Raw genomic sequence first — 56,831 nt, 5'->3', positions numbered from 1 at the left:
CGCAGGCCCTTGTAGCGGTCCTCGATGCGCAGGGCCATGGCCACGCTGTCCTGCACGCCATAGCGGCACCAGGTGCTGCCCACGCACGACTTCACCGTGCGGGTCGACTTGCCGTAGGCATGCCCGGTCTCGAAGCCGGCCTCGATCAGCTCGCCCCAGATCAGCGGCAGCTCGTGCAACTGCGCGCCGAACAGGTCGATGCGCTGGCCGCCGGTGATCTTGGTGTAGAGGTCGTATTTCTGCGCCACCTGGCCGATCACGATGAGTTTTTCCGGGGTGATCTCGCCACCGGGAATACGCGGCACCACCGAGTAGGTACCGTTCTTCTGCATGTTGGCCATGAAGGTGTCGTTGGTGTCCTGCAGCGGCACCAGGGACGGGTCCATGATCGGCTGGTTCCAGCACGATGCGAGGATATTGCCCACTGCTGGCTTGCAGATGTCACAGCCAAGGTGGCCTTTGCCGTGGCGTTCGAGCAGTTCGGCGAAGGTGCGGATGCCCCCTACCCGCACCATGGCGTACAGCTCCTGGCGGGTGTAGGCGAAGTGCTCGCACAGGCTCTTGTCGACGGTCACGCCGCGGGCGGTGAGTTCATGTTCGAACACCTGCTTGAGCAAGGCTGCGCAGCCGCCGCAGCCAGTGGCCGCCTTGGTGCAACCCTTGACTGCAGCGAGGTCGCCACAGCCGCTGTCGATGGCCGCGCAGACCGCGCCCTTGCTGACGTTGTGGCATGAGCAGATGGTCGCACTGTCGGGCAACGCATCGGCGCCCAGGGCCGGGGCACCGCCGCTTTGCGGCAGGATCAACGCCGCCGGGTCGGCGGGCAGTGCGATGCCGTTCTGCGCGTATTGCAGCAGGGTGTCGTAGTAGCTGTTGTCGCCCACCAGCACCGCACCCAGTACGTGCTTGCCGCTGGCGTCCACCACCAGGCGCCGGTAGCTGGCGTTGGCCTCATCGATGAAGCGGTAGCTGCGCGCCCCCGGCGTGGCGCCGTGGGCATCGCCGATGGAGCCGACGTCAACGCCCAGCAGCTTGAGCTTGGTGGACATGTCGGCCCCGGTGAAGGCCTCGCTCGGCGCATCGAGCAGCAGCGCGGCGAGGTTGCGCGCCATGCTGTAGCCCGGCGCCACCAGGCCGAACACGCTGCCATTCCACGAAGCGCATTCTCCGATGGCGAAGATGCGTGGGTCACTGGAGCGGCAGTCGCCATCGATCACCACGCCGCCGCGTGCGGCGATGTCCAGGCCACTGGCGCGGCCCAGGGCGTCCTGCGGGCGGATGCCGGCGGAGAACACCACCAGGTCGGTTTCCAGGTGCTCGCCGCCGTCGAAGTTCATGCGGTAGCGGTAGCTTTCGCCGGCACTGATCGACTGGGTGGCGTGGGACAGGTGCACCCCCACGCCCAGCGCCTCGATCTGCGCACGCAGTGCCGCGCCGCCTTCGGCATCCAGTTGCACCGGCATCAGGCGCGGGGCGAACTCCACCACGTGGGCCTCAAGGCCCAGGGACTTGAGCGCGTTGGCCGCCTCCAGCCCCAACAGGCCGCCGCCGACCACCACACCCCGGCGCGCACCGCTGGCCGCTGCGCGGATCGCATCGAGGTCGTCGAGGGTGCGATAGACCAGGCGTGCCGTGCCGCTGGAACCTTCGATCGGAGGAACAAAGGGATAGGAGCCGGTGGCCAGCACCAGGCGGTCGTAGCCATAGCGGCCTTCGGCGGTAACGATTTCGCTGTGCTCGCGGTCGATCTCCAGCACCGCTTCACCCAGGTGCAGGTGCACGCCATGCTGGCCGTAGAAGTCGGCCTCGCACAGCGCCAGCGCCTCGGCATCGCTGCCGCCGAAGTACTCGGACAAGTGCACGCGATCGTAGGCGCGCTGGCGCTCCTCGCCGAACACCCGCACTTCGAAATGCGCCAGGGCGCCGCGCTCGACCAGTTGCGCGACCAGGTGGTGGCCGACCATGCCGTTGCCGACGATGACCAGTCGCTCAAGTTGCCCGCCGTTCGCTGTTGCCTTCATAGCCGATCCTCGATCACGGTTCGCGGGGTTGCCCGCGGCAAAGACAAAAAAAAACGCCTGGAGCCAAAGCTCCAGGCGCCTTTGCCTGTACTCATCAGTGTGAGGCCCCTGCTGATCGCCGTTGATCGGCGGGGCATGTTGTAGAACGGGTGAAGCAGGGAGTGTGCCAATTCGGCTGACCGTGGTGGCATCTTCGCGGGCAAGCCCGCTCCTACAGGGCTATGCAGCGCCGCCGCCCCTGTAGGAGCGGGCTTGCCCGCGAAAGGGCCAGCAGCCTCACTGCATCACCCCAGTGCAACCCGCCCAATCCCGGTGCATTCAATACACATCGCGCCGGTAGCGCTTGTCGCGGTTCAGCCCCTCCACATAGGCCGTAGCCGCCGCCTCGTTCATCAGCCCATGCTGGGCCACCACCTGGCGCAACGCTGCGTCCACATCCTTGGCCATGCGCTGGGCATCGCCGCAGATGTAGAAATACGCGCCGTCCTGCAACCAGCGCCACAGCTCGGCGCCCTGCTCCAGCATGCGCTGCTGCACGTACACTTTCTCGGCCTGGTCACGGGAAAACGCCGTGCTCAGGCGCAGGTGCCCGCTGGCTTGCCAGGCCAGCAGCTGTTCGCGGTAATAGAAATCGCAAGCCTCGTGCTGTTCGCCAAAGAACAGCCAGTTTCTGCCTGCCGCACCACGCGCTTCACGTTCCTCGAGGAACGCGCGAAACGGCGCAATACCGGTGCCGGGGCCGACCATGATGATTGGCGTGGCGTCGTTCTCGGGCAGGCGGAAGTGCCGCGAAACCTGCGGAAAAATCGCCACCTCCAACGCATCGCAGCGGTCGGCCAAAAAGCTCGAGCACACGCCTTTGCGCTGGCCGTAGCGCACCGTGGAAACGGTCAGGTGCACTTGCTCCGGGTGAGCCGCTGGGCTTGAGCTGATGGAATACAAGCGCGGCTGCAAGGGCTTGAGCAGTGCCAACCAATCGGCCAGCAACAAGCGCTGGGGGAAGGCGCGCAGTACATCGGGCAGTTGCTTGCCCCATAGCCAGTCCTTCAGTTCAGCGTGTTGCTCGGGTTGCAGCAGGTGGCGCAAACCTTCGGCATCGGCGTCCTGGCTGAACGCCTCCAGTTGCGCAGGCGTCACCTTGGCGATTTCCAGGTGCCGCTCCAGCGCATTGGCCAAGGGCATGGGCGGCAGGTTGGGTGGCTCGACCACTACCTGGCCATCGAAGCCCATCAGCTCGAGCAGCTCGCGCACCAGCGCCGGGCAATTGCGCGGCCATACGCCAAGGGCATCGCCCGGCTGGTAGGTCAGGCCGCTACCGCTGAGGTCGAACACCACTTGGCGGGTTTCCTTGCTGGCACCTGGGCCATTGAGCACACGGTTTTCCAGCAGTGGCGCAAGGCACGGGCGCTGCTTGGCGAACGCGGTTTGCGGCTCAGGCTCGAGCACTTCGCTGATGCTCGAGCCCAGCGCTGGCAACAGCGCTTGCAGCCAATTGGCGAAGGGCTGGTCGAAATCCGGCTCGCAGTCGACCCGCTGCAACAAACGCCGCCCGCCAAGCTCGGCCAGGCGCTGGTCGAGCTTGCGACCGAAGCCGCAGAACTGGTCATAGCTGGAGTCGCCCAGGGCCAATACGGCGTAAGGCAATTCGGCGCACAGGCTGCCCTCCTCGCCCTGCAAGGCCTGCCAGAACGCCACGCCACTGTCGGGTGCATCACCGTCGCCGAAAGTGCTGGCAATCAACAGTACGCTGGCGGCGCCGCGCAACTGGGCAGGGCTGACCGACTCCATGCAGTCGAGCGCCACCTCAAGGCCCGCTTCACGCAGGTGCCCGGCGCAGCGCTCGGCCAAGGCTTCGCCATTACCGGTTTGCGAAGCCCACAGTACTCGGTGGCGAGGCCCCTCGGGCACAGGCGCACCCGCCGGCTTCGCGAACAGACCGGCCAGCAAGCCATCGACGAACAGCCGCCGCTGTGGCGCCAGTGGTGCGTTGGCAGGCAGGCTTGGTGCGCCGTCGACACGGGCCTGGGCCAGGCCAAGCAGGAAACCTTGCAGATAGTGGCGCTCGTCGTCGCTCAGGGTCGGAGTGGGCAGCGACTCCAGGCCAAGCAAGCGCGACAGACTGGCGGTCGGTGTGCTGGCCGGAGCGACGTCGCCCAGCTCGAGGGCTTCGATACGCTCGCCAGCGACCCGTTCCAGGGCCACAGCGCAGTGTTTCAGGGCAGGCTGCAACGAGGTGGGGTCGACCGCATCGCAGGTCACGGCGTTGACTGCCAATTGCTCGCCGTACAGGTCGTTCCAGTGGAACGGCGCGAAGCAGTTGCCTGCCATCACCCGGTCGCTGATGCGTGCGGGTAGCACCGCCTGGCCGCGACGCGAGCGGATCGCCACTTGGTCTTTGTCGGCGATGCCCAGGCGCTGGGCGTCGGCCGGGTTGATCTCGACGAAGGGGCCGGGTTCGAGTTTGTTCAGGCTCGCCACCTTGCCGGTCTTGGTCAGGGTGTGCCACTGGTGCTGCACACGGCCGGTGTTGAGCACCAGCGGGAAGTCCTCATCGGGCAGCTCCGGCGCAGGCAACCAGGGCCGGGCGAAGAAGCGTGCCTTGCCGCTGGCAGTCGGGAAGGCCAGCGCGGGGATGTGCTGGCCATCGCGCAGTTGCTGCTGGCTGATGCCGTCGTTGAGGTAGCGCAGCGGGTTACGCTGGCCTGCCTGGCCAGGGGCGCACGGCCACTGGCGCGGTTGCTCGCGCAGCGCGGCGTAGTCGATGCCGCGCAGGTCATAGCCGGTGGCGGGGTTGTGGAACTGGCGAATCTCGTTGTACACGGCCTCGGCGTCGGGGTAGTCGAAGGCCTCGGCATAGCCCATGGCGCAGGCCACCCGGGCAATGATTCGCCAGTCCTCCAGGCTTGCACCGGGGGCCGCAACGGCGCGTGGCATCAGGGTCAGGTTGCGCTCGCTATTGATCATCACACCCTCGCCCTCGGCCCACAGCGCGGCCGGCAGGAGGATATCGGCGTAGCGGTTGGTCTCGGTGTCGAGGAAGGCGTCCTGGGCGATCACCAGTTCGGCCTGGTTCAAGCCATCGATCACCTGTTGGCGGTTGGCGACACTGGCCACTGGGTTGCTGCAAATGATCCAGCAGGCCTTCACCTCGCCGCGCTTCATCTGCTCGAACAACGCCACCGTGCCCTCGCCGCCTTCGCTGCGCAGGCTGCCCGGCGCCAGGCGCCACTGCTGCTCGACGAACGCCCGGTCGCCCTCGACTTGCGCCGAGCGCTGGCCCGGCAGCCCCGGCCCCATGTAGCCCATCTCGCGCCCGCCCATGGCATTGGGTTGGCCGGTCAGCGAGAACGGCCCGCTGCCGGGGCGGCAGATGGCGCCGGTGGCCAGGTGCAGGTTGCACAGTGCGTTGGTGTGCCAGGTGCCGTGGATGCTCTGGTTCAGGCCCATGGTCCAGCAGCTCATCCACTGGCCGGCAGCGCCGATCCATTCGGCGGCCTGGCGGATATCCGCTTCGGCAAGGCCGGTGAGTGTGGCCACGCGCTCGGGGGTGTAGTCCTCCAGGAAGGTCGGCATCTCGTCCCAACCTTCGGTGTGGCAGGCGATGAAGTCGGGGTCGGTGTGGCCATTGGCATGCAGCAGGTGCAGCAGGCCGTTGAGCAGCGCCAGGTCGCTACCGGGGCGCACTTGCAGGAACAGGTCGGCCTTGTCGGCGGTGGCGCTGCGGCGCGGGTCGACGACGATCAGCCGGGCACCGGCCTTGAGGCGGTCGAGCAGGCGCAGGAAAAGGATGGGGTGACAGTCGGCCATGTTCGCGCCGATCACCAGGAACACCTCGGCGTGCTCGAAATCCTGGTAGCTGCCCGGTGGGCCATCGGCGCCGAGGGACTGCTTGTAGCCGCTGCCGGCGCTGGCCATGCACAGGCGTGAGTTGGACTCGATATGGCGGGTGCGGATGTACCCCTTGGCCAGCTTGTTGGCCAGGTATTGGGCCTCCAGCGACATCTGCCCGGACACGTACAGCGCCACGGCGTCTGGCCCATGTTGGTCGATAATGCCGCGCAGGCGCGTGGCGGCCTGGTCGATGGCGGTGTCGAGCGCCGTGCGCACCGGAGGATGCTGACGCTGCTGGCGCACGAAGGCCTGCTCCATGCGCCCGGCGGCAGTCAGCGGCAGGTGCGCGGTGAGGCCCTTGGTGCACAGGCGGCCGAAGTTGCTCGGGTGCTGCTTGTCGCCGCTGATCTTGCTGACCTTGCCATCGGCCACGCTCATGACGATGCCGCAGCCTACCCCGCAATACGGGCAAACACTGCGTACCTCGCTGCTGCTCATGGGCCGTTCTCCTGTGGGCAAAACGCAAAAAGGCGCCGGCTGCCCCGGCTTGCTTGGCAAGCGGGGCAACACGGCGCCTTTGTCGTGAAAAGTGTTGGGAGCCATCGGCGTTGACGGTTCCGGATGGGGTGAATCAGCAAGTTCCGGGCCAGCAGGCCTGCGGCTCCGAAGCCTGCGTGCTGCGTGCTTCGCAGGCATGCCTGCGGCCTACAGGAAGCGCACCGTCCTGGCGCCAAGCGCACCATGAGGTAGCAAGACGCGGGCGAATGACGATATGCTTCGTATACGTTTCATATAAAGGAGCCCTGCCATGGGTATCGTCAAGATCGCCGACGACCTCCACGAAGACCTGCGCATCGCCAGCGCCGCGATGTCGCGTTCGATCAACGCCCAGGCCGAGCACTGGATTCGCCTGGGCATGCTCGCCGAGCTGCACCCCCAAGCGACATATCAGGACCTGCTGCGCCAGCTGTTGCGCCAGGAGCAGGCCAACCTCAAGGAACTGCTGCAATGAGCAAAGTGATTCTCAAGGACGAAGCCCAGTTGGCGCTGATGCGCAATGCGGGCCAGCTGTTGACCCAGGTGTTCGCCGACCTCGATGGTTTCATCCGCCCTGGCGTGACCACGATGCAGATCAACGACCGTGCCGAGGCGTTCATCGTCCAGACGCTGAAGGCGCGACCGGCGAGCAAGGGCCAGTATGGGTTTCCCTATTCGCTGAATACGTCGGTCGACCAGGTGGTCTGCCATGGCATGCCCAAGGCTGACGAGGTGCTGCAAGAGGGTTCGATCGTCAACGTCGACATCACCCTGGAACAGGGTGGCTATATCGCCGACTCGTCGAAGATGTACTGCATCGGCAGCATCAGCGAGGATGCCCGGCGCTTGGTCGATACCACGTACCAGGCGCTGTGGAAGGGTATCGAGCAGGTTCGTCCGGGCGCTACGCTGGGGGATATCGGGCATGCGATCCAGGCCTTCGCCGAGGCGGCTGGCTACAGCGTGGTACGTGAGTATTGCGGCCATGGCATCGGCAAGCAGATGCACGAGGCGCCGCAGGTGCTGCATTACGGGCAGCGTGGGATGGGCATGAAATTGCAGCCGGGGATGGTGTTTACCATCGAGCCGATGATCAACCAAGGGCTGCGTGGAACGCGTACGCTGAAGGATGGTTGGACGGTGATAACCCGCGACGGGGCATTGTCGGCGCAGTGGGAGCACACCGTGGCGGTGACTGAGAGTGGGTATGAGGTGTTGACCCTGCGCGAGGAAGAACGCGCCGCTTAAAGCCGCAGCGCCCTCGCTTTGGCTCTCGCTTTCGCCGTTGATCTTGCTGTTGATCTTGCTGTTGATCTTGATCTTGATCTTGCTGTTGATCTTCGCGACTTCCAGAAGGCCGAACGGAGGCGTCTGAAGGGCCATGGCGCGTAGCGCCCTTCGGCGTAGCCGAAGTCGCGAGATGTAGACTTGCGAAGCAAGTCGTAGGCCGCGAAGGCCCGTAAGACGCCGGAGTGAGGGGACCCGGAGCGCAGCGCAGGGCCGTATGGGGGAGCAAGCGGTTTTTGCTTACTTTTTTCCAAGAAAAAAAGTAAGTCGCCGTAAGGGCGAAAAGGTGAATGAGCGCCACCAAAGCAAATGGATATTCACCCAAAGCCCGGGCCCCAAAGCCAACACCAAAACCAAAACCAAAACCAAAACCAAAGAGAGCGAGTAAAACCGCAAACTGCATTGCTCCATTCCACACCCAATCTCTACAATCCCAGCCATCTTCAAAGCGGCCCAGGACCCCCTTCATGGATGAAAACGCCCAGCACTGGCTCCATGCCCTCTCCGCCCCCATGGCCGCCCTCAACGGCGCCAGCTACACCGCCCCCGACTACCACGAAGACGAAGACCGCACCGACCTCGAACGCTGGTGGGGCATCGCCAACCGCGCCCAGCTGCTGGACATGCTCGGCATGGCCGACAACGGCCACGCCAGCGAACTGAGCGAAGCCTACTGGCAGTTCCAGCGCTGCCTCCCCAGCCAGTGGCAAGCACTGCTCGAACGCCTCCCCCTGCGCGAACGAACCAAGCACGAATACGCCGCCCGCACCTTCCCCGACTGCGGCCCCGGCGGCACCCGCGCCTGGGACCTCGGCCGCATGAGCTTCCTGCTGCGCGCCGGCGTGAAGAAAGGCTTCGTCACCCCCGAAGAAAGCCTCTACCTGCATCACCGCCTGGCCCTGCGTGCCCGCCACTACTACAACAACTGGAACAGCTACCTGGCCGGCTACCTGTTCGGCAAGGCCCTGTGGAACGTCGCAGACAGCAGCGACGAAACCCTGGCCGCCCACCTCGAACGCCAAGGCAGCGAACACTGGAACCGCTGCATCCTGCTCAATATCCGCCTCGGCGCCGACCCCCTGCTCGCCAGCCTGGCCTGGGACATGCCCCTGCCAGAACCGCAACGCCCAAGCTCACTGCAAGAGGACTGCTGGTCATGAGTTGCTGGATCCGCCTGGGCATCGAACCGACCCAGGACCTGAACACCATCCGCCAGGCCTACCGCAGCCGCCTGCCGGCGCATCACCCCGAGACCGACCCGGAAGGCTTCCAAGCCTTGCGCGAAGCCTACGAGCAAGCCCAGCGCCTGGCTCGCGAGCACGATGCCCTGGCCGGTGCGCCCGAACCTGTGGAACAGGACGAACCCCACACCGCCCTCCAGGGTTTCCACCAGTTGCTGGAAGAACCCGCACTGCGCTTCGACCCGCACGCCTGGCAGCGCTATATCGCCGAACTCGACGAACTGCCGCTGGAGCAGTTGGAGGACGTCAGCAGCCAGCTGCTGCATGGCCTGCGTCACTGCGGCCCGATCTCCCACGCCTGCGCCAAGCTGCTGGCCGAGCGCCTGGGCTGGGCCGGCCAGGTGCTGCGCATGGACGACGCCCAGGAGGTCGAGGCATTCCTTGCCCGCCTGGCCGAGCCTGACCCATTCGACACCCTCTTGATGCGCGACTGGCCGCCGACCACGCAACTGGAAACCCTGTGGTATTTCCGCAGCCTGGCCTTCTGCTTCGAACAACGCCCGCTGTTCGAGTTCGAGCACTTCGCCAGCCAACACACCTGCCTGGCGATCCCCGACGATGAGGCGTTGGTGCAGCGCCTGACAGAGCAGTTCAGCCAGGCCGGCATCGCCAGCCCGACCTTCAATACCCTGCTCCAAGAACGCCACGCCCAGGCCCCCGATGACGCCGACCTGCTCTACCTGCTGGCGCGCCAGGCCGATGCCCTGGGCGACCAGCAGCAGGCACAGGCCTGCTGGCTGCAATTGTGGCGCGAACACCGCCACCCCCTGGCCGAACGCTGGCTGCTCGAGCTGTGCGCACGCCAGCAGCCCCAGCGCCTGCCCTTGCTGATCCAGGCTCTGGACACGCAACACCCACCCACCACCTGGCCCACTGACCTCGCCGACCCGGCCCAGGCCTTCGGCAGCCCGGCGCAGGCGCCACAAACCCTGGCGCGCTGGTCCTGGGCCGCGCGCCTGGGGCTCGATGGCATTGCCGCGACCTTCATCGACTGGTGCCTGGATGGCGACGACGAACTGCCGCTGCTCGCTTGGCTGCTGCAAGACCAGCCCGACCACGCCCTGCACCGTCTGTACTGGCAGGCCTGGGCCTTGCAGCGCGGCGAGGCCGGGTTACTGCGCAGCATCCTGGCCGAACGCCCGGGCGACGAGCTGTTCGACGCATTGATTCTCGAAGGTTTCCAACAACAGGCGCAACGGCACCTGCACTGGCTGGAGCACTCGCCGGTGGTGCAGGAGCTGGTACGTTTCTGCGCCAGCGACGCACCAAACCCGAGCCTTCCCGAGGCACTGGACGAAGAACATAACCGCCCGGTCTGCCGCGAATGGCTGCGCCGCGTGCGAACCTACTCGGCCCCAGCCCTGCTCGGCCTGAACCGCCACTTCGAAATGCGCCGCCTGTTCACCGTGCCGTTCGCCCTGGTGACCCAAGGCGAACTGGCCGACAACGGCATCCTGCTGCCGCCCATGCCCAAAGGCGAAGCCTTGTGGCACTGGCATCGCCAGCAGCTGTTCATGCTGGCGCTGGCCGACCAGCCGGAACGCTGGATGGCCATGCTTCCCGATGGCCTGGCCCAGCAACTGGCCTACCCAATCGACCATCCGTTCGTCGCCACCCACCAGCTATTGCTCGAACAACAGGCCGACGGCCACAGCAACGCGCTGCTGGGCTGGCTGGACGATCACGACCCGCTGCAAGCCTTCATCGCCAGCCGCCTGCTGACACTGGCCTATGTCTTCAACGCCAGCCGCCTGCCCAGTGCCAAACGCTTGCTGGAGTGCCTGGAGAACGACACCGACACCCTCGACGAGCACCCACTGGGCTACTTGCTGCTGTGCGCAGTGCTGTGCCACGACCCCGCGCTCGACGGCCAGCAACGTGCACGCCTGCGCGATCGACTGGACGCCCTGGACAATGACAGCCCGTGGTTCGCGCCACTGCGTGACGGGCTGGTCAAGGGCAAGGTCAAGACCCTTGCGCGCCACACGCTGGAACAGGAGGAAGGCGTCGACACGCAGATGTTCAACGACGCCCTGAAAGCCTTCAACCACCTGGTCGACGACTGCACCACCCCGCCCACCCGCCTGCTCATGCGCTTGCAGAAAGGCAAGGACGACCCCGCCCAGGACACCGGCCTGCGCTGCGCGATCATGGCCTTGCTGGGGTGGTCCGAGCGCTTGCTGGTGGAGCATGCCGCCAAGCTCGCTACGCCGCCTTGGGCGGTCTGGCGCCTGGGCAGCCGCATTGGCCGTGGCGACCTGGCGGCGCAATTGGTGGTGATGATGTTGATCGGTGTGGCCGCGCGGGCCTACAGCATCACTCTGGTGCTGCTGGCACTGCTGGTACTCAGCGCGCTGCTACGGCGCCTGCGTGACTTGGGCAGGGGCGTGCCGACGCTGGTGTTGCTGGTGATGGCCAGCCGCTTGCTGCCGGTGCTGCCGTTCGTGCTGCTAGGGCTGCCGGGCGACAAGCTGCCGAACCGCTACGGCCCCTCACCCGGCGCGCCGGACCAACTGCAGGATGGCCTGCAAGTGGCCTTGCGCCGGCTGATCCATCAGTAGCTCAGCTCGTCCAGCGCCTGGCTCAAGTGCTGGCGCTGGCGGCTGATTTCCCCTGCCTGCTGGCCTGCCAGCACGGCATTGAAGGCATCCAGCCAACTGCCGATCAGCTCGCGCTCATCGCCCAGGCTCTGCATCCAGGCCCGCTCCAGACGGGCCAGCAGGGTGCGGTTGGGCAAGGCGTCGCGGGGGTGGATCTTCAGGCCGGCCAAGCGTTCGTGGCTGGCCTGGCGGGCAACGGCATCAAGGCCGGTGGGGCTGCGGTCGATACTGTGGCTGTGCTTCTGCCCGGTCTCGAGGAAGGTCACGTCCACTTCCAGCAGGCCGTTGATGTCGTAGCTGAAACGTACGTCCAGCGATTGCACCTGGCCGGTCTGCTGCAACGGGATGTCGAAACTGTCCACCAGGATGTTGTCGCGCACCCAGGGGCGCTCGCCTTGGTACACCGCGATGCGCACATACTTCTGCTCGGGGTGGCTGCTGAAGAAGCGCTGCACGCGGGAGGTGGGGATGACGGTATTGCGCTCGATGATCGGCGAGAACGCGCCAGTGACTTCCTCGCCACGTGACGAGGCCACACCCAGGGTGTAGGGGCAAACGTCGGTGAGGATCAGCTCGTCGATGGCTGCGTCGCGGGCCTTGCAGGCGGCCTGGCTGGCAGCGCCGAGGGCGACGATGGTGTCGGGGTCCAGGTGCCGGTAGGGCAAGCGGCCAAACAGCTTGGCCACCAGTTGCTGGACCTGCACCATGCGCGTGGCACCGCCTACCAGCACCAGGCTGTCCAGCTCGCGTGGACTCAATCGGGCATCGCGCAGGGCCTGCTCGATCGGTGTACGCACCCGCGCCAAAAGGGGCGCCCAGATCGCTTGCAGCTTGAGGTCGTCGAGCTGCCATTCGCGGGCCTGGCCATCACCGCTCCAGGTAAGTGTGCGCGTGCCCTCGCCCAAGCTTCGCTTGAGCTGCTCGACGGCATCGTGAAGGCTGGCCAGGGCCTGGGGTTCGAGCTGCTCGGCCTTGAGCTGCCAGTCACGCAGGCAGGCGGCGAGCAGGGCGTCGGTGAAATCCTCACCGCCTAGGTAGTTGTCGCCGGTCGAGGCATGCACCTCGATCAGCGGCAGGGCGTACTCCAGCACGGTGACATCGAAGGTGCCGCCGCCCAGGTCGAATACCAGGGTGCGTTCGAACTTCTGCTCGTGCAGGCCGTACGCCATGGCGGCGGCAGTGGGCTCATTGATCAGCCGCTGCACCTTGAGGCCAGCGAGCTCGGCGGCGAACACCGTGCGCTTGCGCTGCTCGTCGCTGAAATAGGCCGGCACCGAGATCACCGCTTCGCTCACCGGGCAGCCCAACCAGGCCTCGGCATCCTGCTTCAGCGAGCCCAGCACCAGGGCCGAGAGTTCCTCGGGGGTGAACGAATGCTCGCCAAGCTCGAAACGCTTGTCGCTGCCCATGAAACGCTTGAAGGCCGCTGCGCTGCGCTGCGGGTGGGTGGTCAGGCGGGCACGTGCGGCGCTGCCGACCAGAATGCTGCCGTCGTCGTCGACACTGACCACCGAAGGGGTCAGCACCTCACCCAGGGCGTTGGCGATCAGCTGCGCCTTGCCGTCCTGCCAGACGGCGATAAGGCTGTTGGTGGTGCCCAGGTCGATGCCCAGCAAAGGGGTGGCCTGCGTGGTGGAGGGAGCGGTACTGGCATCCTGCATGGTCGGTCTCTTGCTCGCGGTATGAGGGCGATTCTGACGCAATGGGGCGCTGAGTTGAAGGCCGCGAACGACACGCGCACATGTCGTGGAATAAACCACAACTGCCAGTCGTTCTCCCTGCATCACCCACACAACAGCAATACTGAAGAGGCCTACCATGTTGAAAAAAACCACCCTCGCACTCTCTCTCACCCTCAGCTGCCTGTCGGGCCTGGCCATGGCGGCCACCCCGGCGACCGTCGCCGACACCGCCCTGGGCAAGGTGCTGGTCGACAGCAAGGGCATGACCCTCTACACCTTCGCCAAGGACAGCGCTGGCAAGTCCGCCTGCAACGGCCCTTGCGCGCAGAACTGGCCACCGCTGGCTGCGGGCGCCTACGCCAAGGACGGTGATGGCTACAGCGTGATCACCCGCGACGACGGCAGCAAGCAATGGGCCTACAAGGACCTGCCACTGTACGGTTGGGTCAAGGATTCGAAGCCGGGCGATACCACCGGCGAAGGTGTCGGCCAGGCCTGGCACGTGGCCAAGCCCTGAGGCAAGGGCGCGAGGGTGTCGATGCGACACCCTCTCCATGGCAGGAAGCAGAAACAAAAAAAGCGACCCTAAGGTCGCTTTCTTTGTGGCTTCCGGGTGTTCAGTGGGCCCTGGAAGCTTGAATATGGCGCGGCGGACGGGACTCGAACCCGCGACCCCCGGCGTGACAGGCCGGTATTCTAACCGACTGAACTACCGCCGCGCTATACATCGAGTGGTGGGTGATGACGGGATCGAACCGCCGACCCTCTGCTTGTAAGGCAGATGCTCTCCCGGCTGAGCTAATCACCCTTCGTCTCGGTGTGGCGCGCATTCTACGGATGACGTACTACCCTGGCAAGCACTTTTTTAAAAAAATTTTGCAGTGCTTTCAACGACCTAGCATCACCACCCTTTTCTTCCTTATTTATCCGCTGCTGGCCCTCTGACAGGGTTGGCCGCGAACACGCTCTCGGAGAATAATGCCCGCCTTATGCATTAAGGAGAGACACCCCCTCATGTGGTTCAAGAACCTGCTGACCTACCGCCTGACCCAGGACATCCCGTTCGAGCCCGAAGCGCTGGAGGCCGCCCTGGCCAGCAAGCCGGCCCGACCCTGTGCCAGCCAGGAGCTGACCACCTACGGTTTCGTCGCCCCGTTCGGCAAGGGCGCGGACGCCCCCTTGGTGCACGTCAGCGGTGAGTTCCTGCTGATCGCCGCCCGCAAGGAAGAGCGCATCCTGCCCAGCAGCGTGGTCAACGATGCGGTCAAGGAGAAGGTCGAGGAAATCGAGACCGAGCAGATGCGCAAGGTCTACAAGAAGGAGCGCGACCAGATCAAGGACGAGATCATCCAGGCCTTCCTGCCGCGCGCGTTCATCCGCCGCTCGATGATCTTCGCAGCCATCGCCCCGCGCCTGGGCCTGATCCTGGTCAACTCGGCCAGCGCCAAGCGCGCCGAAGACCTGTTGTCGACCCTGCGCGAAGTGATGGGCTCGCTGCCGGTGCGCCCGGTCACGGTCAAGATCGCCCCGACCGCCACCATGACTGACTGGGTCAAGTCGCAACAGGCCGCCGAAGGCTTCTATGTGCTGGACGAGTGCGAGCTGCGCGACACCGCCGAAGATGGCGGCATCGTGCGCTGCAAGCGCCAGGACCTGACCGGCGAGGAAATCCAGCTGCACCTGAGCACCGGCAAGGTGGTGACCCAGCTGGCCCTGGCCTGGCAGGACAAGCTGTCGTTCGTGCTGGACGACAAGACCGTGATCAAGCGCCTGAAGTTCGAGGAGCTGCTGCAAGAGCAGGCCGAGCAGGATGCGGGCGATGAGGCCGAGCAGCAGTTCGATGCCAGCTTCAACTTGATGATGATGACCTTCAGCGAGTTCCTGCCGGTGCTGTTCGAAGCGCTGGGTGGCGAAGAGATTCCGCAAGGGGTCTGACTTTCGTCTTGCCTGTGCCGCCCTCTTCGCGGGTTTACCCGCGAAAAGGGCGACACCGCGACCACTGATCCCCAGAGGTTGCCCTTCCCTCGGCAAATGTGCACTATAGTGCGCACTGTGAGGACGGCCTCACGACGCACCGCGTAAGCATCCGGGGACGGCCCCATCATTCAACGATGGAGACACACCATGTCCTGGATCATCCTGTTCTTCGCCGGCCTGTTCGAAGTCGGCTGGGCTGTCGGCCTGAAGTACACCGACGGCTTCACCCGCCCCCTCCCTACCGCATTGACCGTTGGCGCCATGGTCATCAGCCTTGGCCTTTTGGGCCTGGCCATGAAGGAACTGCCACTGGGCACCGCCTACGCGATCTGGACCGGCGTCGGCGCGGTCGGCACCGTCATCGCCGGTATCATCCTGTTCGGCGAGTCGATGGCGCTGGTGCGCCTGCTCAGCGTTGCGCTGATCGTCGCCGGGCTGATCGGCCTGAAGGTCAGCGCCAGCTGACCTTTGCCCTTCCCCTCCTAACGTAGATCGCCGCGCAAGGCACTGACCTTCTCGCGCAGCGCCTCAGGCTGCGCCGCCTCCACCGGGATGGCGGCGCCCGCCACGATCGTCACCCGCGACCACAGGCGGCGGAACAGGCCCTTGGCCGGGTCGCGGCTGAAGAAGCTGCCCCACAGGCCCTGCAACGCCAGGGGAATCACCGGCACCGGGGTTTCCTGGAGGATGCGGCTTACCCCACTCTTGAACACATCGATCTCACCGTCGGCAGTCAGCTTGCCCTCGGGGAAGATGCACACCACCTCCCCGTCCGCCAGGTACTGGGCGATGCGCGCGAAGGCCCGCTCGTAGGTCGCCTCGTCCTCGCCACGCCCGGCGATGGGCACCGCCCCAGCGGTACGGAACACGAAGTTGAGCAGCGGCAGGTTGTAGATCTTGTAGTACATGACGAAGCGAATCGGCCGGCGAATGGCCCCGGCAATCAGCAATGCATCGACGAACGACACATGGTTGCACACCAGCAACGCCGCCCCTTCGTCGGGAATACGCTGCAACTCGCGGTGCTCCACGCGGTACATGGAATGGCTGAGCAGCCAGATCATGAAGCGCATGGTGAACTCCGGCACGATGCGGAAGATGTACGCGTTCACCGCGATATTGAGCAGCGACACCACCAGGAACAGCTGCGGGATGCTCAGCTCGGCCAGGCTCAGCAACACGATGGTGATGATCGCCGATACCACCATGAACAACGCGTTGAGAATGTTGTTGGCGGCGATCACCCGCGCGCGCTCATGCTCGGCCGTGCGCGCCTGGATCAAGGCATACAGCGGCACGATATAGAAGCCGCCGAACACCCCCAGGCCGACGATCGACAGCAGGATCCACCAGGCCTGGCCCATGCCCAGCAGCGCCAGCCAGTCGTGCGGTGCAGCGCCTGCCGGCACGTCGCCCGAATGCCACCACCAGAGCAGCCCGAACAGCGTCAGGCCGAACGAGCCGAAGGGCACCAGGCCGATCTCCACCTTGCGACCGCTCAAGCGTTCGCACAACAGCGAGCCTGCTGCGATGCCCACCGAGAACAAGGTGAGCACCAGGGTCACCACGGTTTCGTCGCCGTGCAGCCAGTCCTTGGAATAGGCCGGGATCTGCGTCAGGTAGATGGCCCCGACAAACCAGAACCACGAGTTGCCGACGATCGAGCGCGACACCGCCGGGGTTTGCCCCAGGCCCAGGCGCAGCGTGGCCCAGGACTGGGTGAAGATGTTCCAGTCCAGTTTCATCTGCGGCGACACCGCTGCCGCCCGCGGAATCCAGCGGCTGGCGAGGTAGCCCAGCACTGCCGTGCCGACCACCCCGACCGCCACCACGCCGGTGTAGCTGGCCGAGGACATCATCACCCCGGCACCGATGGTGCCCGCCAGAATGGCCAGGAAGGTGCCCATTTCCACCAGGCCGTTGCCGCCCACCAGCTCGTCCTCGCGCAACGCCTGGGGCAGAATCGAATACTTCACCGGGCCGAACAGCGCCGAATGGGTGCCCATGGCGAACAGCGCCAGCAGCATCAACGGGAGGTTGTGGGTGACGAAGCCGGTGGCACCGATGGCCATGATGACGATCTCGGCCAGCTTGATCGCACGGATCAACGCATCCTTGGCGAACTTCTCGCCAAACTGCCCGGCCAGGGCCGAGAACAGGAAGAACGGCAGGATGAACAGCAATGCACACAGGTTGACCCAGATCGAGCGGTCACCTTCCAGGCTCAGCTTGTAGAGGATCGCCAGGATCAACGACTGCTTGAACAGGTTGTCGTTGAAGGCACCCAGCGACTGGGTGACGAAAAACGGCAGGAAGCGCCGCTTGCCAAGCAAGCTGAATTGCGAGGAATGACTCATCGTCCATGTTCCTTTTGGGGGCTTTGTCATTGGAGGCACGCAAGGCGCGGCAAGCCACAAATCTGCATGCGAAGGCCTGCCGATGGCAAGTCGGACAACGCCCTGACGCAAAAAGCTCGGGGCCGCCTGCGCGGCCCCGAGCTTTTTTGGCGCAAGACTGGGTGGTGAGGCTTCAGAGCACGAAGGTCAGCACCAGGTTGAACGCCAACGCTGCGACGAAGCCGATGGGCGCGGCCTTGAACAGCAGCTGCGGAAACAGCGCAGTGCGGCTCTGTTCGTTGCTGCAAGCGCCGAGGATCAGGCTGCCGCCCGAGGGGAACGGCGAAATCGAGGTGGCTTGGGCACCGGCCACGATGGCGATGAACAGGATCATCGGGTCGATCCCCATGCTATCGGCAATCGGCAGCACCATCGGGAACAGCGCCGGAGTGACCACGCCCAGGGTGCTGGAGAAGATCGACATGAACGCCGCCACCGCACCGAACACCACCGGCACCAGGATCGGCGGGATGCTGTTGCCGATCCACGAGGCCAGGATGCCGATGGTCCCCGCCTTGATCGCCACGGCAATCAGCATGCCCACGCCGCAGATTATCACCAGCGTGCCCCATGGCACGCTGGCCATGGCCTTGCGCTCGTCACCCAGCTTGAGCAGCAGGGCGATCACCGAGAACAGGCTAGCCACCAGGCCAATGTCCATCTTCGAATTGATGAACGCCACGCTGGCGTTGTCCGGCAAAGCGATACTCGCCACCGGCGCGGCCAGTACGATCAGCATCATCGCCAAGGTCAACCACAGGGTGGTCTTCTGCTGGCTGTTCAGCGGGGTCGGCGCACTGATGCTGAACGCGGTGGTTTTCAACGCACGACCGTGGCCGGCGAAGAAGACAAACACACTGATCACCAGCAATGGGATGATCAGGGTGCTGATGAAGATGCCGGTCGCCTGGATGAACGCTTCGTTGTCGCTGAGGCCGGCATTGGTCATCAGCCCGCGGAAGATGATGCCGCTTTGGCTGGACATGAAGTTGGCGCCACTCAGTGCCCCATAGTTCACCGCCATGCCACCGACGATCAAGCTCATGCCAGTACGTTGGCACAGCATCAGGGTGATCGGCGCCATGAACGCCAGCACGGTGTAGTAGCCCGCCCCCATCGCGGCGATCAGCGTGGCGGCGAAGAACACCGCGAACGGCAGCAACTGCGGCACTGCGCGGCAATGGTAGATCAAATGTTCGGCGAGCTTCTCCAGCGTGCCATTGACTGTGGCGAAGCTGTAGAACAGGCACACCGAGAAAATCACGAAGAAGATCTTCAGTGGCCACAGGGTGATGATTTCCGACGGGCTCAGGCCCATGCCGAAACAACCGATCAGGTAGGCAAAGGCAATGGCGAACAGGCCGATGTTGATCTTGGTCTTGTAGCCCAGAGCCACGGCGGCAACGATAGCTGCAACGACGAGCATGCTCATCATGGTGTAGGTGTTCCTGTTGTAGTGCGAATATCAGCGCGAACGGTCGAAGCCGAACAACTTTATCGGGTTCACGACCAGCACCTGGCGGCGCTCGGTGGTATCGGGTAGCAGCGCCTCGAAGAAGGCGTACTGTTCTGCGTAGCTGGTCTGTTGCTCGAACTGGGTGTTGGGCCAGTCGCTGCCCCATAGCAAGCGCTGCAGTCCCCCCGCCGCCTGGCGCACCTGGGCCAGTACCCTGCGGGCCTTGGCCAGATCCGACTGGCTACGGTAGCTGGCCGACAGCTTCAACCAGAGGTTCGGCTCCGCCAGCAAGTGCAGGAAAAGACGGTGATTGTCGTTCTCAGGGTCGATGTCAGCACCCGGCAAGCCGAAATGATCGACCACCACATCCACCCCACAGGCCAGCAGGGGCGGCACGATCAACACCAGGTCGTCCAGGCCGCGCTGGATCTCGACCTGCCAGCCACGGCCGGCCAGGCGCTTGAACAGGGTCATCCACTCGGGGCCGGCATAATCGTCAGGCGACACGCCGATCAGGTTCAGGCGAATGCCGACCACGCCGGCTTCGGCCAACTCATCGAGCTGCTGCTCGCTGATGCTCGCGTCCACCACCGCCACCGCCCGCAGACGTTGCGGGTGACGGCGCAGGGCCTGGAGCATGTAGCTGTTATCGGTGCCCAGGAAACTCGGTTGGATGAGTACCCCGTGGGACAGCCCATGGCGATCCAGATGGCACAGGTACTGTTCGATCAGCGCATCGTAGCCAGGGCTGTAGCGACGGTTGCGCACCATCGGCAAGTTCTGGCGAAAGATGTGGGCATGGCTATCTATGCCGGTGATGGCGGGAAGACAAGCGGTGTACATGAAGCGGTACTCGGATCGATTGCGTATGGAGTGCCGCCACGATCACATACGGACATCGAGACATATATATGAATTTTCCGAAATGTCGTCATCGGCTGCGCGCGCTTGACCGAGGGCCACGCCAGCAACGAGCTGAGCGGCGGGGCCAGGAGACGCGCAGCTCAACAGGTGTTCAGCGAATATCGACGCGGTAGCGAAAGTGCTGGGCATGTCCGTAGGAGCGTCGCCACTCCAACGGTTTGCCGGCGTAATCCCTGGCCAGGCGCTCGATCACCACCACCGGACAGGCATCGGGCAATTGCAGCAGGTGGCCATGCGTTGGGTCGACCGCTTCGGCGGTCAGGGTTTCTTCGGCAGATGCAACCAACTGCCCGCACAGTGCTTCGTAGATAGGGTAAAGCAGCGGACCCTGGGTGTTCAGGTCGACCTCCAGCAAAGGCTGGAACAGCTGGCCTGGCAGCCAGATCTCTTCAGCCAGCACAGGCTTGGCCTCAAGCAGGCGCAGGCGAACGATGCAGATCACCCCGGCACCAGGCTCGATACCCAGGCCTTGCGCGACCACGGCGGGGGCACTCAACGGCTCGATGGAGAGAATGCGGCTTTGCGGTACCACCCGTTCGCCGGTGGCTGCCTCGAAGCGGAAGAAGCGAAACAGCGAGGACTGGAACTGCGGTCGACGAATGAAGGTGCCACGCCCCTGCTGGCGCTCAAGCACCCCCTCGGCGACCAATGCATCGACCGCCTTGCGCACGGTGCCGACCGACAGGTCGAATTCACTGGCCAGCGCAGCCTCAGGGGGAATGGCGTCGCCCGGACGCCACCGGTTGTTGGCGATCTGCTCGGCCAAGTGGTCGCGCAATTGTTGATAACGGGGCAGGCGCGCGTCGGCTGACAGGGCATTCATGGAAATCGTATTTTCTCTTGCAAACATATACATACAACTTTCAAGCGTATTGATGCCCCCCAAACACTGTCAATCCGAAAATGCCACGACTACAACCAGCGGACAGCTTCATGCATGCGCCAGCAACACCACGCTGGCCACACTCAGCGCAGCAGGGCGCCCAAACAGAAAACCCTGCCCGTTGGCGGCGCCACTGGCCTGGGCAATGGCGAGATCATCGGGCGTTTCGATGCCCTCGACGATCACCTGCTCGCCCAGGCAGCCAGACAACGCCACCAGGCGCTGGAACAGCAGCGCATCGGCCGCGCTGGCGCGTGCGCGATGCAGGTAGCCCTTGTCGATTTTTACCAGCTGCGCGGACAGCTTCCTGACGCAATCAATGGTGCCGAAGCCGGTGCCGAAGTCGTCGATGGCAACCTTTGCGCCCGCCGCACGGAACGCCTGGACGAAGTCCTGGGCCTGCCGCTCGGTGGGCAGTTTCGCCGTTTCGGTGAGTTCCAGGGTCAAGCGCGAGGCAATGGCCGGGTGCTGCTGCAACCGCGCAAGAATGCCCCACCAGTCATCGTCCAGGTGCGCACTTCTTGCCGAGACATTGCACCCCAGTGACAAGGCCGGGGCCTGCTCGAGCATGGCGATCACGGTGGACACCACGCAGTGGTCGAGCAAGCGCACGGTATCGAACTGCTCGAGTATCAGGAACGGGTTATATTTGAAACCGTCACCACGATGACGCAACAGGCATTCGTAATAAAACACCTGCGACGTATGGGTCAGACTGACCACGGGCTGGCCGACAAGATAAAGCTCGCCTTTAACTAACTGTTCATACACCCAACGGACGCCCGGCTGTTCATGACTCAATACTTTTTCAATATCTCGAACACTTCGCTGCACGCCGGTTTCCTTGTTCAGGGTGTGGAGACTATGAACACGAAGTTTCCAAGCACTGTTAAATAACCTTGGCGTTGCGCCCGGGTTGAACATGAGTGCCAATTATCCCGTTCCCGAAACTTCCTTGTATAGTGTCCGCAAGCCCCTGTAGCATGTCCTTGCAAACGTTTGCCACAAGGCGCGCCATTCCCGTCTTTCGAGATCCAACCCTCTATGCCAACCCTCAGGACTGCCAATTTCGAGCTGATGCTGGAGGCTATTTCACAACAGGGCCTTACTCTCGAGGAATACAAACCCGGCGCAACGGCGGCGATCGAACAGGCCGGTGAGTTCATTGCGCTGGAGCGGGTATATGATGTGCTGCGCTGGGCAGCCAAGGCGCTCGACAATCCGGATATTGGCCTGCTCGCCTATCGCCATGCGCACACCGGAAGTTTGAATGCCGCGGGTTATGCAATCATGTCCAGCGCCACCTTGGGTGATGCACTTGAGCGTCTGGTTGAATATCACCCGCTGACCTCCAACGGTTCGGAACTTTCCCTGGAGCGGCAGGCGGGAAGCGTAATGCTCATGGGCATCGAACTTGGCTGCCCTGCCCCACGCCCGTTCATCGACGCCGGGGCGGCATTGATCCTGGGGTTGATCCATTGGCTGGTGCCGGCAGCGCAGGCCATGCCCCTGCGCGTGCAGTTCTCCTACCCACGGCCCAACGACCTGTCGGCGCTGGAGCAGTTGTTCGGCAAGCACTTGAGTTTTTCCGCGCCCTGCTCGGCGCTGGTGTTTGCCGACAGCATCCTGTCGCTGCCGCTGAAGACCGCCAGCCCGGCACTCGAAGCCATTCACCGGCAGTATGCCAATGCGCAGTTGCGTACCCAACTCGACTCCATGAGCAAGCGCATCGAACGCCTGGTGCACCGCTACCTGCACAAAAGCATGCCGCTGACGCTGGAACTGGCTGCCGAAGCGCTGGGGTCGACCCGCCGGAGCCTGCAGAGTGCCCTGGAAGCCGAGGGCGCCAGCTTCAGGGCCCTGCTCGATGAAGAGCGCAAGTACCACGCCCACCAGATGCTGCACTACTCGGAACTGACCGTGAAAACCATCGCCTCGCGGCTGGGCTACTACGAAATCAGCAGCTTCCACAAAAGCTGCCACCGCTGGTTCGGCATGACGCCATCACGCTACCGGGAACAGTGCCTGGGTGCCGGGCCGCACGCCTGACACTCAACGCCCGATGCATGGCGACACGAACAAGTCGCCCCGCCAGGCGCCACGCAAGGTGCGGCTGGCCACCAGCAGCCACATCAAGGCCAGCGCTACCACCAACAGCTGCCCAAACACCAGGAAGAACCCCAACCCGAGCGCGCCCGCCAACTTCAGCGTGGCCAGGCTGTACACCCCCAGCGGGAAGGTGAACCCCCACCAGCCGAGGTTGAAGGGCATGCCCTGGCGCATGTAGCGCCAAGTGATGAGCACGGCGGTGAGCAGCCACCACAAGCCTGCCCCCCACAGCACCAGGCCCGCCACCAGGCCGAGCCCGTGGGCCACTTCACCCAGCCCGCCCAGGCCATTGGCCGCAAAGATCGCCGGGGCATCGCCGCCCAGCAGCAACATGCCCAGCGCACCGGTGCCGATCGGCCCCAGGGCCAGCCAGCTGGACGCAGCCATGTTGGCTGGCGGCAGCTTGTGCAAGGCCATGCGCAACATCAGGATGGTGAGAATGCTGAACGCCACCGGCAACGACACCGCCCACATCACGTAGCTGGTGACCACCACCAGGAACTGGCGCTGCACATCCACCAGGTGCGGGGCCAACAGCCCGCCACTGGCGGCTGCTACCTCCGCAGCCACTACCGGCAACAGCCACACGGCGGTCATCTGGTCGATGCTGTGTTCCTGGCGGGTGAACATCAGGTAGGGAATGGCCACGCCGCACAACAGCGCCAGCGCCACGTCCAGCCACCACAAGGCTTCGACCCACGGCACCACCGCCTGCCCCCAGTGCGCCAGGCCGAACACCAGCGCACCATTGAGCAGCGTGGCCAGGCCCATGGGGATGGTGCCGAAGAACATCGACACGGTGGAGTGGGCGAAGATGCGTCGGGCTTCGTCGAAGAACAACACCCAACGCGCGCCGTACAACACACAGAACAGAATGAACAAGCCGATGCCCAACCACCACAGGCCCTCGGCCAAGGGTGCCAATGCCGGGCTGCCCACCTGGTGCAACGCCAGGGCCAGCACGCCTGTGCCCATGGTTGCGGCGAACCAGTTGGGGGTGAACTGGCGGATCACCTCCCGAGGGTGGGCCAACTGGCTGAACGGGCGCCAAGAAGGTGCGCAAGTCTGGGGGCATTGCATGGGAAGGTTCCTGTCCTCGTGTAAGGTGAAACCATCTTATGCCTGCAAAGAATATCCATATAACGGCTATTTTCTCTATAAGTTATCTATTTTACAGATATAGCGCAGTTACCCTCGCCTGGCCTATGCTTGGGCACCGGCAACCTTTTGAAATACAAGGACGTGGCAATGCTCGCCGCACTCAAGCGCTACCCCACCACGGTGAACCTGCTGTTGCTCACCACGTTCGTATTGACCTTGTCGCGGGCAATCACCCTGCCCTACCTGGTGGTGTATCTGTCAGAAAGCTTTCAGCTGTCGATCAGCCATATCGGCCTGCTGATCGGCGGCGCATTGATCGCTGCCTCGCTGCTCAGCCTCTATGGTGGCCACCTGGTCGACAACCTGCGCAGCTACAGCGTGGTCATCAGCGCCACGCTGGTGTTCGCCCTAGCCTTCGTAGCAGCTATCGCCAGCCGTTCGGCCACCTTGTTCTTCCTTTGCCTGGTGCTGATCAACCTGGCCCTGGCGGTGGTGGACATCGCCAGCAAGGCAGGCTTCTGCGCCTTGCTGCCGGTGGAGGAGCGCGCCGAGGTGTTCGCGATCAAGTACACCCTGAGCAACCTTGGCTATGCCATCGGCCCGCTGCTGGGGGTGGCGCTGCTGGAGCTCGACGGCCACCTGCCGTTCCTGATGTCGGCAGCCATGGGCCTGGCCATGTGCCTGGCCTATCACCGCCTGGCCGACCGCAGCTTGCAACCCAGCGAGCGGCAACAGCCTGGTGCGGGGTTCATGCAGGTGTGCCTGGGGCTTGCGCGCGACCGCCGGCTGGTGTGCTTCACCCTGGGCGGCGCGCTCAGTGCCGTGGTGTTCGGCCAGTTCACCGCCTACCTGTCGCAGTACCTGGTGGTCACCGCCAGTGCCAGCGAGGCGGCGCGGCTGGTGGGCGTGCTGGTGACCACCAACGCAGTCACGGTGATCGCCTTGCAATACCTGATTGGCCGACGCATCGCTCGCCAACAGCTGATGCCCTGGCTGATGGCCGGCATGGCACTGTTCATCGTCGGCTTGCTGGGCTTCTCGGTGGCCGGCTCGGCACTGGCCTGGTGCCTGGCGATGGTGGTGTTCACCCTGGGCGAGATCATCGTGATCCCGGCCGAATACATGTTCATCGACCTGATCGCGCCGGAGCACCTGCGCGGGGTCTACTATGGCGCGCAGAACCTGTCCAACCTGGGCGCGGCGCTGGGGCCGATGATGGTCGGGCTGGTGCTGGGGCACCTGGTGCCAGTGCTGGTGTTCTACCTGATGGTGCTGGCGGTGCTGCTGGCGGGGTTGTTCTATTACCTGGGGACACGGGGCCCGCTGCAAGCCTAGGCCTGCGACGTCCTGCCACTGCGACCTTGGTCTGCGCTGACGAACCGCCAGCTGCGTGCCAGACTGATTGATCGGGACCGCGTTTACCTTTTTGCTCCGGAGTTTGCATGTCGTTGTCCAGCGGGCTGATCGCCGTGGTCGCCCTGGTCTATATGGCCATCATGTTCGCCATCGCCTTCTACGGCGACCGCCGCCGCACACCGCTGCCGCCGCGCCTGCGCGCCTGGGTGTACAGCCTGTCGCTGGCGGTGTACTGCACCAGCTGGACCTTCTTCGGCGCGGTCGGCCAGGCGGCCGAGCAGCTGTGGGCGTTCCTGCCGATCTACCTGGGGCCGGTGCTGCTGTTGCTGTTCGCGCCCTGGGTGCTGCAAAAGATGGTGCTGATCAGCAAGCAGCAGAACATCACCTCGATCGCCGACTTCATCGCCGCACGCTACGGCAAGTCGCAAAGCCTGGCGGTGGTGGTGGCATTGATCTGCCTGGTCGGCGTGCTGCCTTATATCGCCTTGCAGCTCAAGGGCATCGTGCTCGGTGTGAACCTGCTGATCGGCGCCAACGCCGACGCCAGCGGTACCCGGGTGCAGGACACCGCCCTGGTGGTGTCGCTGGTGCTGGCACTGTTTGCCATCGTCTTCGGCACCCGCAACCTGGACGTCACCGAGCACCACCGCGGCATGGTGCTGGCGATCGCCTTCGAATCCCTGATCAAGCTGCTGGCCTTCCTCGCCGTGGGCGTGTTCGTGGTGTTCAACCTGTATGACGGCTTCGACGACCTGCTCGAGCAGGCGCGCCATTCGGTGCGCCTGGAAAGCTACTGGCAGGAAACCATCAACTGGCCGTCGATGGTGGTGCAGACCGCCGTGGCGATGATGGCGATCATCTGCCTGCCGCGGCAGTTCCACGTCACCGTGGTGGAAAACACCGACGCCCAGGACATGCGCCTGGCGCGCTGGGTGTTCCCGCTGTACTTGGTGCTGGCCGCGCTGTTCGTGGTGCCCATCGCCCTGGCCGGGCAGATGCTGCTGGCCGACTCGGTGATCTCCGACTCCTTCGTCATCAGCCTGCCACTGGCCGAGGCGCACCCCAGCCTTGCGCTGCTGGCATTCATCGGCGGCGCTTCGGCCGCCACCGGCATGGTCATCGTCGAGGCGGTGGCGCTGTCGACCATGGTTTCCAACGACATGCTGCTGCCCTGGCTGCTGCGGCGCAACAATGCCGAGCGGCCGTTCGAGGCTTTCCGCCACTGGATGCTCTCGGTGCGCCGGGTGACCATCGTGGTGATCCTGCTGCTGGCCTATGTCAGCTACCGCCTGCTCGGTTCCACCGCGAGCCTGGCGACCATCGGCCAGATCGCCTTCGCCGCCGTGACCCAGCTGACCCCAGCGATGTTCGGCGCGCTGTACTGGAAGCAGGCCAATCGCCGCGGCGTGTTCGCAGGCCTGGCAGCGGGTATCTTCCTGTGGTTCTACACCCTGGTGCTGCCGATCGCCGCGCACAGCGTGGGCTGGTCGCTGTCGCTGTTCCCGGGCCTGGCCTGGCTGCACGGCAACCCGCTGGATCTGCCGATCACCCCGCTGACCCAAGGGGTGGTGCTGTCGCTGGCCGGCAACTTCATGCTGTTCGCCTGGGTGTCGATTCTCTCGCGTACGCGGGTGTCCGAGCACTGGCAGGCGGGGCGCTTCATCGGCCAGCAGACCAGCGCACGGCCTAACAGCCGCTCGTTGCTGGCGGTACAGATCGACGACCTGCTCAACCTTGCCGCGCGCTTCGTCGGCGAGGAGCGCGCCCGGCAAAGCTTCATTCGTTTCGCCTACCGCCAGGGCAAGGGCTTCAACCCCAACCAGAACGCCGATGCCGACTGGATCGAACACACCGAGCGGCTGCTGGCCGGTGTGCTTGGTACCTCCTCGACCCGCGCCGTGGTCAAGGCGGCCATCGAAGGCCGCGACATGCAGCTCGAGGACGTTGTACGCATCGCCGACGAAGCCAGCGAAGTGCTGCAGTTCAACCGCGCCCTGCTGCAAGGCGCCATCGAGAACATCAACCAGGGCATCAGCGTGGTCGACCAGAACCTGCACCTGGTGGCCTGGAACCGCCGCTACCTGGAACTGTTCAACTACCCCGAGGGGCTGATCAGCGTTGGTCGGCCGATCGCCGACATCATTCGCTACAACGCCGACCGCGGCCTGTGCGGGCCCGGCGAGGCGCAGGTACACGTGGCGCGGCGCCTGCACTGGATGCGCCAGGGGCGCGCGCACACCTCCGAGCGCTTGTTCCCCAATGGCCGGGTGATCGAGCTGATCGGCAACCCCATGCCCGGCGGCGGCTTCGTCATGAGCTTCACCGACATCACCCCGTTCCGCGAAGCCGAACAGGCACTCAAGGACGCCAACGAAGGCCTGGAGCAGCGCGTCACCGAGCGCACCCACGAACTGTCACAGCTCAACCAGGCGCTGTCCGAGGCCAAGAGCCATGCCGAGGCGGTCAGCCAGTCGAAGACCCGCTTCCTGGCCGCCGTCAGCCACGACCTGATGCAGCCGCTCAATGCCGCGCGGCTGTTCTCCGCCGCCCTGTCGCAACAGGCCGAGGGGCTGAGCGACGAAGCCCAGCAACTGGTGCAGCACATGGACAGCTCGCTGCGATCGGCCGAAGAATTGATCAGCGACTTGCTGGACATCTCGCGCCTGGAGAACGGCAAGATCACCCCCGATACCAAGCCGTTCCCGCTCAACGAGCTGTTCGACACCCTGGGCGCCGAATTCAAGGTGCTGGCCGCCGAGAAGCATCTGGAATTCCGCCTGCGCGGCAGCCGCCTGCAAGTGCACAGTGACATCAAGCTGCTGCGCCGGGTATTGCAGAACTTCCTGACCAACGCCCTGCGCTATGGCAAAGGCCCGATCCTGCTGGGCGCACGCCGCCAGGGCGAGCAGCTGTGGCTGGAGGTGTGGGACCGCGGCCCGGGTATTGCCGACGACAAGCTGCAAGTGATTTTCCAGGAGTTCAAGCGCCTGGACAGCCACCAGACCCGCGCGGAAAAAGGCCTGGGCCTGGGCCTGGCGATCGCCGATGGCCTGTGCCGGGTGCTCGGGCATACCCTGGCCGTGCGTTCATGGCCAGGCAAGGGCACAGTATTCCGGGTGTGCGTGCCGATCGCCCGGCAACCGCTTGCAGCGCCTGTCGCTGCGGTGGAACAGCAGGGCCAGCCGTTGGCCGGTTTGCAGGTGCTGTGCGTGGACAACGAAGACAGCATCCTGATCGGCATGAACAGCCTGCTCGGCCGCTGGGGCTGCCAGGTATGGACCGCCCGCAACCGCGACGAATGCGAGGCGCTGCTGGCCAAAGGCATGCGCCCGCACCTGGCGCTGGTGGACTACCACCTGGACGACGGCGAGACCGGCACCGGCCTGATGGCCTGGCTACGCACCCGCTTGGGCGAGCCGGTGCCGGGGGTGGTGATCAGCGCCGATGGGCGCAACGAAACCATCGCCCAGGTCCATGCAGCAGGGCTCGACTACCTGGCCAAGCCGGTCAAGCCGGCGGCCCTGCGCGCCCTGCTCAATCGGCATCTGAGCCTGGTTCAGTAAGGGCTTCGTCGCTCAGCGCGCGTTCCAGCAAGTCGGCCGGCAAGCTCTTGCTGGCACGGGCGCCGAGCAGCTTGAGCTGCTCGCTGCGGCTGACCAGGTTGCCGCGCCCCTCGCAGAGCTTGTTGCGCGCCGCCGCGTAGGCTTTGTCTACCTGCTGCAGGCGTGCGCCCAGCTCGTCCAGGTCCTGGATGAACAGCACGAACTTGTCGTACAGCCAACCGGCGCGCTCGGCGATCTCGCGGGCGTTCTGCCCTTGGCGCTCCTGCTTCCACAGGCTGTCGATCACCCGCAGGGTGGCCAGCAAGGTGGTCGGGCTGACGATCACGATCTGCCGGTCGAAGGCCTCCTGGAACAGCGTCGGCTCGGCTTGCAGGGCCGCCGAGAAGGCTGCCTCGATGGGCACGAACAGCAGCACGAAGTCCAGGCTGTGCAGGCCTTCGAGGCGGCTGTAGTCCTTGCTCGACAAACCCTTCACATGGCTGCGCAACGACTGCACGTGCTGCTTGAGCGCCGCCTCGTCGTTGCCAGCGACGAACTGCTGGTAGGCGGTGAGGCTGACCTTGGCATCGACCACCACCTGCTTGTCGCCCGGCAGCATGATCAGCACGTCCGGCTGGAAGCGCTCGCCATCGGCACTCTTGAGGCTGACCTGGGTCTGGTACTCGCGGCCTTTCTCCAGGCCCGCATGCTCCAATACCCGCTCCAGGATCAACTCGCCCCAGTTGCCCTGGGTTTTCTGGCCCTTGAGTGCCTGGGTCAGGTTGGTAGCTTCATCGGACAGGCGCAGGTTGAGCTGTTGCAGGCGCTCAAGTTCCTTGCCCAGGGAGAAACGCTCGCGGGCTTCCTGCTGGTAGCTTTCCTCGACGCGCTTCTCGAACGCCTGGATACGCTCCTTGAGCGGGTCGAGCAACTGGCCCAGGTGCTGCTGACTGGTCTGGGCGAAGCGCTGTTCGCGCTCGTCGAAGATGCGCGTGGCCATTTCGGCGAACTGGGCACGCAGGGTGTCGCGGGCGCCCTGGAGGTCTTCCAGGCGCTGTTGGTGGCTTTCCTGCTGTTCATGCAGCTCGGCTTCGAGGCGTGCCGCCTGGGCCTCGAGACGGCGCAGCTCGGCTTCGCGGCCAGCCCGCTCGAGTTGCCAGGCGTGGGCGGCGTCGCGCGCGTTGTCGCGGTCGATCTGCAGCAGTTCGAGCTCGCGGCCCTGGGCCGCCAGGCTGGCCTGCTTGTGGGCGTTGGCTTCACTGAGGTCGCTGATTTCATCGCGACAGGCCTCGAGCTGCGCCTGCAAACCTTCCTGGGCCAGTTGGGCAGCGTTGAGGCGTTCTTCGCTCAACGCCATTTCACCCTGGCGCGCCGCCAGGCGGCGCTGTACCTGCCATGCCCACCCCAGGCATGGCACCGCGGCGGCGATGATGCCCAACAGAATACTGGCCAGGTCCACTGCCATGCTTGCTCCGATATCGGTTTGAATGCTGGGTGCAGCTTACTCGGTTTTTGCCCGGTCTTGACCGGCCTACCCGCCCTGCATCAACAACCGCCGTGCTTCCTGCGAGCCCTGCTCCGCCGCCAGCTCCAGCCAATGGCGCGCCTGCTCGGGCGCATGGGCCTGGCACAGGCGGCCGTATTCGAGCTGCGCGCGCCGGTCGCCTGCACGGGCGGCCTGGCGCAGCAGTTCGTGGCCAATACGGCGGTCCCGTGCGTTGCCGCAGTCGCGACAGAGCATCTGCCCCAGACGGCTCTGGGCCACCACCACGCCCTGGCGTGCGGGCTGCTTGAGCAAGCGCCCGGCCAGGTGCTTGACGCTGGTTTTTTCACCCAGGCGCGGGCTATCCAGCAGCCATAGCGCCACTTTCAGGGAAAACCGAGCGGAAGAAGGGGATGCCGGGGATTGTGCGAGGGGTTTACCACGAAACTTCATGACCAACAGCTAGGCAGATTCGAAAAGCGCGCCACTCTACTCTCTTTTTCTGACAAAGGCGCGGATGAAATATTGCCGTTCGGGAAATTTTTCATGGCGCTTTTCTTGACGTTTTTCAGGCGACTCAGCGCGACGTGCCATGTGCGAGGACACTCGTCGGATAATTCCACAAGCTGCTGCCAGACCCGTCCTAGAGCAAGCGCAGAGGACAATCCACAGAACCTGTGGATAACTCGGTGGACAACCCCCCTACGGGGCCCGCAAACCCCTGTGGGGTGGGGCTTGCAGTTAAACTGACGATTTTTTCACCAGTCAAAATAAGTGTTTTTTTTCATTGACTTAAGGGTTTAGTCAAGGCATTGGCGGGGCACCGAGTGAAGGTGAGCAAACGCTTACAAGTCACCAGACAAGTGTGTACAACTGCACCATCAGCAAGCAGCGGGGAGCGCCAGCGGGTCTCCCTGAGGCGTTTACCCTCGGCTATGCCCCCTTCCCAAAGTGCAAGGCAAAAGAGATAATACTCGGCTTCCCCGAAGAAAACCAAAAAAGGCTTGCCATCCGCCCAGGCGTGATGTAGTGTTGCCGCCGTTAGTACCCAGCTGAAAGTCAATTCTGGCCAACCATGTCCTTGCGACGCCAGCCCTCCCCGGGCCGAACTCGCTGAAACCAGGGCACCGGCCCCCTCGATGATTCCCTCGACGGCAACCCGCCGCTCCAGCACGAATCACCTAGCAGATTAGATTGATCGGGATCTTCACCAGTGGCCATGGACTTTGGCTCTGGCACGCTGCCCGCCTTTGAAGTACCTACCAGTCAGCCCAGCGCCCACCTATTGCTTGCGCCTCACTGGCTGCCTTGTTCCAGGCAGGTTTTGCGTCTCCTTAATAAAGACGTCACTGGAACGTTTCTATTGTGCACGGATCGAACCCCGTGTCTTTTGCAGGAACCTCCAACAACATGACTACTCATCATCAGATCCAGCGCGCCGTTGGCACGCTTTCCCAGGCCTTCGCACCGTTGCAGTGCCTGATCGTCGCACCGCGCAAGGGCAGCTTCAGCTTCACCCTGGTCGACGAACATGGCGTCGCCCGCCATACCGAACGCCTGTACGCCGACCAGTACACCGGCGCCGAACCGCTTCAAGCGGTGATCGAGCGCACGCGTCAGTCGTTGACCGCATGAACGAATGGGCACCGATTCAGCCAATGAATACCCGCCCGTGAACGCTGCCTGAATGTTCTTGGCGTAATTGCCACAAGGCATATGGCCAAGGGCAAAAGGCAGCAATTGATTTAAAAACAGTCCTTTACACCATGGTTATCACACTACACTTCAACTCGAGTGGCGCGAGCCGCTTCCGGCGGGCCTGAACATTCAATAGCTGCCAAGCTCCAGCGCCCGTCGGCCCCTGACAGTTCGAGGGCACCATGGGTATCGCTGCGAACGAGTTGAGCCAGTACGTGATCCGCCCGACCCTGCTCTACCTGGGTCGTCATTGCGCCAGCGCCGAAGCCTTGCTGCTGGGCGTGGCCGCCAGCCAGTCGGCATTGGGCGCGGCCCTGCACGACCGCCGCGGCCACGGCCTGTACCGCATCGGCGAGACACGCCACCAATTGCTGTGGGACGACTTTCTCGCCCGCGACCCCGAACTGGCCAGCCTGGTACGTGGCCTGGCCAGCCAGCATGCCTTCCTCGGCGGCCCGCACCTGGAGCTGACCGTCAACCTGCGCTACGCCACTGCCATCGCCTGGATGCTCATCGAAAAGCAGGCCACCGCACTGCCGGCGGCCGACGATCTGCTCGGCCTGGCGCGCATCTGGCGACAGACTTTTCACCCCCAGGGACGCCTGCGCGACTTCACGCAGGCGTGGCAGGCCTGCATCATTCAGAAAGTGCCAGAGGCATCTTGAGATCAGTCCTACAAAGAACCGGAAAAAAGGGAATTTTGGTCAGATTGTCCTACAAAACCGCTCTATCTCCATGGTTTCAAGCTATGGCGTCGTGCGTGATTTGTTGGTAGCTTCTCGCCCCGGAGATCCCAAGGAGTTTCTAATAATGAAAAAAGTAATGCTCAAAACCTCCCTCGGCGTAGCTATCGCGCTCGCTTCCAGCCACGTGTTCGCCAGCGGCTTCGCCCTCAACGAACAAAGCGTCAGTGGCATGGGGACAGGTTTTGCAGGCCGTTCTTCTGCTGCCGATGATGCCTCTACCGTTCACGGCAACCCTGCCGGCATGTCGCGCCTCAAGCGCGAACAAATCACCGTAGGTGGTGCTGCCATCATCGCCAAGACTGACATCTCGGGCCCAGGCAGCAACCTGGGTGGCGAAACCGATGGCGACATGGTGCCTGTCGTAGGCGTGCCCATGGGTTACTACGTCAAGCCACTGGACGATAACTGGACCGTCGGCTTCGGCGTCTACGTGCCATTCGGCCTGGTCACCGACTACGGCAGCGACGACGCCGCCCGCTACTGGGGCAAGAAGAGCCACGTCGAAGTGGTGACCTTCCAGCCTACCGTCAGCTACGCCTTCAATGACAAAGTCTCGATCGGCTTCGGCCCGACCTTCAACCGCATCAAGGGCGAGCTGGGTTCGAGCCTGATCACCCCGACCTCGCCAGGCACCAACGATGGCGAAGTGAAGATCAAGGGCGACGACACGGCCGTCGGCTACAACATCGGTATCCTGGTACAAGCCACCGACCGCACCCGCCTGGGCCTGACCTACCACTCGATGGTCGACTACAAGCTCGAAGGCAAGACCAAGGTCCAAACCCCTCTGGTCGGCCCGTTCAGCGGCAGCAAGTTCGACGCCGAGCTGAAGATCAAGACCCCGGAATCGGTGGACGTCTCGGTTACCCACGAGCTGGATGACAACTGGACCCTGTACGCAGGCAGCACCTGGACCCGCTGGAGCCGCCTGAAGGACATCACCGTCACCAACGAAGTGCCTGCCCCGCTGAACCCAAGCTTCGGCACCATCAGCGAAGAGCAGAACTGGCACGACACCTGGGCCCATGCCGTCGGCGCGTCCTACAAGGTGAACAAGCAGTGGACCCTGCGCACCGGCTTCACTGTCGACCAGTCGCCCACCAACAACCAGGATCGCTCCCCGCGCATTCCCACTGGCGATCGCAAGATCTTCAGCCTCGGTGCCGGCTACAGCCCAACCGACGACATGACCATCGACGTGGCCTACTCCTACCTGTGGGAAGAAGACACCAAGGTCAACCATGTCAGCGCGACCAAAGGCAGCTACCAGGCCAAGTACGAAAACAGCGCCCACGGTGTAGGCGCTTCGCTCACCTACCGCTTCTGAGTGGTTCGTAGCCTGTGAAAAAACCGCCCTCGTGGCGGTTTTTTCATGCCTGTCGTACCAGCCAGGTGTCGCCCAGGGCGTCCTGCAGGAAATCCATGAAGGCACGCACCTTGGCAGTCATGGCGAAGCGGTCGGCCAGGCACAGGTAGACGTCCATCGGCTCGGCCTGGGCATAGGCGTGGCTGTCGTCGCGCGCCTCGAACAGCGGCACCAGTTGGCCACTGTCCAGGAAAGGCCGGGCAATGAACTCGGCCATGCGTGCAATGCCACCATGGTTGACGGCCATTTGTGCCAGCGCGTCGATGTCGTCGCTGATCAGCACCGCGCCGAACTCAACCTCGAAGCGCAGCCCATCGCGGACGAACCCCCAACGCAGGAAGCGACCGTCCACCGGGTAGCGAAACACCAGGCAACGGTGCTCGCGCAACGCTTCCGGCGTACCGGGCCAGCCAGCGGCGGCCAGGTAGCCGGGCGAGGCGCAATAGATGAAAGGAATACGCGCGATATGCCGGGCGACCAGGTTGTCCTCCAGTTGCGGGGTAATGCGTATGCTCACATCGATGCCTTCTCGAAGATGATTGACCTTGCGATCAGTCGTCACCAACTCTATCGAAAGCAACGGGTAGCGAGCACTGAACGCCGGAATCAGCGGCGCCAGTACATGCCGTGCGAATGCCGAGGTGGAAGCGATGCACAAACGCCCCTGGGGTGCGCTGTCGGGCGTGGTCACCGCCTGCTCGGCCAGGGCCAGGTCGCGCTCGACGTGCTTGACCCGTTCGTAATAAAGACCGCCCGCTGGCGTCAGCGCCATGCTGCGGGTGGTACGCGACAGCAGGCGCACCTGCAGGTGGCTTTCCAGGCGTGCCAGGTTCTGGCTGACTGCAGCGGGGCTCAGGCCCAAGTTGCGCGCGGCCCCGGCAATGCTGCCGGCCTCCACGACCTTGATGAAACTGCGCATGGCGTTGAGCAGGTCCATGGAAACTCCCGATCATTCGTAAGAATCTCTTTATAAAGAACTCACTGCCGAGGGTCTACAGGGGCTAGCACACTGCTTGCTAGGCTGTGCCTGGGTATTCAGAAAGGAGCCATTTGATGAACAAAGCGTCCACCTCGCGCAGCCGCGCCAAACTTCACCCCGCCGCCACGCCCTATGTGTTCGCCTTCTACATGTCGGGGATCATGGCCATGCTGATGTGCTTCGTGATCACTGCCGCCAACAGCGAGGTGCACGGCGACTACCTGGGCAACGTGCTCAAGGCCTACCAGCTGGCGATGCCGGTGGCCTTCGTCTGCGTGCTGATCGTGCGCCCAATCGTGGCGCGCCTGGTCGCATGGACCGTGCGCCCCCACAGATAAACCTCAGGGCTGCGAGGCGATCGCCTTCTCGATTGCCGCACGAAATTCCGGGTCGTCCGGCTTGGTCAGGCTGGAGAAATTACCGATGACCTTGCCCTTGCGATCGACCACGTACTTGTAGAAATTCCACTTCGGCGCGCTGCTTTGGCGGGCCAACTCGGCGAACAAGGGCACCGCGTCCTGGCCACGCACGGCCTGGGTCTTGGTCATGGTGAAGGTCACGCCGTAGTTGGCGTAGCAGACCTTGGCGGTCTTCTCTTCGTCGGCGTCTTCCTGCTTGAAGTCGTTGGACGGCACGCCCAGCATCTCCAGGCCTTGGTCATGATACGTCTTGTAGGTTGCCTCCAACCCTTCGAACTGCGGGGCGAAGCCGCAGTAGCTGGCGGTATTGATGACCACCAGCGGCTTGCCCGCGAAGCGTTGGCACAGGTCGACCTGGCCTTTGCCACGCAGCTCCGGCAGGCTGCCCTGCAGCACTGCCGGGCAATCTGCCGCCCAACTCGAACTGGTGGCGGCCAGCGCCAGCAAGGGAATGGTGAGCCAGCGCGTAAGCATGATCTGCTTCTCCTGCAAGAAAGGTCCTAGATCTTGCAGGGTAGCGCCTAACAGACACTCATGCCCAGCTGCATCAACTGCAAACCACCCTTCTGCCAGCCCCACCAGGCCAGCGCCAGCACCAACAAGGTGCCGGCGGCCAGCAGGCCGCGGGCCAGGTAGCGACTCATGCGGCCGACGCCTGCAAGCGGGCGACCGGACGCTCGCGCACCGGCCAGTTCAACGCGGCGGCCAGCAGGCTCAGCAGGATCGAGATCTGCCAGACCAACTCGTAGCTGCCAGTGCTGTCGTACACCACCCCGCCCAACCAGCCGCCAAGGAAGGCGCCCAACTGGTGGAACAGGAACACGATGCCACCCAGCATCGACAGGTTGCGCACGCCAAACAGCGTGGCCACGGTGCCATTGGTCAGTGGCACCGTCGACAGCCACAGCAGGCCCATGGCGATACCGAACAGGTAGGCGCTGAACTCGGTCACCGGTGCCCACAGGAACAGCACGATGACCACCGCACGCAGCAGGTACAGGGCCGTCAGCAGGCGCGGTTTGGACATGCGCCCACCCAACCAACCCGCGGTATAGGTGCCGACGATATTGAACAACCCGACCAACGCCAGCACCGTGGTGCCGATGGTCGCTGGCAAGTGCTGGTCGACCAGGTAGGCCGGCAGGTGCACGCCAATGAACACCACCTGGAAGCCGCAGACGAAGAAGCCCAGGGCCAGCAGCCAGAAACCCGAATGCGAGCAGGCCTCGCGCAGCGCTTGGCCAAGGGTCTGTTCGTTGCCTTTGCTCGGCAGCGGCCGATCACGCAGCAGGCCCACGAAGGGCACGATCAACGCCACCATCAGGCCCAGCACCAGCAACGCGGCCGACCAGCCCAGCCACTGGATCAAGCCCAGGGTGCCCGGCAGCATGGCGAATTGGCCGAAGGAACCCGCCGCACTGGCGATGCCCATGGCCATGCTGCGTTTTTCAGCCGGTACCGCGCGCCCGACCACGCCGAGGATCACCGAGAACGAAGTACCGGAGAGACCGATGCCGATCAACAACCCGGCGCTCAGCGACAGCGACCAGGCCGAGTCGGCCATGCCCATCAGAATCAGGCCAGCGGTGTAGAGAATACCGCCGACGATCACCACCTTCGCCGCGCCCAGGCGGTCGGCCAACGCCCCCGCAAAGGGCTGGGCCAGGCCCCAGATCAGGTTCTGCAAAGCAATGGCGAAGGCGAACACCTCGCGGCCCCAGCCGAACTCCGCACTCATCGGTGCCAGGAACAGGCCGAAGCCGTGTCGCACGCCCAGCGACAGGGCGAGGATCAACGCCGCCCCAAGAAGCACCCAGCCGCTGGTTCGCCAAACAGAAGTCATCGAAGTTATCTCCAAGCCATCGCAAGGTTTGCGCGGGTATTTCCCCGCTTCATGGGTAATCCGTTACGCCAGGCGCTCCAGCAGGCGTACCAGCTCATCGCGCTGCTCATGCCCCAACTGTTCTACCAACTGCTGTTGGGCTCGCTGCCAGGCAGGCAGGGCTTGCTCGACACAGCGGCTACCGGCTTCGGTCAGACGCACCAGGCGGTTGCGCTGGTCGCGGCCTTCGCCCAGCGACACCAGGCCATCGGCCTCCAGCACCCGCAGGTTGCGCCCCAGGGTACTGCGGTCCAGGCCCATGGCGTCGGCCAGGCCGGTGATCGTCGGGCCGTCCAGGCGCTGCACATGACGCAGCAGGGAAAACTGGGCGACGTTGATTCCGACATCGGCAAGCGCTTCGTCGTAATGTCGGCTCACCCCTCGGGCAGCGCGACGCAGGTGGGTGCACAGGCATTCACTGGTCATCATGGGATACGTGTATATACCCGCACTCTAGATGTTGCAAGAAATTTCTAAAGTTGCAACCGCTTGCGAATCGGCTCGAACTCAGGCGTTGCCTCGCGCACAAGCGGGTCTGGCGTGCCGTTTTCGATTGCCTGCCAGTAGCGCCAAGGCACCTTGGCCGAACCCAGCTCGTAGTCCATGCCGTCCCAGCTGTCTTCGCGAAAACTGTAGAAGGCCCAGTGCAGGCGCTGCTGGTCGAGTACCGCCAGCACATCCTCCAGGTACTGCCTGCAACCCGGCAGGCGCCGCATGCAGCCGAACTCGCCGACCAGCAGACGCGAGCGCGGCACCTGCATGGCGTTCGCCCATGCCAAGGGTGCCGCCAGGTAGTCCGCCACCCGCTTGGCCGCCCACTGCTCGGTACGCCCGGCGAACGGCACCGGCCCGGGGTACGCCAGCGGCGCCTGGCGCGTCAGGTTCGGCGCGCTGGTGGCGGCATAGGGTTCGTACATGTGCACGCTGTACAGCACGCGCGGGTCGTGCAGCGCTTCGAGCCAATAGCTGAACGCATCGGCGGCGGCGTACCAGCCGGCATCCAGCATCACCGGGGTGAGCCCATCGACTTCGCGAACCGCTGCCAGCAGTTGGTGATACAGGGCCGGCAGGTCGCGCGCCCCGCCCTGCTGTTCGGCGTACCACTGCTTCATGTGTGCCGGCTCGGCATGTTCGGCCAGGCCGCCGTGCTTTTCCGGAGCCGGCTCGTTGACCAGGTTGTAGGCCGCCACGGCGGGGTGGTCCTTCAACGCCTGCGCCAGGTCGCGCCAGAACGCTGCGGCTTGCGCCCAATAGGCTTTGTCTTGCCACAAGCGGTCATCGAACTGGCCCTGGTTGTTCTGTGCCCAGCGCATGCCCGGCAGCGAGAGCGGCGTGATGACCACCTTGAGACCGGCGGCGTGTGCGCGGTCGAGTACCTGGATGAGCTGGGCAAGGTCGCTTGGCTCCAGGTCGGTGTAGGTGTCGGCATTGCCCAGCAAAAAATCGCGCCCGGCAGGCTGCCATTTATCGTAGGAAAGGCGTACCCAGCTGGCGCCATAGCCCTTCAGGGCATCGAAATAGGCTTGGTCGGGTGGCAAGCGGTTGAAACTGTTGCCGCCGTGGCGCGGGGTGTTCCAGAAGTCGATCAGGTCGGCGGCCGAGGCAGCCAGGGTATGAGTTGCCAGCAGGGTGGCGAGGATCCAGCGGCGCATGGGAGGGCTCCGTGATGGGGCGAGGCGCTGAAGGATACGGGGCTATGGCAGAAGATATCGCGACGAAGCACGTAGGAAATTTCTGCAATTTATGCGGCCTGTCAGAGCCCCAGCGCCAACCCCACCAGCACTGCCATTTCCAGCAGTTCCACCAGCGCCCCGGCGGTATCGCCGGTCGTCCCGCCCAGCCGTCGGCACATCGCCCGTCGCAGCCCAACGAACACCGCCGCCGCCAGTAGCATCGGCCAGATACCCGCCAGCAACAGGCAGCCGCCGAGGGTAATCGCCAACACCCATGCTGCCAAACGCCGCGGCAGGTGCTCGGCCAATGCCGCACCCAGCCCACCCGCTCGCACATAGGGCGTGCTCAGGAACAACGCCAGCAAGGCCGCCCGCCCCAACACCGGTGCCAATAGCAATTGCGCCCCAACCCCACGCTCGACCAGCACCCACAGCGCACAGAATTTCAGCAGCAACACCAGCACCAGTATCACCACGGCAATTGGGCCGCTGCGCGGGTCCTTCATGATCTGCAAGGTACGTTCGCGGTCACCGAAACCACCCAGCCAGGCGTCGGCACTGTCGGCCAACCCATCCAGGTGCAAGGCGCCACTGAGCAGCACCCATAGCGTCAGCAACAGTGCCGCCTGCAACGGCGCGGCGGTAGCGCTCAGCAGGTTGCTGGCCAACCATAGCAACAGGCCGAACAGCACGCCTACCAGCGGATAGAACAACAGAGAGCGCCCCATCTGACGGGGCTCAGGCATGCCGGGCAGGCTGACCGGCAGGCTGCTGAGAAATTGCAGGGCGATCCAGAATGGCAGCATCACGCATCCTCGTGCAGGTGGCCGTCAGCCCCCACGACCAGACGCACCCGCGCGCCATGCCCAACCTCGACCTGCAACAGGTGCTCACGTGGCAGGCCGCGCGCCCGGGCCAGTAGCAAGCGCATGACACCACCATGGGTCACCAGCAGCACCCGCTTGCCCTCATGCACGCGGTGCAGCCCGTCGATGGCGGCCAGCACTCGCTCGGCAAAGTCACTGACCGGCTCGCCAGCTGGCGGCGTGAAGGCATAAGGATCAGCCCAGAAACGCCCCAGGTCGTCGGCTTGCTGTTCCATGATCTGCGCCGCGCTGCGGCCTTCCCAGTCACCGAAATGCAGCTCGCGCACCCCACCTTCGAGCTGCACAGACAAGCCAAGCCGCGCGCCCAACTCATCGGCAAAACGCGCGCACCGCTGCATCGGCGAGCTGACCAGTGCATCCCATGGACCGGCGTGGGCGAGCGCCTCACGCATCTGCGTCCAGCCGCGTTCAGTCAAGGCATCGTCCAGGCTGCCGCGCAGGCCGCTGCCCTGTTCGGTCTCGCCGTGGCGCAGCAGGTCCAGGATCATGTCGGGCGGTCCGCAACGGCCGCTTCGGCGAAGGTCGCCATCTGTGCGTGCAGGGCACAGGCCAGGCGCAACAGTGGCACCGCCAGCGCCGCACCGCTGCCTTCGCCCAGGCGCAAGCCCAGGGCCAGCAAGGGCTCGGCGTCAAGCGCAGCCAGCACGGCCTGGTGCCCAGGCTCGGCACCTTGGTGGGCGAACAGCAGCCAGGGGCGGCACTGCGGGTTCAGGCGCACCGCCACCAGGGCGGCAACGCTGCAGATGAAGCCGTCCACCAGCACGGCGATGCCTTGCTGCGCGCACGCCAGGTAGGCACCGACCAAGGCGGCGATCTCGAAACCGCCGACGCGGGCCAACGCCTGCAACGGCTGGTCGGCACGCACGCCGTGCAACCTCAGCGACCGCTCGATCACTTCGGCCTTGTGTCGCACACCCGCGCTGTCCAGGCCGGTGCCTGGGCCGCTGAGCGTGTGCGCCGGGCAGGTAAGCAAGGCGCTGGCCAAGGCCGCCGCTGCGGTGGTGTTGCCAATACCCATCTCGCCGCCGATGAACAGCTGAATACCTTGGGTGGCCGCACGCATGACGCTGGCGCGTCCGGCCGCAAGGGCAGCGTGCAACTGCTCGTCGGTCATCGCGGTGCTGCGCGCGAAGTTCGCAGTGCCCGCGCCCAAGCGCAGGTGATGCACACCCGGCAAGTCCAGGTCGGGGTCGATGGTACCCAGGTCGATCACCTCCAGCGTGGCGCCCAACTCGCGGGCCAGCACGCTGATCGCCGCACCACCGTTGACGAAATTGCGCAGCATCTGCCCGGTCACCGCTTGCGGATAGGCGGAGATGCCCTCCTCCACCACCCCGTGGTCACCCGCGAAAATCGCGATGACAACCTGGGCCAAGCTCGGCCGTTCGCGGCCCTGCAGGGCAGCCAGGGTAATCGCCAGCGCTTCCAGCTGGCCAAGCGAGCCGGTCGGTTTGGTCAGTTGCTGCTGACGGGCACGGGCCTGCTCCATGGCTGCCAGGTCGAGGGGTTGGCAGGCGTCACGCCACCAGGAAGGGTTCATAGAGCGGGTCCTTTGAGCATGAGGGGAAGGCCGGCAACGGTCAGCACCACGCGCTGGCAGCGTTCGGCCACAGCCTGGTGCAGCCCGCCAGCCTGGTCGACGTAACGCCGCGTCAGCTCGCCCATGGGCACCACGCCCAGGCCGGTTTCGTTGCTGACCAGAATGATCGTGCCGGGTAGATCGTGCAGTGCGTCGAGCAAGGCATCGCGCTCATCGGCCAGGCGTTGGTCGTTGTCAAGCATCAGCAGGTTGGTCAGCCACAGGGTCAGGCAGTCCACCAGCAGGCAGCGGCCTTCGGCGGCTTCGGCGCGTAACACGGCGGCCAGGGCCAGGGGCTCTTCGATCAACCCCCACTCGGCCGGGCGACGCTCGCGGTGCAGGCGCACGCGTTCATTCATTTCGCCATCCAGCGGCTCGCTGGTGGCGATGTAGGTGACCGGCAGGCCGCTGGCCGTGGCCAGTTGCTCGGCAAGGCGGCTCTTGCCGGAGCGGGCGCCGCCGAGGATCAGGTTGTGCATCTCAGGCCACTCCACACAGTTGGCGCAGGCGCGCGGTGTCCAGGTGTTTTTCCACCAGGTCGGCAAGGCGCTCGATATCGCGTTCGCGCAGGGCCTCGTAGTCGATGCTTCGTGCATCCGTGAGCCCGGCCCAGCGCAGCAACGTGGCGCAAGACTCACTGCCTTCGAACAAGCCATGTAGGTAAGTCGCAAGCACCTGCCCATCGTCGCTGATGGCGCCGTCGGCGCGCCCATCGCCGAGCATCACGGCGGGCCGCTCCAGGGCCGGGCCCTGGGTGACGCCAGCATGGATTTCATAGCCGCCGACCGGCGCCTGCCCCAGCGCCAGCGTGCCCTCGACATTGCGCAGTTGCTTGTCGGCCTCCAGCACCGTGGCGTAGTCCAGCAGCCCCAGCCCTGGGCTGGACCCCGCCTGCCCTTCCAGGCCGAGCGGGTCGTGCACCTGCTGGCCGAGCATCTGTAGCCCACCACAAATGCCGATGAGCTTGCCGCCATAGCGCAAGTGCCGGGCGATGGCCGTGTCCCAGCCACGCGCACGCAACTGCGCGAGGTCGGCACGCACGCTTTTGGAGCCGGGCAGGATGATCAGGTCGGCAGGCGGGATCGGCTGGCCGGGGCCGATGAATTGCAGGTCCACCTGCGGGTGCAGGCGCAGGGGGTCGAAATCGGTGTGGTTGCTGATACGGGGCAATACCGGAACGATCACCTTGAGCAGCTTCTCGCCCTTCTCGGGCTGGCGCACGTCGATGGCATCTTCTGCTTCCAGGTGCAGGTCGGTGACATAGGGCAGCACCCCCAGCACCGGCTTGCCGGTGCGCTGTTCCAGCCAGTCCAGGCCCGGTTGCAGCAAGGCGATGTCACCGCGGAAGCGGTTGATGACGAAACCCTTGACCCGCGCCTGCTCGCTGGGCGAGAGCAGCTCGAGGGTACCGACCAGGTGGGCGAACACCCCGCCGCGGTTGATGTCGGCCACCAGGATCACCGGGCAGTCGACCGCCTCGGCGAAGCCCATGTTGGCGATATCACCAGCCCGCAGGTTGATCTCGGCCGGCGAGCCCGCGCCTTCGACCATCACCACCGGGTAGGCGGCGCTCAGGCGCTGATGAGATGCCAGCACCGCCTGCATGGCGATGGCCTTGTAGTCGTGGTAGGCGACTGCATTCATGCTGGTCACCGCGCGACCATGCACGATCACCTGGGCGCCGGTGTCGCTGTTGGGCTTGAGCAGCACCGGGTTCATGTCGGTGTGCGGCGCCAGCCGGCAAGCCTGGGCCTGCACGGCCTGGGCACGGCCGATTTCACCGCCGTCGGCGGTGACCGCGCTGTTGAGCGCCATGTTCTGGGGTTTGAAGGGCACCACGGCGATGCCTTGGCGCAGCACCCAGCGGCACAGCGCGGTCACCAATGTGCTCTTGCCGGCATCGGAGGTGGTGCCTTGCACCATGAGGGTGGTCATGCCGTTTCCTTCTGGTAGTCGGCCAGGGCCTGGCGCAGGCGCTGCTCATCGGCGTCGCTGGCCGGCAACCCCAGGCGCACGGCCTGGGGGGCTTCGAACAGGCGCACGAGGATGGCGCGGCGGGCGAGAAAATCATGCAAATGCGCGGCGCGCTCACTGCGCACGTACTGGAACAGGTCGCAACCGCCACTGGCTGGAAGGCCAGCGTGCGCCAGCAGCGTTGCCAGGCGCCGGCTGGCCTGGGCGCAGCGCGTGCGCTGAACCTGTTGTGCCGCGCCATCGCGTAGGCAGGCCTGGCCGAGCACCCGGGTGGGGCCGCTCACACACCAAGGCCCTAGCGCCTCGGCCAGCGAACTTAGCACGCCGGGCTCGGCCATCACGAAACCCAGGCGCACACCGGCCAGGCCAAAGAACTTGCCGAACGAGCGCAGCACGATCAACCCAGGCTGCCCCGTGCAATCGACGATGCCGTGGTCGGGGCTGTTGTCCATGAACGCTTCGTCGACCACCAGCCAGCCGCCGCGCCGCGCCAGGCGCGCATGCCAACCCAGCAGGCGCTCGCGTGGCACACGCAGGCCGGTGGGGTTGTTGGGGTTGACCAGCAGCAATACATCGAGGCTGTCGAGGGCATCGTCTACCTGCGCCTCGCCCAGCTCGACCAGGCTATGCCCAGCCTGGCGCCAAGCGTGCGGGTGCTCGGCATAACATGGCGACAGCACCCCGACCCGACCCTGCGGGCGCAGGCGCGGCAAGGCCTGGATCGCAGCCTGGGAGCCGGCCACCGCCAGCAGGCCATCGACCCCGTAGTAGGCGCGTGCGGCCTGCTCCAGGCCATCTTCGTTTTCCGGCAAGCGTGCCCAGGCCTCGAGCGGTATCGACGGCACCGCAAAGGGCCAAGGCGCAATGCCGGTGGACAGGTCCAGCCACTGCTCGCGGGCGATGCCGTACTGGTGCACGGCGCGCAGCAGGCGCCCTCCGTGTTCAAGCATTGAGGTATACCCCCAGGCAGATCAGCAGCAACCACAACCAGACGCCCCGCTGCACCAGGCCCCAGCCCCGTTCGATGGCGTCGGCGTCGGCCACCGGGCCCTCACCCAGGGTGGCGCGCTCGTGCAGCTCGCCGTGGTACACGGCAGGCCCACCCAATTCGACGCCCAGGGCACCGGCTCCGGCGGCCATCACCGGCCCGGCGTTGGGGCTGTCCCATAGCGGCGCCTGCCTGCGCCAGCAGGTCAGCGCCAGGCGGGTCTTGCCCAGCACGGCATAGGTCAAGGCCACGAGCCTTGCGGGAATATAGTTGAGCACGTCGTCGATACGCGCCGCAGCCCAGCCGAAACGCTCGAACCTTTCGTTGCGGTAGCCCCACATGGCATCCAGGGTATTGCTCAGGCGATACAGCACCACGCCCGGCGCGCCGGCCACGATGAACCAGAACAGCGCGGCGAACACCGCATCGCTGCCATTCTCCAGTACCGACTCGGTGGCAGCCCTGGCCACGGCGGGCTCATCCAGCTCGCGAGTTTCGCGGCTGACCAGGTAGCCAACGCGGCGCCGCGCTTCGTCCAGGTCGCCCCGACGCAACGCGTCGGCCACCGGCAGCACATGCTCGCCAAGGCTGCGCAGGCCCAGGGCGCAATACAGCGCCAGCACGTCCACGATCCACCCCACCAACGGCAGCCAGGAGAGGATCAGCGCCAGCAAGGTCAACGGCAGCACGGCCAGGCACCAGGCTGTGACGCCATGGCTGCGCCAGCCCCGTCCTGCGCTGTTGAAGCGCTGTTCCAGGCGCTTGGCAAAATTGCCGAACGCTACCAGCGGGTGACGCCGCTGCGGTTCGCCGAACAGGGCATCCAAGGCCACACCAGCGACCGTGAGCAAGGCGATGCTCATGGGCGTTCTCCCCACTGGTTTTCATAGAGCATCTCGCTCAGCGGGCGTTCCTGCGCCCATTGCTCCAGCACCAGCATCGGCGCCGGGTAGAACGCCTCGACCGGCCCCAGGCACAGCACCGCCACGGCCTTGGCGCCCGCCGGCATGCCCAGCAGCTCGCCCAGGGCCTGAGGGTCGAACAGCGATACCCAGCCCATGCCCAGCCCTTCGGCGCGGGCGGCCAGCCACAGGTTCTGGATGGCGCAGGCCAGCGAGGCCAGGTCCATTTCCGGCAAGGTGCGACGGCCAAACAGGTGCGGCTCGCGGTTGTCCATCAAGGCTGCCACCAACACCTCGGCGCAGCTGTCGATGCCCTCGACCTTGAGCTTCATGAATTCATCCGAGCGCTCGCCCAGCGCCTCGGCGGTACGTACCCGCTCATCCTCCACCAGCGCCTGGATGCGCCCGCGCAGTTCGCGCTGGCTGATGCGGATGAACCGCCACGGCTGCATCAGGCCGACGCTGGGGGCCTGGTGCGCAGCGGCGAGCAGGCGCGCGAGCAGTTCGGGGGCTACCTCGCCCCCGCTGAAATGGCGCATGTCACGGCGCTCGCCAATGGCGCGATACACCGCCGCACGCTCGGCTGCGCTGAAAGCCTGGTCGCTCATGGTCGTAACAGCGCCGCCGCCGCCTCGGGGTGGGATGGGAAATAGAAGTGCACGTAGGAGGCCGTCAGCCTTCCCACGCGGTACACCGCCTCGTTGCCACGCCCACCGTTGGGGCTCAGGCCGCGGGCGATGGGCTCTAGCGCGGTGGTGGTCAGGGAATGGTGGTAGGTGTGCCCGCGCAGGGTGCCTTCGGGCAGTTCCACGGCTTGCAGGGCCAGGGCGGCCAGGCGCTTTTGCATCACTGCCTCACCCGGCAGCAAGCCGAGCAACTCGGCGCGCTCGCCGCCCACGTCGGTCAGGGCATCGAGCAGGTACAGCATGCCGCCGCACTCGGCCAGCAAGGGCTTGCCCTGGGCATGATGGGCGCGGATGGCCTCGACCATCGGCGCATTGGCCGCCAGGGTGTGGTGGTGCAATTCGGGGTAGCCGCCGGGCAGGTAGAGGCTGTCGACCAGCGGCAGTTCGCGGTCGTGCAGCGGCGAGAAGAACACCAGTTGCGCCCCTTGCTCGCGCAGCAGGTCGAGGTTGGCGCCATAGAGGAAGGCGAACGCTTCGTCATGGGCAACACCGATGCGTACGCCGGCCAGCGTGGTCGCGGGGGCTTGATGTTCAGGCTCGGCGAAACGTACGGCAGGCGGCAGCGTGGCATCGCAGCTCGCGCCCAGGGCCTCGGCGGCGGCGTCCAGGCGTGCGTCCAGGTCGTTCAGCTCACTGGCCTGCACCAACCCCAGGTGGCGGCTGGGCAACTCGATGCCGCGCTCGCGGGACAAGCCGCCATACCAGCGCAGGCCTTCACTGAGACTGCCTTCGAGCAGCTGCGCATGGCGCAAGCTGCCGACCCGGTTGGCCAGCACCCCGGCGAACGGCAGGTCGGGCTGGTAGCGCGCCAGGCCCAGGGCCAGGGCGCCGAAGGTCTGGGCCATGGCGGTGCCGTCGATCACCGCCAGCACCGGCACGCCGAAATGACGCGCCAGGTCAGCGCTTGATGGCGTGCCATCGAACAGGCCCATCACCCCTTCGATGAGGATCAGGTCAGCCTCGGCGGCGGCCTCCCAGAGCAGGCGGCGGCTCTCCTGCTCGCCAATCATCCACATGTCCAGCTGGTAAACCGGTGCGCCGCTGGCTCGCTCGAGGATCATCGGGTCGAGAAAGTCCGGCCCGCACTTGAACACCCGCACCTTGCGCCCAAGGTTGCGGTGCAACCGCGCCAGGGCGGCGGTGACCGTGGTCTTGCCCTGGCCCGAGGCGGGCGCGGCGATCAGCACCGCCGGGCAGTGGCGCGCCTGGCTCACAGTTCCACGCCCTTCTGCGCGCGGATACCGGCCTGGAATGCATGCTTGAGCATGCCCATCTCGGTGACCGTGTCGGCCAGCTCGATCATCTCGGGCTTGGCCGCACGACCGGTGACGATCACGTGCTGCATCGGCGGGCGGGCCTGCAGGTCGGACAGCACCTGGTCGAGGTCGAGGTAGCCGTGCTTGAGGGCGATATTCAGCTCATCGAGCACCACGAACTGGATCGACGGGTCTTGCAGCAGTTGCCGGGACACCGCCCAGGCGGCCTCGGCGGCGGCGATGTCGCGCTGGCGATCCTGGGTTTCCCAGGTGAAGCCTTCGCCCATCACGTGGTAGCGCACCTGCTCGGGAAAGCGTCGGAAGAACAGCTCTTCACCGGTACTGTTGCGGCCCTTGATGAACTGCACCACGCCGCACTGCATGTCGTGGCCCAGGGCGCGAGCGAGCATGCCGAAGGCCGAGCTGCTCTTGCCCTTGCCATTGCCGGTCAGCACCAGCAGCAGGCCGCATTCGTTGGGGGCATTGGCGATGCGCTCGTCGATGACCGCCTTCTTGCGCAGCATGCGCGCCAGGTGACGTTCGTCGCGTTCGGTGGGTTCGCTCATCAAGGGTCTCCGCAGGCTGTCGGTGCACGGCACGGGCACAGGCTGGCGAGGGCCAGGCAGCGACAGGTCGATAGAAGCAGGCGGAGCGGAACGCGCAGCAGCCATGGCATGTACGCCACGGTGCGCCGCGCATCACCCTCCGTGATGCCGTTGGCAGTATTCAGGCCGGTCTCCGGGCTCGTGAGCGGGCCTTGGCCCTGGCCATGCGCCTTCCCGGGTTGTGACACCCAGTGGCCTTGCACAACGTTGACTCACCTACCGTTGCGGGGGCAGCGCCGGAATCGCGCCTTGCAAGCGCTCACCGGCTTCCCAGTTTCACCCCGCCAAGCCACGGCCTGCAGGGCACCTGAAACACGCGCGAAGGTTAGAGGGTTGGGTGCGGAGCGTCAATTGAAGGTGGCAGGTCAAGCCATTGACGCCTGAATAACGGCGGTTGTACTTGTCTGGACAGCAAAGCAGTGATATCACATAGCCATCACCTGGCTGTTCGCGACTATAAAGACAAGGAGAGCGCCACATGCAAGGCTTGATCATTCACAACCCGCACCTGGAATTCCTGCGCCCTGCCCTCGAGCGCTGGGTCGACTGCATCGACCGCTTCCAGCAGTTCCACGGCGATAACGACGCGCCCTACTGGCACGGCGCAGATGCCAATGCCGGCCTGCTTGCCGCAGCCGCCTGGCAAGCCGAGCAGGTGGCGCTGCAGCAGTACCAGAGCAAGAAGCAACGTGACGAAGGCGAACGCGAGGCGCGCTGCGAGCTGTCCATCGCCGATGCCGAGCAGGTCATCCACCTGCGCGCCAGCCAACGCTGGCCGCGCATCGCCCGTCTCGACCTGGCCGCAGCACTGGGCGAAACCGCCGCCCTCGCCCGCCAGGCCGCCTATTCCAGCCAACTGAAGGCCGGCGCGCTGTTCGTCAGCCCCTGGAAAGCGGGCCAGCACGCCAGCCCCGAGGAGCTCCAGGACCTGGTCGACGACCTGCAAAAGCACACTGCCTGCGCCATTGCCTGGTACTTCCCCTACGCCTTGCGCAAGCTGCACAACGAGCAGGGGCAGTACTTCCCAGGTGTGGCATTACTGCTCAAGCAGGCTTGAGCCACTGCTGCCCGGCGGCGGGAAGAAGCGATCGGCCACGGCCGGCGTTCTGATCCGCGATACGAAGCTTGTGCGCTCGAACAGCTCGGCACTGCGCAAGTCGTACACCGGCCCCGCCACGGGGCCGGACACCTGGCTAAGCAAAACGTGGATGAACCGGTAGTGTTCGCCGTGCACCTGTTCCAACTTGTCGATGCGAAAGTACTTACCCGGCAGGAACAGGGTTTCGCCCTCATCCCAGTACAGCGAAAACGGGCTGATGGGCGTGCCGTCGTGATAATGCCCGGCGGGCAGTTCGAAAATGATCGAACTGTCGTCGAACACCCCCGACAGGCCTGCTGGCGCATGCAGCTTGTCGGTGGAGGCGAACTCGCCGACTTTGTAGGGGTTCTCGGTGAAGGAGGTCAGGTCGGTGTTGATCAATATGTCGCCGACCTGCAACTCGCCATTGCGGTAGCGATTGCCACCCGTGCCCCGCCCACTATGCCCGCCACGATAGAGCGTGGCCTGGTTGCTCTTGGGCAATTCCTCGAGCGTGTTGGCCAGGTCGGTGATGTAGTCGTCCTCATCGCCATAGCGATAGGTGCCCGAACGGAACACATCGTTCACCTTCGACTCGTCGCTGGTGTAGTACTCGATCAATGAGTTGAAGTAATCCCGACCGTAACGGTACGAGTAGTGCGTGGATCCCTCGACCTGCACGCAATCCAGGCCGTTTTCGTCCACTGCCGGGGCGACACCCGGTTCCAGCTCGTGTACCGACCACTGTCGCAGCAGCGACTTCTGCCGACGCAAGGCCACCGTCGATTGCGCGCCACTTTGCGCAGTATCGACCCGCAGGTAGCGGTTCCAGAACTCGGAGGTCACGCTGGGCATGCCTTGCGTGACAGGTGGGTTGCCACCGGCCAGGCGCGGCGGTGTGAGCAAGCGCCAGACCCCTTCGTCATCCAGCTGCACCGGGTGCAACGGCCCGAAGGCGAATGGATCATCGGGGGAAACGATCAACCACGCGGCCAGTTCATGGCTGTAGCGCACCCGGTAGGACACCCCTTCCAGAAGAATCCAGCAGGCACCCTGGCTGTCGATACTGACCCCTTGCAGCCTACCCGAGGTTTCCAGCTCGCTATCGAGCACCTGGTTGGCTGAATGTTGCTGCAAGGCCGCAGGGGCAGATGATTGCGGCTCCCAGTTGCCCAGGGAAATATTCCGCTCGCTGACCGGGATCTCATAGGACAACGAGGCAAAACTCGAAGCGAACCCGAGGTCGACCATGTTCAGGGCCGCGAACAGGGAATCGAGCACCGCCTCGCGCATGGCGTCCTTACGCTCGTGGGCACTCGTCGCATTCAAGGCCGTTTCAACATCGAGCGCCACCTTGGCGACACTGGCCCCCAGCAAGGTCAAGGTTATCGGCCAACCCAGCGGCGCGAAGCCACCGAACACCCTGAGGAACGCGGCCAGGTAGCCGGTCCACATCGCTCGGCGCAGGTCGGCGTTATCCAGTATCGATTCGGCGTTCTGGCGCATCTCCTGAGCAGCCAGGTTGGACAGGTAGACGAACAGGTTCTCCGTCACAGGCCTTCGCAAAAACGCGAGCAAGGCGGCGGCGGCCTGCTCGTCGGCGCTGTCGGCGATACTCTTCAAGTGCGTCCTGACCGCCGCGATGCGCTCAGGGAAGCGGGCACTGATATGCGCGGCCTGCAGGAAGACCGCCAGGGTATCGGCATCCTGCAGCTGGGTACGCAACCAACCCGCCATCGCCTGCTCGGAATCGAAACCACGCACAGCCTCCTGCGCCCAAGGGCAGTAAAGCAGCACGCGACCGTCTTCTGCTGCAAGGCTATAGAGAGTGCCCCGATCCACCTCGTCGATGGCGTAGCGGCTGACAGTCAGCGGGCCCGAGTCGTGGTCGTGCAACAAGATCGCCACAGTCGGTAGGCGCGTCGGCAGCAATTGGGTGTTGACCGACTGCCGCACGCGCTGCAAATCAGTGTCGGTGATTCGCCCATCACGCTTGGCGATAACGGCATGGCCCAGTAGGTTGACCCTGGCCAACACGCGAAAATCCTGGCTGTGCGAGCTCCAGAAGCGCTCCACCTCAGCGCGGTAGTACACCGCGAAATCCAATGTCCACAGGTCCGTCTGCACGGCACTGCCAAGCACCGCGACCTCGTTGCGTTCATCGAAAGTGTTGGCTTGCGGACCTTGGCGATAGAACCCGCCATATTGGTCAAGCTCATCGGGGGCCTGCTGGAAGTGTGCATCGAAGCGCTGGACCACCAGCTCGGTGATATGGGTCGACTTCAGTGGCCTACCGCTGTGCTGCCAACCGGTGAAGCTCTCGCTACTGCTGCTTGCCCCCTCGAACTGGTGCCACCAGACGAAACGCGGGTCCAGCGCCTTGCCGGTACGCTCCAGCAGGATGCGGCGAGCCTGCTTGTGCGCCAGCATGTAAGGGTCGGGGTAGGCCGTAAGGACCTGATCGATCAACCGGACCAGCGGGCGCCCCGCATCCAGTGTCTCCAGGCTGCGCAGTGCGCGCTCCTTGATGCTGCTCATGACGTGCTCCTGGGATGTCATCTTGAGGAGCGGCATCCTGGCCGGTCGAAACGCCAGCGCAGCGGTAGATAGATGTAATAGCGCGTGGAGCTAAGGCGTCAGGGGTTCTGCGCCAGGTGCCCAGCCTGCAACACCCGCTTTGCCTGCAAGTACGACTTGGCCCAGTAGCTGTTGCTGAGGTAGTCCAAGCGCACGGTGCCGCCAGTAGACGGTGCGTGCACGAAGCGCCCTTCGCCAACGTAGATACCCGCGTGGCTCACCTGCCCGCCGCCGTTGGTGGCGAAGAACACCAGGTCGCCGGACTGCAAGGCGTTCATATCGATGCTCGGCGCACGCATCACGATCATCTCGCGGGTGGTGCGTGGCAGGCTGATACCCGCTGCATCGCGGTAGACATAGCCGATCAGGCCACTGCAATCGAACCCGGAATCCGGCGTGTTGCCACCCCAGCGGTAGGGCGTGCCGACCAGGCCAATGGCGCGAAACAGCACATCGTAGGCGGCGGGCGAGGAAGGTGGCTGCTCGTTGAAGGTCACCCGTGGCTGGACCACCGGGGCGGGTGCTGGAGCGCGGCTCGAACAGGCACCGAGCAGGGCTACCAGGGAAAGGAGTGCGAAGCGCGTCATCATCGCCATGGCCGAAACTTCCTGTCTGCGACCGACGGCCACAGGCGAAAAGAGTTGAGAAATTAGATTAGACGCTTTTCTTAAATGCGCACGGCGGCGAGCTTTTTAGCTACGCCGCCGTGGCAGGTTACAGCATTTTGATATCAAATCAATTGCGCGAAATCGTGGTCGGCGCCAGGGCCAGGGCGCGCTTGGCCTCGATGAAGGTCTTGCTCCAGTAGCGGTCACCGAGGCTGTCGATGCGCACGCCACCGCTGCGGCGGCTGCTGGAGTGGATGAACTGGTTGTCACCCAGGTAGATGCCGGCGTGGCTCACGCGACCACGGCCATTGGTGGCGAAGAACACCAGGTCGCCCGGCTTGAGCTTGTTGCGTGCGACCTTGGGGGCGTCGACGTTGATCATTTCGCGGGTCGAGCGCGGCAGGGTCATGCCGGCCTCTTCGCGGAACAGGTAGCCGATGAAGCCGCTGCAATCGAAGCCGGACTGCGCCGAAGTACCGCCAAAGCGGTAGCGGGTGCCGATCAGTTCCTTGCCACGCTCCAGGATGCTGTCGGCCAGGACCGGCAGTTCATAGGGCTTGCTGTTGCTGGAGAAGGCTTCGAGGTCATCTTCGTTGGCGAGGTCGTGCTCGCTGAATACCGAAGAAGCCGCGGTGTCGGACTTGACCGCCGATTTAGCGGTGACCGAAGGGTGAACCTGGGGCTGGGAAACCGGGCCGTGGGCCGCGCAGCCAAAAAGCAGGGTCACGAGTGCGAGTGGCACGAGGGGTGCGAAGCGTTTGAGCATGGGCACGGCCGTGTCTGGAATCCTTTAGAAGGGGGAAACTATGCCCTCTATCATGGCCATTTGCAAATTTTATTAGGAAAAATGTGACTTTTGCGTTTTGCCGCTCTAGCCCAGGGTTTTCAAGGGCTTACCAGCCCAGGGTTTCCTTGAGGAAAGGGATGGTGAGCTTGCGCTGGGCTTGCAGCGAGGCCTGGTCGAGGCGTTCGAGCAGGTCGAACAGTGCGCTCATGCTGCGTGTGCCACGGGTGAGGATGAAATGCCCGACTTCGTCGGTGAGGTGCAGGCCACGGCGCGAGGCGCGCAGTTGCAAGGCGCGCAGCTTGTCTTCATCGGACAGGCCGCGCATCTGGAAGACCAGCGCCAGGGTCAGGCGCGACTTGAGGTCGGGCAGCTTGATCGGCAGTTCGCGCGGCGAGCTGGAGGCCGCCAGCAGCAGGCGCCGACCGCTGTCACGCAGGCGGTTGAACAGGTGGAACATCGACTCTTCCCAGTCGGCCTTGCCGGCGATCACGTGCAGGTCGTCGATGCACACCAGTTCGTACTGGGCCAGGTAGTCCAGCAGTTCCACGCCGCGGTCTAGCAGTTGCGCCAGCGGCAGGTACACCGCCGGCTCGCCGCGCTGCTGGAAACGGTGGGTAGCGGCCTGCAGCAGGTGACTGCGGCCCACGCCCTGCTTGCCCCACAGGTAGATAAGGCTCTCGGTCCAGCCGGCGTCGGCTTCGCACAATCGCTCGACGTAGCCCAATGCCGCGGCATTGGCGCCCGGATAGTAGTTGATGAAGGTGGCGTCATCGCGCAGGCGCACACCCAGGGGCAACTGGATCGGTTTCATGCTGGCTGACGGTCGCGAGGACCACGAGGGGGCCTTTGGAGAACAGTGTGCAAAGTCTATACCCGCAACGCGGGCGGCACAATCGGGGTGAAAAATAGCGCTAGAAAAATCAACGAGTTGCGCGACCTGTCGAGGGACAAGCCGCGCACCCCGCGTCATAGCTGCGGGTCGATGTCGCCGCTGTACATGTCCGACTCTTTATAGAGATCGTGCACATGCCGCAGCAGCACCATGATCACCGCCGCCACCGGCAACGCCAGCAGCACTCCGGTAAAGCCGAACAGCTCGCCACCGGCAAGGATCGCGAAGATCACCGCCACCGGATGCAGACCGATGCGGTCACCCACCAGCAGTGGCGTCAGCACCATGCCTTCGAGGGTCTGGCCAACCATGAACACCGCGACGATTGCCAGCATCGGGTACAGATCACCGCCGAACTGGAACAGGCCGGCCAACAGCGCCGCGCCGATACCGATGATGAAGCCCATGTACGGCACGATCGCCGCAAGCCCGGCCAGCAGGCCGATCAACAGGCCCAGCTCGAGGCCGACCAGCATCAAGCCTGCCGCGTAGATCACGCCCAGCGCCAACATCACCAGCAACTGTCCGCGCACGAAGGCGCCCAGCACTTCATGGCACTCCTTCGCCAAGCCCACCACCTGCTCTTCGCGCTGGCGCGGCAGCAGGCTGCGCAGCTTGGCCATCATCAGGTCCCAGTCGCGCAGCAGGTAGAACCCCACCACCGGGATCAGCACCAGGTTGGCCAGCCAGGCCAGCAGCGCCAGGCTCGATGCGGTGGCCTGGGACAGCAGCATGCCGACGATATCGGTGGTCTGGCCCATGTGCGCGCCGATGGCGGCCTTGATCTTGTCGAACTTCCAGAAACCATCGGCCAGGCCCAGGCGGCTTTGCACCCAAGGCAGCGCGGTGTGCTGCAACCAGTCGAGCATCTGCGGTGCCAGTTCGTACAGGCGCACCAGTTGCTTGGCCAGCATCGGTATCAGCACCAGCAGCAGGGCCAGGAAGATCAAGGTGAACAGGCCGAACACCGCCGCCACGCCCCAGGTGCGCGACAGGCCCAGGCGCTCCAGGCGGTCGACCAGCGGGTCGGCCAGGTAGGCGAGCAGGATGCCGACCAGGAACGGCGACAGGATGTTGTGCAAGGCGTACAGCAGCAGGGCGCCCAGCAAGGCCACCCCCAACCACAGCCAGCGGCGTAGGTCCATCATAGGAAGCACTCCTTACCAGCCAAACCGCAGGCCATCGAATGGCTTGGGCGCAGCGACCTCGGGCACGCCAGGTTGCCCAGCAGTGGCTTGTGGCGCAGGCGTCGGCGTTTGCACTGGCGCAGGCTCCGCAGGCAGCTCGTGCAACTTGGCCAGGCCCAGTTGCGCACGCAGTTGCTCGCGGTTACCGGTGACCGCGTAGGTCAAGGTGCCGCCGTCGGCCATCTGCAAACGCGGGCCGTAGGGCTCCATCACCCGGCTGAGCTCGGCATAGCGTTGCAGGTTCATGCCCTGCACCTGTACGTGCAACTCGCTGCTGGCGCCTGGGCGGGTGACATAGCGCGGCGCCAGGCGGCTGCTCACCGCAAGCATCACCGCATCAGCCAGAGCCGCAGGGTTGGCGCCCTCGGCCGTGCCCTGCTCGCGTTGTTCGCCCAGCCACAACTGCCATTTGCCCTGCCATTTGCCGTCGGCCTCCTGGGCATGCACGGCCAGCAGCGCATCGGCGTTGTAGCGTTCGGAGGCTTCGCGCAGCGGCGCCGGGTCCTTGCCTTCCAACTGCTTGGCATTGGCCACCAATTGCTCCTGCAGGTCGCCCAACGGCAAGCGCAGAGGCAGGCCGCGGTGCTGGGCCGCGTGGCGCAGGGGCTCGGCGCTGGCCTGGCCGTCGCCGACCAGGTTGCTGCCCTCGACACTGTCGTTCAGCCACCAGCCGATGATCGAAGGACGGTTGCTGCCCCATAGCGCCAGGCCAGCCTGGCGCAAGGCGCGCTCGGTACTGCCAGGGTCGAACTCCACCACCAGGGTTTCCGGCGGCCCGGCCTCGGTACCGACCTGGTTGATGATTTGCTGGGGGTCTTTATGCAGGGCCACCACGGCGGGGGTCTGCGCGGCCTTGGGGTCGCCGGTCAAACGCAGCACCAAGGTATCGAGGGCCTTGCTGGTGGCCTGGGCACGGGCTTCACCGCCCTGCCCTTCGAGGGGCTCGCGAACCTGGTAGAGGCCGGCGACGTTTTCGGCCTGGGCCATCGACCCGGCCAGGCTCAGGCAGGCGGCTGCCAGGTAGTTGAGAACACGCATTGGGGATTCCTGTCCAGATGAGCTTGCGCTTTCAGACTTGCAGCTTATACAGAAGGTGCCATGGCAACCAGCCGAAGCGCCTGGAACAGGATTTTTACCGATTTCCCACCCAGCCCGTCGGCCTGAGGATGGCCGCTGCCCGGCAACCCTGATAAAATCGCGCGCCTTCGCAGACCAGTCACGTGCAGGCAGCCGCCGCTTCGCAAGCCGGCCTTGGCCGCGCTGGTCGTTTTCCCGAATCCCTCCCTCCTAAAGGCCTGGATCAATGAGCAAGCAACCCTCCCTGAGCTACAAAGACGCCGGTGTAGACATCGACGCCGGCGAAGCACTGGTCGAACGCATCAAGGGCGTGGCCAAGCGCACCGCACGCCCTGAAGTCATGGGTGGCCTGGGCGGCTTCGGCGCCCTCTGCGAGATCCCGGCCGGCTACAAACAGCCGGTGCTGGTCTCCGGCACCGACGGCGTCGGCACCAAGCTGCGCCTGGCGCTGAACCTGAACAAGCACAGCTTGCGCATGCAGCCGAGCGGGTCGAGTTCGTCCTCGCTTTCGCTGGCCCGCGCCAAATGGTCATGGGTCTCGTGCAGTCTGTCGAGCAGC

48 protein-coding genes, 2 tRNA genes, 1 pseudogene and 1 riboswitch (1 of these 52 running past the window's edge) are annotated in these 56,831 nt (G+C 64.8%); of the genes and pseudogenes, 16 read left to right on the top strand and 35 right to left on the bottom strand.

Going from position 1 to position 56,831, the window contains the following annotated elements:
• Both nirB and ACQKPE_RS10485 read right to left on the bottom strand, forming a co-directional pair.
• On the bottom strand, nt 1–2,021 hold the 5' portion of the coding sequence (gene nirB, locus ACQKPE_RS10490) for a nitrite reductase large subunit NirB (protein WP_427665531.1). It extends 532 nt beyond the left edge of the window; the window shows 2,021 of its 2,553 coding nt (coding positions 1–2,021); its start codon is at nt 2,019–2,021; its stop codon lies off the left edge, out of view.
• 318 nt (nt 2,022–2,339) lie between these two features.
• The gene (locus ACQKPE_RS10485) at nt 2,340–6,350 is read right to left on the bottom strand and encodes a molybdopterin-dependent oxidoreductase (protein WP_427665530.1); all 4,011 of its coding nucleotides are present in this window, start codon (nt 6,348–6,350) and stop codon (nt 2,340–2,342) included.
• A gap of 310 nt (nt 6,351–6,660) precedes the next feature.
• Between ACQKPE_RS10485 and ACQKPE_RS10480 the strand changes: the two genes are divergently transcribed.
• The 4 genes from ACQKPE_RS10480 (at nt 6,661) to ACQKPE_RS10465 (ending at nt 11,478) form a co-directional block, all read left to right on the top strand.
• On the top strand, nt 6,661–6,864 hold the full coding sequence (locus ACQKPE_RS10480) for a ParD-like family protein (RefSeq protein ID WP_375101996.1): 204 nt from the start codon (nt 6,661–6,663) through the stop codon (nt 6,862–6,864).
• Entirely contained in the window at nt 6,861–7,637 is a 777-nt protein-coding gene (map, locus tag ACQKPE_RS10475; RefSeq protein WP_427665528.1) for a type I methionyl aminopeptidase, read from the top strand. The genes ACQKPE_RS10480 and map overlap by 4 nt, the downstream gene beginning before the upstream one ends.
• 506 nt (nt 7,638–8,143) lie before the next feature.
• Nucleotides 8,144–8,836: a DUF1266 domain-containing protein gene (locus ACQKPE_RS10470; protein WP_427665527.1), complete on the top strand. Its 693-nt coding sequence runs from the start codon at nt 8,144–8,146 to the stop codon at nt 8,834–8,836.
• Entirely contained in the window at nt 8,833–11,478 is a 2,646-nt protein-coding gene (locus ACQKPE_RS10465) for a molecular chaperone DnaJ (protein WP_427665525.1), read from the top strand. The genes ACQKPE_RS10470 and ACQKPE_RS10465 overlap by 4 nt, the downstream gene beginning before the upstream one ends.
• Here the strand turns inward: ACQKPE_RS10465 and ACQKPE_RS10460 are convergent.
• On the bottom strand, nt 11,472–13,178 hold the full coding sequence (locus ACQKPE_RS10460) for an Hsp70 family protein (protein WP_427665523.1): 1,707 nt from the start codon (nt 13,176–13,178) through the stop codon (nt 11,472–11,474). The two genes, ACQKPE_RS10465 and ACQKPE_RS10460, sit on opposite strands and share 7 nt — an antisense overlap.
• A 157-nt stretch (nt 13,179–13,335) precedes the next feature.
• Here ACQKPE_RS10460 and ACQKPE_RS10455 point away from each other — a divergent pair, with 157 nt between their 5' ends.
• Complete coding sequence (locus ACQKPE_RS10455) at nt 13,336–13,716, top strand: COG4315 family predicted lipoprotein (RefSeq protein ID WP_427665522.1); 381 nt, start codon at nt 13,336–13,338, stop codon at nt 13,714–13,716.
• 125 nt (nt 13,717–13,841) lie between these two features.
• On the opposite strand, the gene ACQKPE_RS10450 is transcribed toward ACQKPE_RS10455, so the two are convergent.
• Both ACQKPE_RS10450 and ACQKPE_RS10445 read right to left on the bottom strand, forming a co-directional pair.
• A tRNA-Asp gene (locus tag ACQKPE_RS10450) sits at nt 13,842–13,918 on the bottom strand.
• Nucleotides 13,919–13,931: 13 nt separating this feature from the next.
• Nucleotides 13,932–14,007, bottom strand: a tRNA-Val gene (locus ACQKPE_RS10445).
• Between the two features lie 206 nt (nt 14,008–14,213).
• On the opposite strand from ACQKPE_RS10445, the gene rdgC reads away from it, so the two are divergent.
• Entirely contained in the window at nt 14,214–15,134 is a 921-nt protein-coding gene (rdgC, locus tag ACQKPE_RS10440; RefSeq protein ID WP_427665520.1) for a recombination-associated protein RdgC, read from the top strand.
• Between the two features lie 189 nt (nt 15,135–15,323).
• Nucleotides 15,324–15,641 carry a quaternary ammonium compound efflux SMR transporter SugE gene (gene sugE / locus ACQKPE_RS10435; protein WP_427665518.1) on the top strand — a complete coding sequence of 106 codons (318 nt, stop codon included), beginning with the start codon at nt 15,324–15,326 and terminating at the stop codon, nt 15,639–15,641.
• A gap of 17 nt (nt 15,642–15,658) precedes the next feature.
• On the opposite strand, the gene ACQKPE_RS10430 is transcribed toward sugE, so the two are convergent.
• From ACQKPE_RS10430 to ACQKPE_RS10410, 5 genes are all read right to left on the bottom strand, one after another.
• The gene (locus ACQKPE_RS10430) at nt 15,659–17,533 is read right to left on the bottom strand and encodes an MFS transporter (protein ID WP_427665517.1); all 1,875 of its coding nucleotides are present in this window, start codon (nt 17,531–17,533) and stop codon (nt 15,659–15,661) included.
• A 172-nt stretch (nt 17,534–17,705) separates the two neighbouring features.
• Entirely contained in the window at nt 17,706–19,007 is a 1,302-nt protein-coding gene (locus ACQKPE_RS10425) for an SLC13 family permease (protein ID WP_427665515.1), read from the bottom strand.
• 30 nt (nt 19,008–19,037) lie between these two features.
• Nucleotides 19,038–19,871 (bottom strand): amidohydrolase family protein, encoded by an 834-nt coding sequence (locus ACQKPE_RS10420; RefSeq protein ID WP_427665513.1) that lies wholly within the window; start codon nt 19,869–19,871, stop codon nt 19,038–19,040.
• A 172-nt stretch (nt 19,872–20,043) separates the two neighbouring features.
• The gene (locus ACQKPE_RS10415) at nt 20,044–20,775 is read right to left on the bottom strand and encodes a GntR family transcriptional regulator (RefSeq protein WP_427665511.1); all 732 of its coding nucleotides are present in this window, start codon (nt 20,773–20,775) and stop codon (nt 20,044–20,046) included.
• A 108-nt stretch (nt 20,776–20,883) separates the two neighbouring features.
• On the bottom strand, nt 20,884–21,759 hold the full coding sequence (locus ACQKPE_RS10410; RefSeq protein ID WP_427665543.1) for an EAL domain-containing protein: 876 nt from the start codon (nt 21,757–21,759) through the stop codon (nt 20,884–20,886).
• A 120-nt stretch (nt 21,760–21,879) separates the two neighbouring features.
• Between ACQKPE_RS10410 and ACQKPE_RS10405 the strand changes: the two genes are divergently transcribed.
• Nucleotides 21,880–22,884, top strand: coding sequence for an AraC family transcriptional regulator (locus ACQKPE_RS10405; protein ID WP_427665510.1), 1,005 nt, complete (start codon nt 21,880–21,882; stop codon nt 22,882–22,884).
• Between the two features lie 3 nt (nt 22,885–22,887).
• Here the strand turns inward: ACQKPE_RS10405 and ACQKPE_RS10400 are convergent, their stop codons facing one another.
• Nucleotides 22,888–24,024, bottom strand: a complete 1,137-nt coding sequence (locus ACQKPE_RS10400) for a TDT family transporter (RefSeq protein WP_427665508.1) — start codon at nt 24,022–24,024, stop codon at nt 22,888–22,890.
• Between the two features lie 168 nt (nt 24,025–24,192).
• Between ACQKPE_RS10400 and ACQKPE_RS10395 the strand changes: the two genes are divergently transcribed.
• Together ACQKPE_RS10395 and ACQKPE_RS10390 are read left to right on the top strand one after the other, a co-directional pair.
• Nucleotides 24,193–25,380, top strand: coding sequence for an MFS transporter (locus ACQKPE_RS10395; protein ID WP_427665506.1), 1,188 nt, complete (start codon nt 24,193–24,195; stop codon nt 25,378–25,380).
• A gap of 107 nt (nt 25,381–25,487) precedes the next feature.
• Nucleotides 25,488–28,964, top strand: coding sequence for a hybrid sensor histidine kinase/response regulator (locus tag ACQKPE_RS10390; RefSeq protein ID WP_427665504.1), 3,477 nt, complete (start codon nt 25,488–25,490; stop codon nt 28,962–28,964).
• Here the strand turns inward: ACQKPE_RS10390 and rmuC are convergent.
• Nucleotides 28,936–30,294 (bottom strand): DNA recombination protein RmuC, encoded by a 1,359-nt coding sequence (gene rmuC, locus ACQKPE_RS10385; protein ID WP_427665541.1) that lies wholly within the window; start codon nt 30,292–30,294, stop codon nt 28,936–28,938. The two genes, ACQKPE_RS10390 and rmuC, sit on opposite strands and share 29 nt — an antisense overlap.
• A 180-nt stretch (nt 30,295–30,474) precedes the next feature.
• A complete protein-coding gene (locus tag ACQKPE_RS10380) occupies nt 30,475–30,879 on the bottom strand; it encodes a tetratricopeptide repeat protein (RefSeq protein WP_427665502.1) in 405 nt (134 codons plus the stop codon).
• Nucleotides 30,880–31,836: 957 nt separating this feature from the next.
• On the opposite strand from ACQKPE_RS10380, the gene ACQKPE_RS10375 reads away from it, so the two are divergent.
• The 3 genes from ACQKPE_RS10375 (at nt 31,837) to ACQKPE_RS10365 (ending at nt 34,197) form a co-directional block, all read left to right on the top strand.
• Nucleotides 31,837–32,061 carry a hypothetical protein gene (locus ACQKPE_RS10375; protein ID WP_427665500.1) on the top strand — a complete coding sequence of 75 codons (225 nt, stop codon included), beginning with the start codon at nt 31,837–31,839 and terminating at the stop codon, nt 32,059–32,061.
• Nucleotides 32,062–32,306: 245 nt separating this feature from the next.
• Nucleotides 32,307–32,789, top strand: coding sequence for a hypothetical protein (locus ACQKPE_RS10370; RefSeq protein WP_427665498.1), 483 nt, complete (start codon nt 32,307–32,309; stop codon nt 32,787–32,789).
• A gap of 145 nt (nt 32,790–32,934) precedes the next feature.
• The gene (locus tag ACQKPE_RS10365; protein WP_427665497.1) at nt 32,935–34,197 is read left to right on the top strand and encodes an OmpP1/FadL family transporter; all 1,263 of its coding nucleotides are present in this window, start codon (nt 32,935–32,937) and stop codon (nt 34,195–34,197) included.
• Nucleotides 34,198–34,240: 43 nt separating this feature from the next.
• Here ACQKPE_RS10365 and ACQKPE_RS10360 read toward each other — a convergent pair whose 3' ends face one another.
• The gene (locus ACQKPE_RS10360; protein WP_427665495.1) at nt 34,241–35,173 is read right to left on the bottom strand and encodes a LysR family transcriptional regulator; all 933 of its coding nucleotides are present in this window, start codon (nt 35,171–35,173) and stop codon (nt 34,241–34,243) included.
• A gap of 116 nt (nt 35,174–35,289) precedes the next feature.
• Here ACQKPE_RS10360 and ACQKPE_RS10355 point away from each other — a divergent pair, with 116 nt between their 5' ends.
• A complete protein-coding gene (locus ACQKPE_RS10355; RefSeq protein WP_427665493.1) occupies nt 35,290–35,553 on the top strand; it encodes a DUF2798 domain-containing protein in 264 nt (87 codons plus the stop codon).
• Between the two features lie 3 nt (nt 35,554–35,556).
• On the opposite strand, the gene ACQKPE_RS10350 is transcribed toward ACQKPE_RS10355, so the two are convergent.
• The 15 genes from ACQKPE_RS10350 to cobO form a co-directional block, all read right to left on the bottom strand.
• Entirely contained in the window at nt 35,557–36,108 is a 552-nt protein-coding gene (locus ACQKPE_RS10350; protein WP_427665491.1) for a glutathione peroxidase, read from the bottom strand.
• A gap of 47 nt (nt 36,109–36,155) precedes the next feature.
• The gene (locus ACQKPE_RS10345; protein WP_427665489.1) at nt 36,156–36,278 is read right to left on the bottom strand and encodes a hypothetical protein; all 123 of its coding nucleotides are present in this window, start codon (nt 36,276–36,278) and stop codon (nt 36,156–36,158) included.
• A complete protein-coding gene (locus ACQKPE_RS10340) occupies nt 36,275–37,477 on the bottom strand; it encodes an MFS transporter (protein WP_427665488.1) in 1,203 nt (400 codons plus the stop codon). Before ACQKPE_RS10340 ends, ACQKPE_RS10345 begins: the two co-directional genes overlap by 4 nt.
• Before the next feature lie 63 nt (nt 37,478–37,540).
• The gene (locus ACQKPE_RS10335) at nt 37,541–37,945 is read right to left on the bottom strand and encodes a MarR family winged helix-turn-helix transcriptional regulator (RefSeq protein ID WP_427665486.1); all 405 of its coding nucleotides are present in this window, start codon (nt 37,943–37,945) and stop codon (nt 37,541–37,543) included.
• A 44-nt stretch (nt 37,946–37,989) separates the two neighbouring features.
• The gene (locus ACQKPE_RS10330) at nt 37,990–39,168 is read right to left on the bottom strand and encodes a glycoside hydrolase family 5 protein (RefSeq protein WP_427665484.1); all 1,179 of its coding nucleotides are present in this window, start codon (nt 39,166–39,168) and stop codon (nt 37,990–37,992) included.
• 101 nt (nt 39,169–39,269) lie between these two features.
• On the bottom strand, nt 39,270–39,995 hold the full coding sequence (locus tag ACQKPE_RS10325; protein WP_427665482.1) for an adenosylcobinamide-GDP ribazoletransferase: 726 nt from the start codon (nt 39,993–39,995) through the stop codon (nt 39,270–39,272).
• A complete protein-coding gene (gene cobC, locus ACQKPE_RS10320; protein ID WP_427665480.1) occupies nt 39,995–40,564 on the bottom strand; it encodes an alpha-ribazole phosphatase family protein in 570 nt (189 codons plus the stop codon). The genes ACQKPE_RS10325 and cobC overlap by 1 nt, the downstream gene beginning before the upstream one ends.
• Nucleotides 40,561–41,616, bottom strand: a complete 1,056-nt coding sequence (cobT, locus tag ACQKPE_RS10315) for a nicotinate-nucleotide--dimethylbenzimidazole phosphoribosyltransferase (protein WP_427665478.1) — start codon at nt 41,614–41,616, stop codon at nt 40,561–40,563. The genes cobC and cobT overlap by 4 nt, the downstream gene beginning before the upstream one ends.
• Complete coding sequence (cobU, locus tag ACQKPE_RS10310; protein WP_427665476.1) at nt 41,613–42,134, bottom strand: bifunctional adenosylcobinamide kinase/adenosylcobinamide-phosphate guanylyltransferase; 522 nt, start codon at nt 42,132–42,134, stop codon at nt 41,613–41,615. Before cobU ends, cobT begins: the two co-directional genes overlap by 4 nt.
• Before the next feature lies 1 nt (nt 42,135).
• Complete coding sequence (locus ACQKPE_RS10305) at nt 42,136–43,590, bottom strand: cobyric acid synthase (RefSeq protein WP_427665474.1); 1,455 nt, start codon at nt 43,588–43,590, stop codon at nt 42,136–42,138.
• Nucleotides 43,587–44,579, bottom strand: a complete 993-nt coding sequence (gene cobD / locus ACQKPE_RS10300; RefSeq protein WP_427665473.1) for a threonine-phosphate decarboxylase CobD — start codon at nt 44,577–44,579, stop codon at nt 43,587–43,589. The genes ACQKPE_RS10305 and cobD overlap by 4 nt, the downstream gene beginning before the upstream one ends.
• The gene (cbiB, locus tag ACQKPE_RS10295) at nt 44,572–45,480 is read right to left on the bottom strand and encodes an adenosylcobinamide-phosphate synthase CbiB (RefSeq protein WP_427665472.1); all 909 of its coding nucleotides are present in this window, start codon (nt 45,478–45,480) and stop codon (nt 44,572–44,574) included. The genes cobD and cbiB overlap by 8 nt, the downstream gene beginning before the upstream one ends.
• The gene (gene bluB / locus ACQKPE_RS10290; protein WP_427665471.1) at nt 45,477–46,127 is read right to left on the bottom strand and encodes a 5,6-dimethylbenzimidazole synthase; all 651 of its coding nucleotides are present in this window, start codon (nt 46,125–46,127) and stop codon (nt 45,477–45,479) included. The genes cbiB and bluB overlap by 4 nt, the downstream gene beginning before the upstream one ends.
• Nucleotides 46,124–47,419 carry a cobyrinate a,c-diamide synthase gene (locus ACQKPE_RS10285; RefSeq protein WP_427665470.1) on the bottom strand — a complete coding sequence of 432 codons (1,296 nt, stop codon included), beginning with the start codon at nt 47,417–47,419 and terminating at the stop codon, nt 46,124–46,126. The genes bluB and ACQKPE_RS10285 overlap by 4 nt, the downstream gene beginning before the upstream one ends.
• On the bottom strand, nt 47,416–48,027 hold the full coding sequence (gene cobO, locus ACQKPE_RS10280) for a cob(I)yrinic acid a,c-diamide adenosyltransferase (RefSeq protein ID WP_427665469.1): 612 nt from the start codon (nt 48,025–48,027) through the stop codon (nt 47,416–47,418). Before cobO ends, ACQKPE_RS10285 begins: the two co-directional genes overlap by 4 nt.
• 146 nt (nt 48,028–48,173) lie before the next feature.
• Nucleotides 48,174–48,392: riboswitch (cobalamin riboswitch) on the bottom strand.
• Nucleotides 48,393–48,544: 152 nt separating this feature from the next.
• On the opposite strand from cobO, the gene ACQKPE_RS10275 reads away from it, so the two are divergent.
• Nucleotides 48,545–49,123 (top strand): hypothetical protein, encoded by a 579-nt coding sequence (locus ACQKPE_RS10275; protein WP_427665468.1) that lies wholly within the window; start codon nt 48,545–48,547, stop codon nt 49,121–49,123.
• Here the strand turns inward: ACQKPE_RS10275 and ACQKPE_RS10270 are convergent.
• From ACQKPE_RS10270 to ACQKPE_RS10245, 6 genes are all read right to left on the bottom strand, one after another.
• Nucleotides 49,103–51,682 carry a dermonecrotic toxin domain-containing protein gene (locus tag ACQKPE_RS10270; protein ID WP_427665467.1) on the bottom strand — a complete coding sequence of 860 codons (2,580 nt, stop codon included), beginning with the start codon at nt 51,680–51,682 and terminating at the stop codon, nt 49,103–49,105. The genes ACQKPE_RS10275 and ACQKPE_RS10270 overlap by 21 nt on opposite strands.
• A gap of 98 nt (nt 51,683–51,780) precedes the next feature.
• Nucleotides 51,781–52,317: a C40 family peptidase gene (locus ACQKPE_RS10265; protein ID WP_427665465.1), complete on the bottom strand. Its 537-nt coding sequence runs from the start codon at nt 52,315–52,317 to the stop codon at nt 51,781–51,783.
• A 139-nt stretch (nt 52,318–52,456) separates the two neighbouring features.
• Nucleotides 52,457–53,095 (bottom strand): C40 family peptidase, encoded by a 639-nt coding sequence (locus ACQKPE_RS10260; protein ID WP_427665463.1) that lies wholly within the window; start codon nt 53,093–53,095, stop codon nt 52,457–52,459.
• A 127-nt stretch (nt 53,096–53,222) separates the two neighbouring features.
• Nucleotides 53,223–53,927, bottom strand: a complete 705-nt coding sequence (hda, locus tag ACQKPE_RS10255) for a DnaA regulatory inactivator Hda (protein ID WP_427665462.1) — start codon at nt 53,925–53,927, stop codon at nt 53,223–53,225.
• A gap of 155 nt (nt 53,928–54,082) precedes the next feature.
• On the bottom strand, nt 54,083–55,156 hold the full coding sequence (locus ACQKPE_RS10250; RefSeq protein ID WP_427665460.1) for an AI-2E family transporter: 1,074 nt from the start codon (nt 55,154–55,156) through the stop codon (nt 54,083–54,085).
• Nucleotides 55,157–55,168: 12 nt separating this feature from the next.
• The gene (locus ACQKPE_RS10245; protein WP_427665458.1) at nt 55,169–56,233 is read right to left on the bottom strand and encodes a DUF2066 domain-containing protein; all 1,065 of its coding nucleotides are present in this window, start codon (nt 56,231–56,233) and stop codon (nt 55,169–55,171) included.
• Nucleotides 56,234–56,498: 265 nt separating this feature from the next.
• Between ACQKPE_RS10245 and ACQKPE_RS10240 the strand changes: the two are divergent.
• A pseudogene (locus ACQKPE_RS10240) lies at nt 56,499–56,831 on the top strand (hypothetical protein); the annotation flags it as partial.

This window comes from Pseudomonas sp. NPDC089554 (assembly GCF_050280645.1).
Lineage (GTDB): Bacteria > Pseudomonadota > Gammaproteobacteria > Pseudomonadales > Pseudomonadaceae > Aquipseudomonas.
This window is presented reverse-complemented; position numbering and strand designations above follow the sequence as displayed.

Coding starts and splice junctions, on each gene's coding strand:
- ACQKPE_RS10370 (WP_427665498.1), top strand. CDS start 32,307: ATGGGTATCGCTGCGAACGAGTTGAGCCAGTACGTGATCCGCCCGACC.
- cobU (WP_427665476.1), bottom strand. CDS start 42,134: ATGCACAACCTGATCCTCGGCGGCGCCCGCTCCGGCAAGAGCCGCCTT.
- ACQKPE_RS10460 (WP_427665523.1), bottom strand. CDS start 13,178: ATGCAGGATGCCAGTACCGCTCCCTCCACCACGCAGGCCACCCCTTTG.
- ACQKPE_RS10330 (WP_427665484.1), bottom strand. CDS start 39,168: ATGCGCCGCTGGATCCTCGCCACCCTGCTGGCAACTCATACCCTGGCT.
- ACQKPE_RS10265 (WP_427665465.1), bottom strand. CDS start 52,317: ATGGCGATGATGACGCGCTTCGCACTCCTTTCCCTGGTAGCCCTGCTC.
- ACQKPE_RS10425 (WP_427665515.1), bottom strand. CDS start 19,007: ATGATGAGCATGCTCGTCGTTGCAGCTATCGTTGCCGCCGTGGCTCTG.
- ACQKPE_RS10275 (WP_427665468.1), top strand. CDS start 48,545: ATGCAAGGCTTGATCATTCACAACCCGCACCTGGAATTCCTGCGCCCT.
- ACQKPE_RS10305 (WP_427665474.1), bottom strand. CDS start 43,590: ATGACCACCCTCATGGTGCAAGGCACCACCTCCGATGCCGGCAAGAGC.
- ACQKPE_RS10485 (WP_427665530.1), bottom strand. CDS start 6,350: ATGAGCAGCAGCGAGGTACGCAGTGTTTGCCCGTATTGCGGGGTAGGC.
- ACQKPE_RS10250 (WP_427665460.1), bottom strand. CDS start 55,156: ATGATGGACCTACGCCGCTGGCTGTGGTTGGGGGTGGCCTTGCTGGGC.
- ACQKPE_RS10350 (WP_427665491.1), bottom strand. CDS start 36,108: ATGCTTACGCGCTGGCTCACCATTCCCTTGCTGGCGCTGGCCGCCACC.
- ACQKPE_RS10405 (WP_427665510.1), top strand. CDS start 21,880: ATGCCAACCCTCAGGACTGCCAATTTCGAGCTGATGCTGGAGGCTATT.
- ACQKPE_RS10375 (WP_427665500.1), top strand. CDS start 31,837: ATGACTACTCATCATCAGATCCAGCGCGCCGTTGGCACGCTTTCCCAG.
- ACQKPE_RS10340 (WP_427665488.1), bottom strand. CDS start 37,477: ATGACTTCTGTTTGGCGAACCAGCGGCTGGGTGCTTCTTGGGGCGGCG.
- ACQKPE_RS10400 (WP_427665508.1), bottom strand. CDS start 24,024: ATGCAATGCCCCCAGACTTGCGCACCTTCTTGGCGCCCGTTCAGCCAG.
- ACQKPE_RS10335 (WP_427665486.1), bottom strand. CDS start 37,945: ATGATGACCAGTGAATGCCTGTGCACCCACCTGCGTCGCGCTGCCCGA.
- ACQKPE_RS10420 (WP_427665513.1), bottom strand. CDS start 19,871: ATGTACACCGCTTGTCTTCCCGCCATCACCGGCATAGATAGCCATGCC.
- ACQKPE_RS10325 (WP_427665482.1), bottom strand. CDS start 39,995: ATGCTGCCATTCTGGATCGCCCTGCAATTTCTCAGCAGCCTGCCGGTC.
- sugE (WP_427665518.1), top strand. CDS start 15,324: ATGTCCTGGATCATCCTGTTCTTCGCCGGCCTGTTCGAAGTCGGCTGG.
- ACQKPE_RS10395 (WP_427665506.1), top strand. CDS start 24,193: ATGCTCGCCGCACTCAAGCGCTACCCCACCACGGTGAACCTGCTGTTG.
- cobD (WP_427665473.1), bottom strand. CDS start 44,579: ATGCTTGAACACGGAGGGCGCCTGCTGCGCGCCGTGCACCAGTACGGC.
- ACQKPE_RS10245 (WP_427665458.1), bottom strand. CDS start 56,233: ATGCGTGTTCTCAACTACCTGGCAGCCGCCTGCCTGAGCCTGGCCGGG.
- rdgC (WP_427665520.1), top strand. CDS start 14,214: ATGTGGTTCAAGAACCTGCTGACCTACCGCCTGACCCAGGACATCCCG.
- map (WP_427665528.1), top strand. CDS start 6,861: ATGAGCAAAGTGATTCTCAAGGACGAAGCCCAGTTGGCGCTGATGCGC.
- cobO (WP_427665469.1), bottom strand. CDS start 48,027: ATGAGCGAACCCACCGAACGCGACGAACGTCACCTGGCGCGCATGCTG.
- ACQKPE_RS10365 (WP_427665497.1), top strand. CDS start 32,935: ATGAAAAAAGTAATGCTCAAAACCTCCCTCGGCGTAGCTATCGCGCTC.
- ACQKPE_RS10345 (WP_427665489.1), bottom strand. CDS start 36,278: ATGAGTCGCTACCTGGCCCGCGGCCTGCTGGCCGCCGGCACCTTGTTG.
- ACQKPE_RS10390 (WP_427665504.1), top strand. CDS start 25,488: ATGTCGTTGTCCAGCGGGCTGATCGCCGTGGTCGCCCTGGTCTATATG.
- ACQKPE_RS10480 (WP_375101996.1), top strand. CDS start 6,661: ATGGGTATCGTCAAGATCGCCGACGACCTCCACGAAGACCTGCGCATC.
- cobT (WP_427665478.1), bottom strand. CDS start 41,616: ATGAACCCTTCCTGGTGGCGTGACGCCTGCCAACCCCTCGACCTGGCA.
- ACQKPE_RS10465 (WP_427665525.1), top strand. CDS start 8,833: ATGAGTTGCTGGATCCGCCTGGGCATCGAACCGACCCAGGACCTGAAC.
- ACQKPE_RS10360 (WP_427665495.1), bottom strand. CDS start 35,173: ATGGACCTGCTCAACGCCATGCGCAGTTTCATCAAGGTCGTGGAGGCC.
- ACQKPE_RS10415 (WP_427665511.1), bottom strand. CDS start 20,775: ATGAATGCCCTGTCAGCCGACGCGCGCCTGCCCCGTTATCAACAATTG.
- ACQKPE_RS10380 (WP_427665502.1), bottom strand. CDS start 30,879: ATGAAGTTTCGTGGTAAACCCCTCGCACAATCCCCGGCATCCCCTTCT.
- ACQKPE_RS10410 (WP_427665543.1), bottom strand. CDS start 21,759: ATGTTCAACCCGGGCGCAACGCCAAGGTTATTTAACAGTGCTTGGAAA.
- bluB (WP_427665471.1), bottom strand. CDS start 46,127: ATGAGCGACCAGGCTTTCAGCGCAGCCGAGCGTGCGGCGGTGTATCGC.
- ACQKPE_RS10470 (WP_427665527.1), top strand. CDS start 8,144: ATGGATGAAAACGCCCAGCACTGGCTCCATGCCCTCTCCGCCCCCATG.
- ACQKPE_RS10455 (WP_427665522.1), top strand. CDS start 13,336: ATGTTGAAAAAAACCACCCTCGCACTCTCTCTCACCCTCAGCTGCCTG.
- ACQKPE_RS10270 (WP_427665467.1), bottom strand. CDS start 51,682: ATGAGCAGCATCAAGGAGCGCGCACTGCGCAGCCTGGAGACACTGGAT.
- hda (WP_427665462.1), bottom strand. CDS start 53,927: ATGAAACCGATCCAGTTGCCCCTGGGTGTGCGCCTGCGCGATGACGCC.
- cobC (WP_427665480.1), bottom strand. CDS start 40,564: ATGATCCTGGACCTGCTGCGCCACGGCGAGACCGAACAGGGCAGCGGC.
- cbiB (WP_427665472.1), bottom strand. CDS start 45,480: ATGAGCATCGCCTTGCTCACGGTCGCTGGTGTGGCCTTGGATGCCCTG.
- ACQKPE_RS10430 (WP_427665517.1), bottom strand. CDS start 17,533: ATGAGTCATTCCTCGCAATTCAGCTTGCTTGGCAAGCGGCGCTTCCTG.
- ACQKPE_RS10260 (WP_427665463.1), bottom strand. CDS start 53,095: ATGCTCAAACGCTTCGCACCCCTCGTGCCACTCGCACTCGTGACCCTG.
- ACQKPE_RS10355 (WP_427665493.1), top strand. CDS start 35,290: ATGAACAAAGCGTCCACCTCGCGCAGCCGCGCCAAACTTCACCCCGCC.